We start from the raw sequence: 55486 nt of genomic DNA, 5'->3' as shown, positions 1-55486 counted from the left end.
CGGCGGGGACAGGATCGCCCCGATGCCGGACGCGGCCAGCAGCCCGCCCGCGTTCTCCTTCGGGTAGCCGGCCTTCTTCAGCATCGGCCAGGTCACCGCGCCCAGCGACACGGTCGTCGCGGTGCCCGACCCGGACACGGTGCCGAGCAGGAACCCGGCGGTGGCGGCGGTGCGGCCCGGCGCGGTGCGCGACTTGCGGAACGCGGAGAAGCTGATGTCCACGAAGAACGTGCCGGCGCCGGACGCGTTCAGCACCGACCCGTAGATCGTGAACAGCACGATGTACGTGGCGGCGACGTCCAGCGGCGTCCCGTAGAACCCCGTCGCGTCGTTGTAGAAGCCGTTGATGATCTGCGAGAAGTCCACGCCGGCGTGCGAGATCGCCCAGGACGGTGGCAGGAACCCGCCGTAGTAGGCGAACGCGATGAACCCGACGCAGACGATCGGCAGCACCCAGCCGGTGGTCCGCCGGCACGCCTCCAGGATCAGCACCAGCAGCAGGGACCCGGCGACGACGTCGAGCGCGGTCAGCTGCCCCTGGCGGTCGAGGAACGCGTCGAACCCGCCGAACAGGGGGTACGCGCCCACCACGAACGCGCACACCGCCGCCACCCAGTCCACGACACCGGGGTCGTCGGCCTCGCCGCGCCTGCCGCGCGGCCGGTAGCAGAGGAAGACCAGCGGCAGCGTGACCGCCAGGAAGATCACCAGGTAGTACTGGCCGCCCTTGCTGAACGGCCAGAACACCTGCTTGAGCACGAGCAGCGCGATGGCGAGACCCGCCACCCACACGCCCAGCTCCCAACGCCGGGACAAGGCGCGCGACGGGCGCTCCTCGTCGTACTCGGCGAGCAGTTCGTCTACTTCGACCTGCGGCTTGGTCGGCACGCGCACCCCTTCGTGTCGCGCTGGATGAAGCGCTCACGAAGCTACTTGTGTCGCCGGTCACAGCCATAGAGCGACCGTCTAAAGGGACTGTAAAGACCGCTGCGCCGGGGACGGCCCGATCACACGATCCGGGCGTCGACGTAGCACCACCGCCAGTCCTCGTCCGGCTCGAACGACCGCATCACGGGGTGTTCCGAGGCGTGGAAGTGCGCGGTCGCGTGCCGGCGCGGGCTGGAGTCGCAGCACGCGACGTGCCCGCAGGACAGGCAGATCCGCAGGTGGGCCCAGTTGTGCTCACCGGCGGCCAGGCAGTCGGCGCAGCCCTCGGGGTTGTCCGGGGTGACGGAGTCCGGGAGATCCGGGACGTGAGGACAGGTCATACCGGTCATCATCACGCAAGATTGCGCCATGCACGGTCCGGAACTGCTCCTGTTGCTCGTCGGCGCGCTGCTCGTCACGGCGGCGGCGAAACGCCTCAACTGGTCGGCCCCGCTGGTGCTGGTGGGCGTCGGGCTGGCGGTGTCGTTCATCCCGGGCCTGCCGGAGTTCGCCCTGGAGCCGGAGCTGATCCTGGTCCTGGTGCTGCCGCCGCTGCTGTACTCGGCCGCGCTGGACAGCTCCTACCACAACATCCGGGCGAACCTGAGGCCTATCGGCCTGCTCGCGGTGGGCCTGGTGCTGGCCACCACGATGGCCGTCGGCTGGGTCGCGCACCTGGTCCTGCCCGGGCTGTCGCTGCCCGCGGCGCTGGTGCTGGGCGCGGTGGTGGCGCCGCCGGACGCGGTCGCCGCGGTCGCGGTCGGCCGGCGGCTCAACCTGCCGCGCCGGACGATGACGCTGCTCACCGGCGAGAGCCTGATCAACGACGCGACCGCGCTGACGGCGTACAAGGTGGCCGTCGCGGCGGCCGCCGGCGCCGCCGCGACCTGGGTGGACGGCACCCGCACGTTCGTGATCAGCGCGGGTGGCGGCGTGCTCGTCGGGTTGGCGATCGGCTGGTGCGTGCGGCGGATCCGCGACCGCCTCGACGACGGCGTGCTGGAGAGCGCGCTCGGCATGCTGGTGCCGTTCGGCGCGTACATCTTCGCCGAGGAGCTGCACGCCTCCGGTGTGCTCGCGGTCGTCATCGCCGGGCTCTACATCGGGCACAACGCGCCGCGCAGCTCGTACTACACGCGCCTGCAGGACACGGCGGTGTGGCGGTCGGTGGACGTGCTGCTGGAGTCGTTCGTGTTCGCGTTGATCGGCTTGCAGCTCAACAGCGTGGTGCGGGAGGTGGACATCACCGCCGGCCTGGTGTGGGCGGCGGCGGCCGTGCTGGCGGCGACGATCCTGGTGCGGTTCGTGTGGATGTACCCGGCCGCGTACCTGCCGCGGCTGCTGTCGAAGCGGGTCCGGGAGCGCGAGCCCGCGCCGGGGTGGCGCGGCGTGACGGTGCTGTCGTGGGCCGGGATGCGCGGCGTGGTGTCGCTGGCCGCGGCGAGCGCGTTGCCGCTCGACCTGCCCGGACGCGAGGTGATCGTGTTCTGCGCGTTCGTGGTCACCGTGGGCACGCTGCTCGTCCAAGGCCTGACGCTGCCGCTCGTGATCCGCAAGCTCGGGTTCCGCGGCGACGAGGAGCGGACCGACGCGTTGGCCGAGGCGCAGGTGCAGCACGCCGCCGCGCAGGCCGCCGTGCGCAAGCTCGACGAGGTGATCGGCGGCGACGACGGCACGTCGGAGGAGGTCGTCGACCGGCTGCGGCTCATGGCCGAGCACCGCGGCAACGCGGCGTGGGAGCGGCTGGGCAGGCAGGAGGACGAGAGCCCGGCCGCGTCGTACCGGCGGCTGCGGCGCACGATGCTGGAGGCCGAGCGGCAGGTGTTCATCCAGGCGCGCGACGACGGGCAGATCGACGACGAGGTGCTGTTCCGGGTGCTCCGCGAACTCGACCTGGAGGAAGCGGCCATATCCAGGGAGTGACGAACCCCGAACCACCCACTACGCGTTCACCGTGACGTGGCCTGTGCTTCGCCTTAGCGTGTCCGGGACGTCGCGGTGCGCGACGAGGCTGCCGCGCGTCAGGAGTGAAGTCGAGGAGGTCGGCGATGGTGCGGACGAGGATCGTCGGGGTGGCGCTCGCGGCGCTCGCGGTGACGGGGGCGGTGGTGCTGCCCTCGGCGTCGGCGAGCGGTGACGCGGAGGTGGCGTCGTCCCGCAAGGGCCCGCTGGTGATCGGCCACCGCGGCGCGTCGGGCTACCGGCCCGAGCACACGCTGGCCGCGTACGAGCTGGCCGCTCGGATGGGCGCCGACTACATCGAGCCCGACCTGGTGGTGACCAAGGACGGCAAGCTGGTCGCCCGGCACGAGAACGAGATCGGCGGCACCACGGACGTCTCGGCGCGCCCGGAGTTCGCCGGGCGCAAGGCGACCAAGGTCATCGACGGCACGTCGATCACCGGCTGGTTCACCGAGGACTTCACGCTCGCCGAGCTGAAGACGTTGCGGGCCAAGGAGCGCATCCCGGAGGTCCGGCCGCGCAACACCCTCTACGACGGCCGGTTCGAGGTGCCGACGCTGGAGGAGGTCATCGACCTGTCCCGCCGGCTGACCCGCGAGCTCGGGCGCGACATCGGGATCTACCCGGAGACCAAGCACCCGACGTACTTCCAGGACATCGGCCTGCCGCTGGAGCCGCGCCTGGTCGACGTGCTGACGAAGGCGGGCCTGAACCGGCACGGCGCGAAGGTGTACGTGCAGTCGTTCGAGGTGGCCAACCTCAAGCAGCTCAAGGGGAAGCTGCGGGTGCCGCTGGTGCAGCTGATCAACGGGTCGGGTGCGCCGTACGACTTCGTCAAGGCCGGTGACAAGCGCACCTACAGCGACCTCGTGACGCCGGAGGGGCTGCGCGAGATCCGCACCTACGCCAACGGCATCGGCGCGGCGAAGGACCGGATCATCCCGCGTGACGCGGCGGGTTTCCTGCGCGAGCCGACCACCTTGGTGCGTGACGCGCACACGCGTGGCCTGATCGTGCACGCCTGGACGTTCCGCAACGAGAACACGTTCCTGCCGGCGGACTTCCGCAGGTCCACCGACCCGGCCGCGTACGGCGACGCGTTCGGCGAGTACGCGAAGTTCTACGCGACGGGCCTGGACGGCGTGTTCGCCGACAACCCCGACACCGCCGTGGAAGCCCGCAACAGCCGATAACCCTCACGACACCGGGGGACGCCCGCACTCGCGCGAGCACGGGCATCCCCCGACGATCAGGCCCCGCCGTGAACGGCTTCGCGAGGGTCCCCGCCAAGGGGAACCCTTGCTGCGATTCTACCGACGGGGTCCGACAATTCCCGGCCGTCGTCGACCGGGGGCTCGGCGAGCAGGCCGCGCCGGGCGAGAATCGGACGGACGCCTTCGCCGAACCAGTAGGCCTCCTCCAGGTGCGGGTAGCCGGAGAGCACGAACTCCTCCACGCCGAGGCCGTGGTACTCCTCGACCAGGTCCGCGACCTCCTCGTGGCTGCCCACCAGCGCCGTGCCCGCGCCGCCGCGCACCAGCCCGACGCCCGCCCACAGCCCGGGGTGGACCTCCAGGCCGCGCACGCCCCGGCCCAGGTCCCCACCGTGCAGCGCCACCATCCGCTGCTGCCCCACCGACTGCGACGCGCGCAGCTGCTCCTGCGCCCTGGCCACCTGCCCGGGGTCCAGCGCCGCCAACAGCTTCTCCGCCTCGCGCCACGCCTCGGCGGACGTGTCGCGGCTGATCGTGTGCAGCCGCACGCCGAACCGGATCGGCCGGTCACCGGCCAGCGCGCGCACCCGGCCGATCTTCTCCGCCACCTGCGCCGGCGGCTCGCCCCACGTCAGGTACACGTCGGCCCGCCGCGCCGCGACCGGCAGCGCCGCGTCCGACGACCCGCCGAAGTAGATCGGCGGCACGGGGTCCGGCGCGGCCATCACCGTCGCGCCCGACACCCGGTAGTGCGAGCCCGCGAAGTCGACCGGCCGCCCCGACCACGCCGCCCGCAGCACGTGCAGGAACTCGTCGGTCCGCGCGTACCGCTGGTCGTGGTCGAGCCAGTCGCCGAACCGGCGCTGCTCCACCTCGTCCCCGCCGGTCACCACGTTCAGCAGCAGCCGCCCGCGCGAGATCCGCTGGTACGTCGACGCCATCTGCGCGGCCAGCGTCGGCGAGATCACCCCGGGCCGGAACGCCACCAGGAACTTCAGCGTCGACGTCCGCGCGAGCAGCGCCGCCGTGGTCAGCCACGCGTCCTCGCACCACGTGCCGGTCGGCGTCAGCACGCCGCTGAACCCGTTGTGCTCGGCCGCCGCCGCGACCTGCGCGAGGTAGTCGACGTCCGGCTCGCGCAACGCCGCCGCGCCCAGCGACCGGTTGGCGTGGAAGCGCTCCACGACGGTCCGGCCGTCACCGGACGTGGGCAGGAACCAGTGCAGCACGACGCTCACGACAGCTCCCCCTGGAAACGGGTGTCCACGAAGTCCCGGAACCGCACCGCGCCCGGCAACGCGCCGTCCGCCGTGAACGCGTCGGCCAGCTCCTGCTCGGACGCGATCACCGCGTCGTCCAGCGGCACCGGCAGGTCGCCGCCGCGCTCCACGGCCGCCCGCGCCACCTCGGGCTTCAGCCCGGTCTCCGCGGCCCACACCCGCGCCCACTCCTCCCGGTGCGCGTCGGCCCACCGCTGCGCCCGGCTGATCCGCTTCACGAACTCCTTGATCGCCTCGCCCTTGCCCGGCGACCCCAACGCCGCCCGCCCGGCCACCTGGAACGTGTAGCCGTTCGACTTGCCGCGCCCGTCGGTCAGCACCCGCGCGCCCGCCTCCAGCTCGGCCTGCGCCGTGTAGGGGTCCCACACCGCCCACGCGTCCACCCGCTTCTGCGTGAACGCCGAGTACGCGTCCGACGGCTGCAGGAAGTTGAGCGTGACGTCCTTGGTCGACAACCCGGCCGCGGCGAGCGTCAGCAACACCTGCCCGTGCGCCGAACTGCCCTTGGCGACCGCGATGCCGCGCCCCTTGAGGTCCTGCACCGTCCGCACCGCCGAGTCGGACGGCACCAAGAGCGCGTCGCCCTCCACGCTGCCCTTCGCCGAGTACACCGCGGCGATCCGCGCGTTCGCCGCCGCCGCGAAGATCGGCGGCGTGTTCCCGACGCCGCCGACGTCGATCGCGCCCGCCGACGCCGCCTCCAGCAACGGCGGACCGGACGTGAACGTGGACCACTCGATCGGGTAAGGGAAGTCCTCCAGCAGGCCGGCGGCCGTCAGCAGCGCCTTCGAACCGCCCTTCTGGTCGCCGACCTTGAGCACCACCGGCCCGTCCGCCGACGACGCCGTGCCGCAGCCCGACAGCGCCAGCACCGCGACCACCAGCGCGCTAAGCAGCTTCGACATCGTCCACTCCCAGGTTCGACAGCACTTGCGACCGCAGGTCGGCGAAGGACGCGCGGCGCCGCGGTCGCGGCAGGTCGACGTGGTGCTCGGCCACGATCCGACCGTCGGCCAGCACCACGACGCGGTCGGCCAGCAACAGGGCCTCGTCCACGTCGTGGGTCACGAACAGCACGGCGGGCCGGTGCTCCCGCCACAGCCGCGCCACCAGGTGGTGCATGGCGAGCCGGGTCAACGCGTCCAGCGCGCCGAACGGCTCGTCCAGCAACAGCAGCTCCGGCTCGCGCACCAACGCCCGCGCCAACGACACGCGCTGCGCCTCGCCGCCGGACAACGTCGACGGCCACGCGTCGGCGTGATCGGCCAGCCGCACCTCGGCCAACGCCCGCTCCGCCACGACCCGGCCATCCACACCGCGCAGCCCCAGCGAGACGTTGCGCCACACCCGCCGCCACGGCAGCAGCCGGGGCTGCTGGAAGGCGACCGAGACGCGCTCTGGCACCGAGAACGTCCCCTCGACGTCGCGGTCGAGCCCCGCCAGGACCCGCAGCAACGTCGACTTGCCGCACCCGCTGCGCCCCAGCAGCGCCACGAACTCGCCGCCCGCGACGTCCAGGTCGAGCCCGGCCAGCACCCGGCGCGGCCCGAAGTCCTTGACCAGCCCCCGGACCCTCACCGCGCCCGCCACCGCAGCACCCTCCGCTCCAACGCGCGCACCAGGGCGTCCGTGGTCAACCCGAGCAGCGCGTAGACCAGCAGGCCCACCACGACGACGTCGGTGCGCAGGAACTCGCGCGCGTTGTTGATCAGGTAGCCGATGCCCGCGTCCGCGTTGACCTGCTCGCCGACGATCAGCGACAGCCACGCCGTGCCGAGCGCGATCCGCAGGCCCACCAACGTCTGCGGCACCGCCGACGGCAGCACGACGTGCGCGACCCGTTCGAACCGCGAGTAGCCGAGCACGCGCGCGGCTTCCAGCAGCGCCGGGTCGGTCTGCCGGATGCCCGCGTGCAGGTTCAGGTACAGCGGGAACGCCACACCGGCCGCGACCAGCGCCAGCTTCGGCTCCTCGCCGATGCCGAACCACAGGATGAACAACGGGATCAGGCCGAGGTGCGGCAGCGTGCGCAGCATCTGCACCGGCGGGTCGAGCAGCCGTTCGCCCCAGCGGGAAAGGCCGGAGGCCAGGCCGAGGGCGCCGCCGACGGTCGCGCCCAGGGCGAACCCCACCGCGACCCGGCTCGACGACACCAGGAACGCGTCCACCAGCTGCCCGTCCAGGACGAGCTCGTAGGCGGACCGGAACACGGTCAGCGGTGACGCTAGCTTGTCCGGCGGCAACACGCCCGAGCTGCTCGCGGCCTGCCACAGCAGGACCAGCCCGAGCGGGCTCAGCCACCGGGTCAAATCGGGCCACTTGCGTCGTTGTGGAGCGGGTGCGCGGGCCGGGGCAGTGGATTCCGGACGCACGACGACACCCGCGGTGGAAACCGACACGGATTTCTCCCAGCGGACAACGGGAACATCGGACGCGCTGATCAGCGAGTCAGAGTTTCGATATCCGACCGAGGAGAGTCAACGTCTCCCGAATTGTGAAAATGCCTCCGGGACCGATTGCGTCGGTCCCGGAGGCACTGTTGTCCGAACGGGGCGTCAGCCGCCCAGCATGTCGTGGCGCACGATGGTCTGGTCGCGACCCGGGCCGACGCCGATCGCGGACATGCGGGCGCCGGAGATCTCCTCCAGGTGCTCGACGTACGCGCGGGCGTTCGCGGGCAGCTCCTCGAACGTGCGGCAGTGGCTGATGTCCTCGAACCAGCCCGGCAGCTCCTCGTACACCGGCACGGCGTGGTGCACGTCGGTCTGCGTCATCGGCATCTCGTCGATCCGCTCGCCGTCGATCGTGTAGCCGACGCAGACCGGCACCTTCTCCAGGCCGGACAGCACGTCCAGCTTGGTCAGGAAGTAGTCGGTGATGCCGTTGACCCGCGCCGCGTACCGCGCGATCACCGCGTCGAACCAGCCCGTGCGCCGCGACCGCCCGGTCGTCACGCCGAACTCGCCGCCGGTCTTGCGCAGGTGCTCGCCCATCTCGTCGTTCAGCTCGGTCGGGAACGGACCCGAGCCCACCCGCGTCGTGTACGCCTTGAGGATGCCGATCACCGTGGTGATCCGCGTCGGCCCGATGCCCGAACCGGCGCTCGCGCCGCCCGAGGTCGGGTTCGACGACGTCACGAACGGGTAGGTGCCGTGGTCGACGTCGAGCAGGGTGCCCTGCGAGCCCTCCAGCAGCACCGTCTCGCCGCGCTCCAGCGCCTGGTTGAGCAGCAGGCGGGTGTCGGCGATCCGGGAGGTGAACTTGGTGCCGTGCTCCAGCACGCTGTCCACCACCTGCTCGGGGTCGAGCGCCTTGCGGTTGTAGACCTTGACCAGCACCTGGTTCTTGAAGTCCAGCGCGGCCTCGACCTTCTGCCGGAGGATCTTCTCGTCCAGCAGGTCCTGCGCGCGCACGCCGACGCGGGCGATCTTGTCCTGGTAGCACGGGCCGATGCCGCGGCCGGTGGTGCCGATCTTGGCCTTGCCCAGGTACCGCTCGGTGACCTTATCGATCGCCACGTGGTAGGGCATGATCAAGTGCGCGTCCGCGGAGATGAGCAGCTTGCTGGTGTCGACGCCCTGCTCGTCCAGGCCGGCCAGCTCCTCGAGGAGCACGCCGGGGTCGACCACGACGCCGTTGCCGATGACGCTGGTCACGCCAGGGGTGAGGATGCCGGAGGGGATCAGGTGCAGGGCGAACTTCTGACCGTCGGGCAGCACCACGGTGTGCCCGGCGTTGTTGCCGCCCTGGTACCGGACCACCCACTGCACCCGGTCACCGAGCAGGTCGGTTGCCTTGCCCTTGCCCTCATCGCCCCACTGGGCACCGATCAGCACGACGGCCGGCATGTGAAACTCCAAGCGGTTGGACGGGTAAGAGCCGAATGCCTGCGACGGCCGAGCCGTCAGTGGACGGCTGTTGAGGGTAGACCAGGAGATGAAGGTGCGCGGAATCGTGCTGGCCTGCGGAAACTCGCAGTTGCCAATGATCACGGACGGTGACCGTTTCGAGGTCCGCCACGTGGCGGAACGGCCCGGAAAGGCCGAGGTGGACGCGGTTCTCGCCGATTCGGGTGACAAACGTCTCGTCGTGCACGGCACGGACGGCGACCTCAACGCCGTCGTGCTGCGACTGCTGCGCACCGAACGGCTCGCCGACGTGCCGATCGGGTACGTGCCCGCGGACCCGGGTTCCGAGGTGGCCAAGCTCTGGGGCCTGCCGACCGACCCGGGCCGCGCGCTCGACCTCGCCCTGTCCGGCGACCCCGACCCGGTGCCGCTGGTCCGCGACGACGTCGGCGGCGTGCTCGTCGGCCTCGGCTCGCTTGGCCCGGTGCGCGGGGTCGGCTACGGGGACGACACCGTGGTGCTCCGCGGCCAAGCGTCCCGGCTGGAGGTGACCCCGGACCCGGAGGGCGGCCTCGGGCTGGTGGTGCGCGTCATCCACAAGCGGCTGTTCGGGCGGAAGGTGACCAGCACGTCGGCGCGCGCGTTCCAACTCGGCTGCCTGCCGGTGCAGGTGAACTCGGACGGCGTCGCGCACCCGCGGCCGATGAGCAAGTGGACCTGGTACCGCCACACGGAAGAGCTGCGACTGGTCCGCGGGTTGTAGTGACGGAGGAATTTTCTAGCCCGCCATTCAGGCGTCACTCGAAAGCGTTGTAACGGAAGGAGAATTGACCCAAGGTAATTCCGACAGCTTCCAACTAGGAAGGTCGGAATTATGTCAACGGTCAACAAAACCGCGCGATTCTCGATCTATTCCCTGCTCCTGGCTGGTGCGCTGGCAGTCGGACTGGTCAGTCCCGCCCAGGCGACGCCGCCGAACATCCCGAGCACCAGCACCGCCCTGTCGGAGCTGGCCGCGCTCAGGGTGGCCACCGAAGGCTCGACCAGCGGCTACTCGCGGGACCTGTTCCCGCACTGGAGCACCGTGTCGGGCGCCTGCAACACCCGCGAGACGGTGCTCAAGCGCGACGGCACGAACGTGGTCACCGACTCCAGCTGCGCGGCCACGTCCGGCCGCTGGTACAGCCCGTACGACGGCGCGACGTGGACCGCGGCGTCCGACGTGGACATCGACCACGTCGTGCCGCTGGCCGAGGCGTGGCGCTCCGGCGCGTCGTCGTGGACCACGTCGCGGCGGCAGTCGTTCGCCAACGACCTGACCAACCCGCAGCTCATCGCCGTCACCGACAACGTCAACCAGGCCAAGGGCGACCAGGACCCGGCGCTCTGGAAGCCGCCGCTGACCTCGTACTGGTGCACCTACGCGAAGATGTGGACGCGCTCGAAGTACAAGTGGGGTTTGAGCGTGAACTCGGCGGAGAAGTCTGCACTGCAAAGCATGCTCGGGAGGTGCTGACGAGGAGATGGCTGACCTGTCTTCCGCGTTCGTGGCCGGCCCCGGCGGCGTCATGACCGACGAAGTCGGCGTGGTGACCGGGGACTTGGAGCTGCGGACCACGCTGGACAACGGCGAGCTGCGCGCGCTGGTGCGCTACGAGGGCGCGGAGGAGTGGTACGCCGTCACCGGCGCCTCGTGCCGCCTGGCCGACGAGAAGGACCACGAGGCGGTGCACGCCGTCCTGCTCGGCGTGCTGAACCGCCCCGAGGGCTGACCCGCCCGCGAAGTCGCGTCGGTCGTTCGTGTCCTGATTTCCCGGCGATCACGCTTTCGGCCGTCGGGATATCAGGGCGCGAACGACCGACTTCCAGGCGACTTCGCCGCCGTCCGCGGAGCAGCGGCCAGGTCACCGCAGCGGCGGCAGCGAACCGGCGGCGTCCGCCCTGGACAACCCGGTGGCCTGCAAGAGGTCCACGGCCACCGACCGGACCTGGGCCAGCACCACCTTCGTGGAGAACCCCTCGCCGCCCAGGTGCCGGGTCGTGGCGCACGCGGCCGCCTCGCAGATCGCCGCACGCGCCTTCTTCGGCTCCTCGCCGCGCTCCAGCTCGGCCCGCAGCACGTCCACCGCGTCCGCGTACCGCCGCAGCACGTCGGGCAGCACGTCCGGCATCCGCTCGCCGTCCCGCAGCGCGGCCAACGCCCGCCGGGCCAGCACCCTGGTGTTGCGCAGCGCGTAGTCCACCGGCGTGGCGGCCGTGCCGTAGCGGCCGAGCTCGTGCCGCCTGCGCCAGCGGATCGGCGCGATGGTCGCGATCTCGCCGCCGGTCTTCAACGCCGACGCGAACTCGTCCACCGCCTCCTGGCTGCCGCGCAACCGCGCCAGCACCCCCGCCGCCTGCACGGCGTCGGACTCGGCCACCGCCGTCGCCACGCCGCGCAACGCCTCGGTCAGCTCGCCGAAGACCACCTTCGCCTGCCGGTGCGCCACGGTCAGCGGGTTCGCCGGCAGCAGCGCCGTCACGGCCAGCCCCACCAGGCCGCCGACCAGCGCGTCCACCATCCGGTCCAGGCCGCCGCCCGCGCTGGGCGGCAGCAGGGTCGCGACCAGCACCGCCGACGAGCCGGACTGCAGCGCGATCACCGCGCCACCGTCCAGCAGCACCGCCGTGGACATCGCCAGCGCCACGACCAGCGCGATCTGCCACGGCCCGGACCCGATCAGCGAGATCAGCACGTCGCCGACACCCACGCCGACGGACACGCCGACGACCAGCTCCACGACGCGCCGGAGCCGCTGCCCCAGCGACACGCCGAGGCAGACGACCGCGGCGATCGGCGCGAAGAACGGGTGCGCGTGGCCGACCACCTCGGTGGCCACCAGCCAGGACAGGCCGGCGGCGAGCGCGGCCTGGCCGATCGGCAAGGCCGTGCTCCGCCACCGCTTCAGCCTGCGCGCCACCTCGTCGCGCACGGCCCCCACGTGCTCAGCTCAGGCCGAGCGCGGCGGGCGCCGCCGGGTCGCTGTCGCCGAGGAACTTCCGGCAGCGCTCGTACTCCTCGGTCTCCCCGATCTCGTCGGCGGCCCGCGCCAGCGCCGCCAGCGCGCGCAGGAAGCCCTGGTTGCCGCGGTGCGACCACGGCACCGGGCCGTGGCCCTTCCAGCCCGAGCGGCGCAGCTGGTCCAGGCCGCGGTGGTAGCCGGTGCGCGCGAACGCGTAGCCGGCGACCGGGTCGCCGGTCTGCAGCGCCCGCTCGGCGAGCAGCGCCCACGCCTCGCTGAAGTCGGGGTAGGCGCGGACGATCTTGGCCGGGTCGGTGCCCGCCTCGGCGGCGGCCTGCGCCTCCGGGCGGTCCGGCAGCAACGTGGGTTCGGGACCGAGCAGGTTCTCCATGCCGTCAGCTTAGGAATACCCGGGCCACCGCAGCGACCAGTGCCAGCACCAACGCGGTGACGATGACGCCGGCGACGACCTTCTTGCCCATGAAAGCGCTCCTCGGTTCTCAGTGAACTCTCAGGGCGGCACCTTTCCCCGTTGAGGCCATTCGGAGCAACGAAGGTCACCTGTTAGCATGAGTCCTGCCCGGAATGCGCTGGTCATCGACGTCCCCTAGGGGATGTTCCGGGAAATTCCAGGGCGGGGCACCCTTCCAGCCTCTCCGGTCGGGACGCATCATGGGCGGGTGAACATGGGGGTAACCAATCGCGTCGCGCGTTTCCGCGACCAGTACTGGGAGCGCGGCGAGCCGGGGCGCGCGACGCCACCGGCGCTCGTCGCCTCGCTCTACAAGCTCTGGCTCGTCGGTCTGCTGCTCAAGCTGATCGGCTCCTCGTGGGACGTGGCCTGGCACTTCAAGTGGCTGCGCGACGAACTGGCGCCACCGCACCTGATCAACACCCTGGGCACGGTGATCGTGGTCGGGCTGACGCTGTTCCACACCTACACCGGCTACGGCGCGGACAAGACCGCGCTGCGGCTGATGCAGTGGGGCACCGGCGTCTTCCTGGTCGCGCTGCCCATCGACCTGATCAACCACCGGATCAACGGCCTCGACATCACGTCGTGGAGCGGCTCGCACGCCCTGCTGTACCTGGGCACCGCGATCATGATGGCGGGCGCGATCCGCGGGTGGATCAAGCTCTACCCGGAGGGCGGCCGGTGGCGGGTGCTCGGCCTGACCGGGCTGTGGCTGCTGTTCTTGGAGAACATGTGGTTCCCCAACCAGCACCAGGAGTACGGCGTGCTGGAGATCGCCTCCTGGGACCGCGGCGACCCGTACGCCGAGCCGAGCCTGCTCCAGTTCGCCGCCGACCAGATCGGCCGGCCCGTCGACCGCGAGTCGATCGTCCAGTTCTCGCTGCCCATCCCCGACTGGGTCTACCCGGTGTGGGGCCTGGTCGCGGCGGCGCTCGTGCTGGTGATCGCCCGGCGCACGATCGGCGTGCCGTGGGCGGCGACCGCGGTGGCGGGCGGCTACGTCGCCTACCGCCTGCTGATCTGGCCGCTGCTCGGCGTCGCCGACTTCCCGCTGTCGACCGTGCCGGTGTTCCTGCTGCTCATCGGCCTGGCCGTGGACGCCGCGCACCTGGGCAGGCTGCCCGCCCCGCTGGCCGCGGTGCTCGGCTCGGCGGCCGTCACGGGCCTGGGCTACGGCGGGATCTGGGTGCTGCAGGCGCTGGACGCCGCGCCGCCGATCCTCTACCCGTCCGCGGCGGTGACGTTCGTCGTGCTGGCCGCGCTCTGGCTGGTCGCCGACCGGGTCAAGGTGGGGGAAACCCCCCGACGGCCCCTGGTGGCCGCCTGATTCCGATCGACCCCGTTCCCCTCGAGGATCAGTCGGGTGGCACCCGAACCCTTGGGGGGAACTTTTATGCGCCGACTTCTCCGCGCGACGATCGCCGGCACGCTGGTCCTGTCCCTGACCGCGACCACCGCGGGCCTCGCGACCGCGGACGCGCCGAACCGGCTGGCGAGCGCGGTCGACCAGGCCCTGGCGGCGGGCGTCCCCGGTGTCGTCGTCCGGGTGGACGACGGGCGCGGCCGGCCGGTGGAGGTCGTCCGGCAGGCCCGCTGGACGCTGTCGGACCACCGGCTGCGCCCCGGCGACGAGTTCAAGATGGCGTCCAACACCAAGACGGTGTCCGCGACCCTGGTCCTGCAACTCGTCGCCGAGCGGCGGCTGAGCCTGGACGACCCCGTCGAGCGCCGGCTGCCGGGCGTGGTGCCGAACGGCTCGGCGATCACGCTGAGGATGCTGCTCAACCAGACCAGCGGCCTGTTCGACTACCTCGACGACCCGCGCCTGCACGGCCTGCTCACCGGGCAGCGGCCGCACGCGTGGACGCCTGACGAACTGCTCGCCGTGGCCCTCTCGCACCCGCCGCTGTTCGCGCCCGGCGAGCGGTGGGACTACAGCAACACCAACTACACGCTGATCGGCCTCGTGCTGGAGGCCGTGACCGGCCGGCCGTACACCGAACTGGTGCAGCGGCGGATCCTCGAACCCCTCGGCATGAGGGACACCTACTTCGCCGACGGGACCGGGTTCCGCGGCCGGCACGCCCACGGGTACGAGCCCGACGCCGAGCACCTCGGCCCGCTGCTCCCGCCCGGGCAGCCCGTCGGCGACGGCTTCGCCGGCCCCCGGCGCCACGAGCACGTCGACGTGACCGGGATCGACCTCGGCCCGGCGTGGGCCGCCGGCGGCCTGCTGTCCACCGCCGCGGACTGGCACCGGTTCCTCACGGCGCTCATGTCCGGCCGGCTCGTCCCGCGGCACCTGCTCGCCGAGATGCGCGACGCGGTGCCCCAGGGCGGTGCGAGCGCCAACGGCTACGGCCTCGGCGTCATGGAGGTCAGGACGTCCTGCGGGACGGTCTGGGGCCACTCCGGCGGCTTCCCGGGCTACCGCAGCCACAACTACACCGACGTCACCGGCGCCCGCACGGTCACCGTGCTGATGACGACCACCTTCGCCCTGGCCGCACCGGCCGCGGCCGCCGCCCAGGCGGAACTGGTGGACGCCGCCGTCTGCCGCATGAACCGCCGGTAGCGCGGGCGCGGAACGGCCCCCTCCGGAACCGGAGGGGGCCGTTCGCCGTGCGGGGGCGTCTCAGCCGGCGATCATGCGGCCGGACGACTTCAGGTGCTCGCACGCCTGGGCGATGCGGGCGGCCATGCCCTGCTCGGCGGCCTTGAGGTAGGACCGCGGGTCGTAGGCCTTCTTGTTGCCGACCTCCCCGTCCACCTTGAGCACGCCGTCGTAGTTGCCGAACATGTGGCCCACGATCGGCCGGGTGAACGCGTACTGCGTGTCCGTGTCGATGTTCATCTTGATCACGCCGTACGTGAGAGCCTCGTGGATCTCCTCCAGCAGCGAGCCGGAGCCGCCGTGGAAGACCAGGTCGAACGGCTTGGAGCCGGCCGGCAGGCCCAGCTTCTCGGCCACCACGTCCTGCCCCTGCTTGAGGATCTCCGGGCGCAGCTTCACGTTGCCCGGCTTGTACACGCCGTGCACGTTGCCGAACGTCGCCGCGACCAGGTAGCGGCCCTTCTCACCGGCGCCGAGGGCGTCCACCGTCTTCAGGTAGTCCTCGGGCGAGGTGTACAGCTTCTCGTTGATCTCGTGCGCGACGCCGTCCTCCTCGCCGCCGACGACGCCCACCTCGATCTCGAGGATGATCTTCGCCTTGGCGGTGAGGTCGAGCAGCTCCGACGCGATCTTCAGGTTCTCGTCCAGCGGCACGGCCGAGCCGTCCCACATGTGCGACTGGAACAGCGGGTTGAGCCCGCGGTCCACCCGCTCCTGGCTGATCGCGACGAGCGGCCGGACGTAGCCGTCGAGCTTGTCCTTCGGGCAGTGGTCGGTGTGCAGCGCGATGTTCACCGGGTACTTCTCGGCGACCACGTGCGCGAACTCCGCCAGCGCAACCGCGCCGGTCACCATGTCCTTGACCTTGGTGCCCGAGGCGAACTCGGCACCACCGGTCGAGACCTGGATGATCCCGTCGCTCTCGGCTTCTGCGAAACCACGCAGGGCCGCGTTGAGGGTCTCGGACGAGGTGACGTTGATCGCGGGGTAGGCGAACTCGTTCGCCTTCGCGCGGTCGAGCATCTCGGCGTAGACCTCGGGGGTTGCGATGGGCATCGGTGGGTCCTCCTCGGGTGCCCGGAACGCGGTGTCGGCAGCATCCTACGGGCACCGGCCGGCGAGCGAAGATGATCAACGGCATAGTGGTGTCATGGCGATCGCACGGTGGAACGGCGAGATCATCGCCGAGAGTGACCAGACCGAGATGGTGGAGGGGAACCACTACTTCCCCCTGGAGTCGGTGCGCACCGAGTACCTCAGGCCGTCGGACACCACGTCGGTCTGCCACTGGAAGGGCAAGGCGAGCTACTACACGCTGCACGTCAACGGCCAGGACAACACCGACGCCGCGTGGTACTACCCGCAGCCCAGCGAGGCCGCGGCGAACATCAAGGACCACGTCGCGTTCTGGAACGGCGTGGAGATCTCCGAGAACTAGTCCTCCAGCGCGGCCGCGACGTCGCGCAACGCCTGCTGGGCGTCGGGGGAGCCGACCACCTGGACGGCCACGTGGTCGGCTCCCGCGTCGTGGTGCTCGCGCAGGCGCCGCGCCACCCGTTCGACCGGGCCCCACGCGACCAGGGCGTCCACCAGCCGGTCGCTGCCGCCGCCGGCCAGGTCGTCCTCGGTGAAGCCGTTGCGCAGCCAGTTGCGGGTGTGGTGCGGCCTGCCCAGGTAGCCGGCCAGCGCCTCCCGCCCCAGGTCACGGGCCCGTGCCGGGTCCTCCTCCAGCACGACGTGCTGCTCGGGGGCGAGCACCGCGCCCGAGCCGACGGTCTCGCGCGCCCTCGCGGTGTAGTCGGGCGTCACCAGGTAGGGGTGGGCGACGCTCGTCCGGGCGGCGGCGAGCCGGAGCAGGCGCGGACCGAGCGCGGCCAGCGCCAGGCGGTCGCGCGGCACGTCCAGCTCGTCGAGGTAGTGGATCAGCTTCTGGTACGGGCTGTGATGCACCTCACCCACGAGTTCACCGTTCCCGGTGCCGATGCCGACCAGGAACCGGTCGGTCCACGCGAGCGCCCGGTAGCCGTCGTTGACCTCGCCGGCCGGCGTCGTCCACACGTCCATCACGGCCGTCGCCACGGTGATCTTCTCGGTCGCGTCCAGGAGCTCGGAGACCGTGGTCATGACGCTGCCGTCGGGCGACCCGCCCAGCCACAGGGCGCCGAAACCGAGCTCCTCCAGCTCGGCGGCGTCCTCGCCGCGGCCCACCCACCGCGCGGCCCGGTCCCACACGCCGTACCTGCCCAACTCGACCGTCATTTCGTCTCCCCGCGAACTAGGTGCTGACGACTGCCAACCGCGCCGCGGCACCATTTAGTCCTGACTTCTCCATTCGGCGCGAATGGACCGGTCCGCCTAGCTTCGCGACATGACGAAACTCGGAACCAGCGACCTCGACGTGTCGCGCCTGTGCCTGGGTGGCAACGTGTTCGGCTGGACCGCCGACGAGGAGGCCTCGTTCGCCGTGCTGGACGCGTTCGCGCAGGCCGGCGGCACCTTCGTGGACACCGCCGACTCGTACTCGGCGTGGGCCGAGGGCCACGTCGGCGGCGAGTCGGAGACGATCGTCGGCCGGTGGCTGCGCGAGCGGGGCAACCGGGACTCGATCGTGGTCGCGACCAAGGTCGGCATGCTCCGGGGGTTGGACGACCTCAAAGCCGCCACGATCGAGCGGGCCGCCGAGGACTCCCTCCGCCGCCTCGGCGTGGACCACATCGACCTGTACTACGCGCACAAGGACGACCTCGACACGCCGCAGGAGGAGACGCTGGCGGCGTTCGACCGGCTGGTCCGCGCCGGGAAGGTCCGGCACGTCGCCGCGTCCAACTACAGCGCCGAGCGGCTCACGTCCGCGCTCGCCGTGTCCGAGCGCGAGGGCTTCGCCCCGTTCGTCGCGCTCCAGCAGCCGTACAACCTCGTGGACCGCTCCTACGAGGGAGAGCTCTCCCGCGCGGTGGCCGACCACGGGCTCGCGTCCGCGCCGTACTGGGGCCTGGCGAAGGGCTTCCTGACCGGCAAGTACCGGCCGGGCGTCACGGTGGACAGCCCGCGGGCCGCCGCCGCCTCGAAGTACCTGGACGAACGCGGCCTGCGCATCCTCGCGGCGCTGGACGAAGTAGCGGCCGACCACGACACCACCCAGGCGGCGGTCGCCCTGGCGTGGCTGGCGGAGCAGCCGACGGTGGCCGCGCCCATCGCGTCGGCGCGCACCACCGACCAGCTCGCCGCCCTGCTCCCGGCCCTGGAGCTGCGGCTGACGGCGGACGAGGCGGCGGCGCTGACCGCGGCCAGCGCCGTTTAACTCTCCAGTAGCTTACTGGCGGTAAGTTGCGTTACGGTGACCTCCCTGGCTGGAGCGGGCTGAGGAGGTCACCGTGGACGTTGCGGGCAAGGTTGTCCTGATCACTGGCGCGGCGAGGGGCATCGGCGCGGAGGTGGCGCGGCGGTTGGCCGCGAAGGGCGCGAAGCTCGCCCTGGTCGGGCTGGAGGGCGACCAGCTGCGGCAGGTGGCCGAGCAGTGCGGCGGCCGGGCGTGGGAGGCCGACGTCACCGACTGGGAGGCGCTGGAGACCACGGTGAACGGCGTGGTCGACCACTACGGCGGCATCGACGTGGTCGTCGCCAACGCGGGCATCGCCGCCACCGGTTTCATCCGTTCGATGGACCCCGCGGCGTTCGAACGGGTCATCGAGGTCAACCTGCTCGGGGTGTGGCGCACGGTCCGGACGTGCCTGCCGCACCTCATCGCGAGCCGCGGCTACTGCCTCGTCGTGTCGTCGCTGGCGGCGATCGTGCACATCCCGGGCAACGGCGCCTACTCCGCCGCGAAGGCGGGCTGCGAGGCGTTCGCGGACAGCCTGCGCGCAGAGGTGCGGCACCTCGGCGTGGACGTCGGCGTGGCGTACTTCTCGTGGATCTCCACCGACATGGTCAACAGCGCCGACCAGCACCCCGTCTTCGGCCCGCTGCGCAGCGGGATGCCGGGGCTCGCGGGCAAGAAGTACCCGGTCTCCGACGTCGGCAGGGCGGTGGTCCGGGCGATCACCCGCCGGTCGAAGGCCGTGCACGTGCCGGGCTGGGTCGGCGGCTTGAAGATCTTCCGCGCGTTCACGCCGAAGGTGGTCGACCGGCAGGCGGCCAAGTCGGTGCCCGCCGCCGACCGCGAGATGGCGGCGAACGACCTGTCCGGCCTGGTCGGACCGGGTGGCACGGCCGCCGCCGCGGCGAAGAAGGGGTAGCTCGTCAGAGCCAGACGCCGGTCAGCGCCTGCCACTCGTGCACGCGCGTCTCCTTGACGACGCCGGCGGGCGTGTACGGGTCGGCGGCGAGGACCTCGCGCAGCTCGTCCTCGTCGGCGACCTCGTAGACCAGCAGGGCGCCGGACTGGTCGGTGTAGGGACCGGACACGAGCAGCACACCCCGCTCGACCAGCGTGCCCAGGTACTCGCGGTGCGCGGGTCGGACCGCCATCCGCTCGTCCTGGTTGTCGCCGAAGACCAACTCGACCGCGAACCGAGCCATCGAAAGCCCACCTCCGTTGTGCAGCGCCGCACCGAAGCTACCCCCTGACGGGGTAACGTCTTTTCCGTGGTCGGTCCCGATCGGAACAGCGGCGGCATCGCGCGTGTGCAGGACACGCTGACGAACCTGCGGATCCAGGACGGCGCGGCACCGGCCCCGACCGGCCCGCTGACGCTGGAGGACCTGTACCGCCAGCACCGGATGCGGCTGGTCCGGCTGGCGCTGCTGCTGGTCGACGAGCCCGCCACGGCGGAGGACGTCGTCCAGGAGGCGTTCACCGGCCTGTACCGGAACTGGAAGAACCTGCGTGACGCGCAGGCGGCCGTGGGCTACCTGCGGACCGCGGTCGTCAACGGCTCGCGCAGCGTGCTGCGGCGGCGCAAGACGGCCCGCGACTACACCCCGCCGCACGTGGCGAACGCGCGTTCGGCGGAGAGCCTCGCCATGCTGACGGCCGAGCACCAGGCGGTCGTGCGCGCGCTGTCCCAGCTGCCGCCGAGGCAGCGCGAGGTGCTCGTGCTGCGCTACTACGGCGACCTGTCGGAAGCCGAGATCGCCGAGGCCACCGGCATCAGCAAGGGCACCGTGAAGAGCACCGCGAGCCGCGCGCTCGACGCCCTGCAGAAGATCATGGCCGGCAACTAGCCACCCTTCGCCGGTGTGCCCGTCACCAGGGCACCGCTCCGTCGTCGTTGCGGAATTCGCCGGTCGGTCCGCCGTCGGGCAGGGTCGCGAGGCGAATCGCGATGGCCGCGCCCTGTCGCGGTGTGCGGTGGCCGCTGAAACCGGTGAAGTCGGTGGCGGTCAACCCGGGACAGCCGGCGTTGATCAGGATGTTGGTACCGCCCAGTTCCTTGGCGTATTGGACGGTGACGGCGTTGAGGAAGGTCTTCGACGCCAGATAGGCAGCGGGAACCGGGCCCATGTCGATGCCGGGTGCGGTTTGCAGGGAGAGCGAACCGACGCTGCTGGACATGTTGACGATTCGCGGTGAGGGCGAGGCGCGCAGCATCGGCAGCATCGCGTTGGTGACGCGGATGACCCCGATCACGTTGGTTTCCACGACCGCGCGCACGGTCGCGGGATCGACCGCGGTCGGTGTCTGCGGCCCATCGCCGGTGACGCCGTTGATCGCGGCGTTGTTCACCAGCACGTCGAGCCCTCCGGCGTGATCGGCGATCAACTCGGCCGCCGCCGCGGCACTCGCGTCGTCGGTCACGTCCAGCGGCACGCCGAACGCGTCGATCCCGGCCGCGCGCAGCTTCTGCACCGCGGTGTCGCGACGATGCCGGTCACGCGCGCCCACACCGACCCTCCAGCCGAGCGCGCCCAGGCCGGCGGCGATCTCGTAGCCGATTCCCTTGTTCGCGCCGGTGACCAGCGCAATCGTCCGTCCACTCACACCGCGGATCCTGCTGCGGCTCCGGGTGCAGCGTCCAAGACCGAGTGGGTCGACGGCGATACCGCACGGGTATCGGTGGTGGTCATCGCCGATACCCGTGCCCCGGTGGAGACGCGGGAGATGCGGTACTTCGTCGCCGTCGCCGAGGAATTGCACTTCGGGCGGGCGGCACAACGACTCGCGATCGCCCAACCACCGCTGTCGCGAGCCGTCCAGAAGCTCGAACGGCGGCTCGGGGTCGTCCTGCTGCACCGCGGCGCTCGCGCCGTCACCCTGACCGAGGCCGGGGCGGTGCTGCTGCGGGAGGCCCGGACCGCGCTCGACGCGGTCGAAGCCGCCGAGCGGCGAACCCGCCGTGCCGCGGCCGACCAGCCCGGTGTGGTGCTCGCCACCAAAGCCGGGGCGTCCAGCGGACTGTTGTCGAAGCTGCTGCACGCCTACGCCGCCGAACCGGGCGCCGCGGCGGTCGAGGTGGTGCTGCGCGGGCCCGGCCAGCCGGAGAACCTGCTGCGCGACGGGCGTGCCGACGTCGCCCTGCTCCACCGGCCCTACGACACGACAGCCGGGTTCGACACCGAGGACCTGCACACCGAACGGCAGGTCGTGGTCCTGCCCGCCGGCCATCCCCTCGCCGACCGGGCGCACGTGCCGTTGGCCGAGGTCGCCGACCTGGCGAACCTGCCCCTGCCTCGCTGGCCCGGACGGGATGGCAGCTACCCGGACGGCCCCGGCCCGCAGGTCCGCGACCACACCCAGCTGTTCCAGCTGATCGCGCTCGGCCTGGCGTGCGCGGTCGTGCCCGAGTCGCTGCGGACCCAGCTGCGCGACGATCACGCCGTCGTGCCCGTGCCGGACGCACCGGCCGTCACGACCGTCATCGCCTGGCCACCGCACAGCAGGTCCAAAGCCGTCGCCGACCTCGTCCACACCGCGACGCGCCTCTGACCGGCACCGCTGCTCATCGGTCGCACCGAGCGTCACCGGTCTGTCGGGGCACCTCCGTGGCGCCCGGCCCACCACGACCCCGCTTCGCAGGGGTCCCCGCCCAGGGGATCCCTGTTCTTGATCCTGCCACCGCGGACCGACAGAACCACCCCGCCGACCGCCGCCTGTGGACAACTCGCGACAGGCACGACAGCACGTGCCCGGCCACACCGGACTCGCCCAATCGGACACTTGGTATAGACCAATGGCGGTCGGATGCCGCAGTATCGGTCCTCGTGGCGCGCACAAGACACGTGATAGCCGTCGACGTCGGCGGTACCGGGACGAAAGCGGCCCTGGTCACCGGTGGTCCCGGCGGGGTGGTGGCGGTGAGGCAGCAGCGGCGCGCGACCAGGCCCGGCGGTGACGCCGTGGTCGAGGACGTGGCCGCCCAGGTCGCCGGGCTGCGCGCCGCCTCCGACCACCCGGTCGAGGCGGTCGGCGTGGTCGTGCCGGGCATCGTGGACGAGGTGACCGGCACCGGCGTCTACTCGGCCAACCTGGGCTGGGCGGACTACCCGTTCCGCGACCGGATCGCGGCGGCGACCGGCCTGCCCACCGCGTTCGGCCACGACGTGCGGGCCGGTGGCCTGGCCGAACTGCGCCAGGGCAACGCCCGCGACCTGACCGACGCGGTGATCATGCCGATCGGCACGGGCATCGCCGCCGCCCTCGTCCTGGACGGCCGGGTCTCGCCCGCGCCGGGCGAGATCGGGCACGTGGACGTCGGTCACGGCGACCCGTGCGGCTGCGGCCAGACGGGTTGTGTCGAGGCACGGGCGAGCAGCGCCTCGATCGCCCGCCGCTACACCGAACGCACGGACCGCCAGGTCGGCGGCGCGGCCGAGGTGGCGAAACTGCTCACGGAGGGTGACGAGGACGCGGCGGTGGTGTGGCGCGAGGCCGTCGACGCGCTCGCGAAGGGCATCCTGCTGGTAGCCGCTCTGCTGGGGCCGCGAGCCGTGGTGCTCGGCGGCGGACTGGCGCTGGCGGGTCCGAAGCTGACGGATCCGCTGGGCGGACGACTGGACGAGCTGATCACGTTCCAGCGACGCCCGGAACTGCGGCTGGCCGCGTTGGGCGACGAGGCCGGGTGCCTCGGGGCCGCGCTGCTGGCCATCGACATGCTGGAGGAGAGATGAGCACGTGGGGTGGACCCGTGGACGTGACCCTGACCGGTGGTCGGGTCGTCACGCCCGACGGGGTGCTCGAACAGGGGTGGGTGGCGGTGCGGGACGGCCTGATCGCGGCCGTCGGCGAGGGGGCGCCACCGGACGGCCCGACGACGGACGTGGACGGCGGCTGGCTGGTGCCGGGCTTCGTCGACATCCACTGCCACGGCGGCGGTGGTGAGGCGTTCACCAGCGCCGACCCGGCCCGGGTGATCAAGGCGGCGAACGCGCACCGCAGGCACGGCACCACCACGCTGCTGGCCAGCCTGGTGTCCAGGCCGATCCCGGAGCTGGCCGACCAGGTCGAGGCGCTGACCGAGCTGGTGCGCGACAACGTGGTCGCCGGCATCCACCTGGAGGGCCCGTTCCTGTCCGCCGCGCGTTGCGGTGCGCACGACCCGGCGATCCTCCGCCCGCCGGACCGCGCCTCGATCGACCGGCTGCTCGACGCGGGCGGCGGCGCGGTCCGCATGATCACCGTCGCGCCGGAGCTGGAGCACGGCGTGGACGCGGTGCGCCACCTCGTCGCCAACGACGTCCTGGCCGCGATCGGCCACACCGACGCCACCGAGGCGCAGATCCGGCCGGCCGTCGAGGCGGGCGCGACGGTGGCCACCCACCTGTTCAACGGGATGCGCCCGCTGCACCACCGCGAGCCCGGACCGATCGGCGCGCTGCTGGACGACGAGCGCGTCACCGTCGAGCTGATCTGCGACCTCGTGCACCTGCACCCGACCGCCGTCCGCCTCGCCGCGCGGCACGCGGGCGTGCACCGGACCGTCCTGGTGACCGACGCGATCGCGGCGGCGGGCGTGGGCGACGGCGTCTACGACGTGGGCGGCCTGGAGGTGCGGGTGGTGGACGGCGTGCCGACGCTGGCCGGTGGCGCGTCCCTCGCGGGCAGCACGCTGACCATGGACGCGGCGTTCCGCAACGCGGTGCAGTCGTGCGGCCTGACCGTCGAGGAGGCCGTGCACGCCACGTCGACCAGGCCCGCCCGGCTGCTCGGCTTGCAGGGCCGCACGGGTGAGCTGCGCGCCGGTCTCGCGGCCGACGTCGTGGTGCTGGACGCCGAGCTGAGGCCGCGCGAGGTGATGAGCCGGGGCGCGTGGGTGAAAGACTGAGCTCGTGCCCGAAGACCACGAGAAGCTGGTGGCCGACGCGTTGCGCGCACAGGCCACCAGCTCCGGCGCGCACCCCCACGTGCCCGTGCGGCGGGTCCGCCCGGCGCTGGGCGCGGGGTGGGTGCTGCTGCTGGCGGTGCTGCTCGGGCTGGCCGCGGGCACGGTCGTGGCGGTCATGACGCTCAGGTAGTGCCTGTACCGTGGTCGCCGTGACTGTCGCGCTCACCTCCACGGTTGCCCTCGGTCCGGACTGGCTCGACCCGGCGATCCTGCTCAAGGGGCTCGGGCCGTACATGCTGGTCGGCCTGTGCTTCATCGTCTTCGCGGAATGCGGCCTGTTGGTGGGCTTCTTCCTGCCCGGTGACTCGCTGCTGTTCACCGCGGGCCTGTTCGTGGCCTCGGGGGTGCTGGAGTACCCGTTGTGGCTGGTGTGCCTGCTGCTCACGGTGTGCGCGCTCGCGGGCAACGTGGTCGGCTACTGGATCGGCCACCGGGCCGGACCGGCGCTGTTCAACAAGCCCGAGTCGAAGATCTTCAAGAAGGAGTACGTCGACAAGACGCACGAGTTCTTCGACAAGTACGGCGCGCGCGCGATCGTGATGGCCCGGTTCGTGCCGATCGTGCGGACGTTCATCACCGCCATGGCGGGCGTCGGCCGGATGGACGCGCGCAAGTACTTCACGTACTCGCTGATCGGCGGCGTCGCGTGGGCCGCGGGCCTGACGGTGCTCGGCTACTTCCTCGGCCAGATCCAGTTCGTCCGCGACAACCTCGAGATGATCCTGATCCTGATCGTGCTGATCTCGGTCGTCCCGATCATCATCGAGGTCGTCAAGGCGCGCCGCGAGAAGAAGAGCCTGCTCGCGCAGGAGGCGGCCGACATCACCCAGGTCATCGACCGGGTCGACGAGACCCAGCGCATCAAGCCCCTCGACTGACCGCTACCCCAGGTCGAACATCGAGCCCGGGTTGAAGAGGTTCTCCGGGTCCAGCGCGCGCTTGATCTCGCGGTGGACCCGCAGGCCGACCGGGCCGATCTCGCGCGCCAGCCACTCGCGCTTGATCTTGCCGACGCCGTGCTCGCCGGTGATCGTGCCGCCGAGCGCCAGCCCCAGGGCCAGGATCTCGTCGAACGCCCGCCGCGCCCGCGCGAACTCGTCCTCCGACGCCGGGTCGTAGACGATCGTGGGGTGCATGTTGCCGTCGCCGGCGTGCCCGACCACGGCGATCCGCAGGCCCACCGACTCGCTGATCCGCTCGCACCCGGCGATCAGCTCGGCGATCTTCGTCCGCGGCACGCACACGTCGTCGGTCAGCCACGCGCCGTAGATCTCCAGCGCGTTCAGCACGGCGCGCCGCGCGGTCAGCAGGTCGCGCCCCTCGGAGAGGTCGTCGGTGGCGTAGACGAGCTCGGCGCCCGCCGCGACGCACGCCTGCTCGATCGCCGCCAGCTCGTGCCGCCCCGCCTCGCCGCCCGAGTCGGACTGGCACAGCAGCAGCGCCGCGCCCGCGTTCAGGTCGGTCTTCAGGTACTGCTCGACGGCCCGGATGGACGTGCGGTCCATGATCTCCATCAACGACGGCACGATGCCCTCGGTCACCACGCGGCTCACCGCGACGCCCGCCTCCGCCGTGCTGCCGAACGTGGCCACGAGCGTGGCGGGCGCCTGCGGCAGCGGCCGCAGCGCCAGGGTCGCGCGGGTGATCACGCCGAGCGTGCCCTCGCTGCCGACGAACAGCTTGGTCAGGTCGTACCCGGCGACGCCCTTGACCGTGCGCCGACCGGTCCGCAGCAGCTCGCCGTCGGCCAGCACCACGTCGAGCCCGAGCACGGAGTCCGTGGTCACGCCGTACTTCACGCAGCACAGCCCGCCCGCGTTGGTGGACAGGTTCCCGCCGATCGTGCACCAGTCGTAGCTGGACGGGTCGGGCGGGTAGAACAGCCCGTGCTTCTCCACCGCGCCGCGCAGGTCGAGGTTCACCACGCCCGGCTCGACCACGGCCAGCCGGTTGTCCGGGTCGACCTCCACGATCGCGTTCATCTTCGTGGTGGCGAGCACCACGCAGCCCTCGACGGCGTTGGCCGCGCCGGACAGCCCGCTGCCCGCGCCGCGCGGCACGATCGGCGTGCGCGCGGCCGCACAGGCCCGCACGACCGCCTGCACCTGTGCGGCGGACGTCGGCAGCACCACCGCCAGCGGCTGCCCGTAGGGCGCCAGCGGCATCATGTCGCGCTGGTAGCTCGCGGTCACGTCGACGTCGGTCAGGACCGCGTCGGCGCCGACGGCGGAGCGGAGTTCGGCGAGCAAGGCCTCCATCCGTCCACGCTATCCCCGGTGACGGTGATCACTCCAGTCCGTGTTCACGCCGGTGCGAACCGCCACGTCCCCGAGGCTTCGGCAACGCGTTATCCCCATGTCGCCCAGGCGACGCCGGGGTCCCACGTAGGCTGCATGGCGTGGTGTTGTCCGCAACGTCCGAGACTGTCGCATTCGTTCAGCTCGACTCCGCAGGCCCGATGGCCGTGTGGCTGATCACGCTGAGCTTCATCTTCTTCGAGTGCGCCTTCATCTTCGGCCTGTTCCTGCCCGGCGATTCGCTGCTGTTCGCCGCCGGTGTGGTGCTCGCGTCCCACGAGGCCGAGCTGTCCGCCTGGCTGCTGTCGGGGGCCGCGCTCGCGGTGGCCGTCGTCGGCAACCAGATCGGCTACTACATCGGCCGGCACACCGGCACCCGCCTGCTGGCCCGCCGCGGCGGCAAGGTCCTCAACAAGGAGAACCTCGCCAAGGCCCGCGACTTCCTCGACCGACGAGGCTTCTGGGCGGTCGTGCTGGCCCGGTGGATCCCTTGGGTCCGCACGCTGGCGCCGATGATCGCGGGCGCGGCGCGGATGGACTCGAAGCGGTTCATGCTGGCCACGACCATCGGCGCGATCGCGTGGGTGCCGACGCTGGTGCTGGCCGGCTACTACGGCGCGGGCCTGCTGACCGCCGTGCCGTGGCTGGAGACGGTCGCGGTCGTCGTGAGCATCGCGTTCTTCGTCTTCGGCACCGCCTACGGCTTCTACCGGTACCGGCAGGAGATGAAGAAGCCGGTGGACGAAGAGGTCACCGCGGCGTCGTAACGCCTCACAGCACCTCCGTGATCACGAGGTCGGCGGCGGACTTGGACGCGTTCACCATGAGCGCGTTCACGTGGTCGGTGCCGTGCAGCACGCGTTCGCTCGCGTCCTCCACCGACCGCCCGTACCGGACGTGCCGGTCGATCAGCCGCGCCACCCGCAGGCCCTCGTCGACCATCAGGAACCACGCCTCGTCCAGCACGACCCGCACGCGCTTCCACTTGTCGTACTGCATCAGCAGGTAGTTGCCCTCGGTGACGACCAGCGGCACGGCCGGGTCGACCGGCACCGCGCACGCGATCGGCTCCTCGAGCTCGCGGCGGAACTCCGGCGCGTACACCACGTCGGGCCCGCACGCCTTCAGCCGCCCGAGCAGGTCGACGTAGCCGGGGACGTCGAACGTGTCCGGCGCGCCCTTGCGGTCGGCGATGCCCAGCCGGTCCAGCTCGCGCTGGGCCAGGTGGAAGCCGTCCATGCCGACCAGGGCGGCGTCCTCGCCCAGCGCGTCCACCAGCCGGCGCGCCAACGTCGACTTGCCCGAGCCCGGCGCGCCGCCGATGCCGAGGAGCTTGCGCTCACCGGTGTCCACCAGCAGCCGCGCCCGGTCGACCAGCTCGTCGAACTTCACCCGCTGTCCCGCCACCGTCCCAGCTCCTCCACCCAGTCCCACGCGGTGTGGCGCACCCGCACCGCGGCGACCTCGTTCGCGGACCGGACGGCGTCGTCCACCGCCAGGCCCTCGGCGACCGCGACCGCCAGCGCACCGTGCCACACGTCGCCCGCGCCGTTGGTGTCGCGTGCCTCGACAACAGGTACCGGTTGCGAGCCGGTGGCACCACCACGCGACCAGGTGACGGGACGCGGGCCGTGCGTGCGGATCACCAGCGGCACGCCCCTGGCGTGCAGCTCGGCCTCCGACAGCTCGAACGCGGCCGAGCACGCGGCCACGTCCACCAGCGGCAGCAGGTCGTCCAGCACGGGTTTCCAGCTGCCCGCGTCCAGCACCACGGGCACGCCGAGGCGTCTCGCGTGCCGGGCGGCCCAGAGGGCGAGCGGGCCGAGGTGGCCGTCCACCAGCACCACGTCCGCCGCCTCCACCAGCGCCGGGTCCACGGCGACGTCGGCGGCGAACCCGACGGCGTTGCGCGAGATCACGGTCCGCTCGCCGTCGCGCTCGCGCACCGCGACCATGCTCAGCGCCGGACCGCCGGCGCCGACCGAGCGCACCTCCACCGGGTGCAGCCGGGCCAGCGCGAAGTCGCCGAGCTCGCCGCCCAGCGCGGTCAGCAGCACGGCCCGGTGCCCCAGCGCGGCCACCGCGCGCGCCGCGTTCGCCGCCGGACCGCCGGGCGCCAGGTGCACGCCGAGCGACTGCACCTTCTGGCCGGGGACGGGGAACTCGGCCACCCGCTGGCTCACGTCGACGGTCGTCAGCCCGACACACAGCACAGAAGCCACGGCACGTCCCTCCTACCAGGTAAAGTCCCCACGCAATCGCTTGCGCCAGCCCGAACGGGGACGAGTCCATGGTCACCATGCGGGAGGTCGCCAGTCTCGCCGGCGTCTCCATCACCACGGTCTCACACGTGATCAACGAGACCAGGTCGGTCGCTTCGGCGACCAGGGAACGGGTGCTCAAGGCGATCGAGGAGACCGGCTACACCGGCGACGCCATCGCGCGCTCCCTCGTCACCGGCGGCACGAAGTCCCTCGGCCTCGCGGTGTCGCTGGTCTCGCACCCGTACTTCGCCGAGCTGATCGCGGCGATCGAGGGCGAGGCCACCAGGTCGGGTTACACGCTCGTGCTCATCGACACCCGCGACACCGCCGAGTCCGAGCAGGCCGCGGTGCGGATGCTCCGCTCACGGCGGGTGGACGGGGTGCTGCTCACGCCGACGTCCGGCTCGGCCGCGCTGCCCGAGCTGCGCCGGTTGGGCGTGCCGACGGTGCTGGTGGACCGGCTGACCGTGGCGAAGGACGTCGACCAGGTCGGCCCGGAGAACGTGCAGGCCACGTCCACGCTGGTCCGGCACCTGGCGGAGCTGGGCCACCGGCGGATCGGGCTGGTGTCCGGCCAGCCGGGGCTCGCGACCACGGACGAGCGCGTGCTCGGCTACCGGCTCGGGCTCGGCCGGGCGGGACTCGCGTGGGACGAGGACCTCGTGCGGCCGTCGTTGGAGCCGCTGCTCGGGCAGGTCTCGGGCGTGGTGGTGAGCGACCACCAGGTGCTGGTGGACGTGCTGCGCACGGCGCGGGCCCGGGGTGTGCGGATCGGGTCGGAGCTGGCGCTGGTGACCTACGACGAGGTGGAGTGGGCCGAGCTGGTCGACCCGCCGCTGACGTCGATGGCGCAGCCGGTGGAGGAGATCGGGCGCACGGCGGTGCGGCTGCTGCTGTCCCGCATCGAGGACCCGGAGCGGGCGCCGGAGACGATCCGGCTGCCGCCCGTGCTGCGGCACCGGCGGTCGTGCGGCTGCCACTGACGGCTCGGCGCCGTGAGGCTCAGCTCCGTGACGGCGAGATCCCGTCGCGCTCCAGCAGGGCGGCGGCCTCCAGCGCCATCCACCCGCCGAGCTGGACGGACAGGTCGCGCTCCGGACCGCCGCCCCTGACCGCGGGCTCGGACCACTCCGGGCCGAACAGCGGTCCGCTCACCACCGCCGTCCGGTTCGCCCACACGGCGTTCGCCGAGGCGAACACGAGGTCCGCCGCGCGGGCCGCCTCGGGCCGGTCGAGCCGCAGCGCGGCCTGCGCCAGGTAGCGGGTGAGGATGCCGCTGAACAGGCCGCCGTCGCCGCCGCCGTGCCCGCGCAGGACGCCGTCGGTGGCCAGGTGCTTGTCGACGGCGTCGATGATCCGCGCCGCCTTGTCCTGGTAGCGGCCTCCCAGCTCCACGCACGCGCCGAGCACCACGCCCTGGCAGTAGGTGTAGAGGTTCTTCTCGACCTCGCGGACCGTGCCGTCGGGGTGCACGTGCAGCCCGTCCCACACCAGGCCGGTCTCCGGGTCCGCCAGGTTGTCCTCGATCCAGTCGACGACGGACCGGGCGCGGCCGAGGTCGGCCCGCGCGCCGAGCCGGGCGAACAGGATCGCCGCCGGACCGTTGGCGGGCACGTTCTTGAAGTCGTCGTCGCGCCGCCACCAGATGCCGCCGCCGCCGTGGTCGGTCCAGCCCTCGCGCAGGCGGTCGGCGATCGTGGCGATGGCCTTCGGCCTGGCGATCCCGACTTCCCGTTCGGCGCGCAGCAGCGCGAGGCCGAGCCACGCCACGTCGTCGTAGTAGTCGTTGGTCCAGCCGACCAGGTTGCGCACCCGGATGCCGCGCACGAGCCGCTGCACCAACGCCACCCGCGCGGCCTTCGGCGAGCGGAGCTGGGCGTCCAGGACGCAGTCCAGCAGGTGCGCCTGCCACCAGTAGCCGAACCGGACGTGCAGCCGGGCGGGCCAACCGGGCGGCCAGGCGACCGCGCCGAGGGCCGTGCCCGGAACTCCCCAGACCCGACGCAGGTGCCGGGACTCGACCGCGCGCTCGGCGACACCGGCGCGCGCGGCGAGGAGCTTCGGTGGTGACGTCACCTCACCAGCCTGCCGACTGAACCGTTCAAGAAGCTCGCCGGAACAGTTCCCAGTGGTAGAGCCCCATGGCGACGCTCGTGGTCAGGTTGTAGCTCGACACCTTCGGCCGCATGGGCAGCGAGACCACCAGGTCCGCCCGTGCCCGCACCTCGGGCGAGAGCCCGTGCCGCTCCGAGCCGAAGGCCAGCACGGCGTCGTCGGGGATCCGCACGTCGCGCAGCTCCCGGCCGTCGGCGTCGAACGCGATCACCGTGCCGCGGACGTCGTCGATCCCGTCGAGCCGGCCGACGGGCAGCGCGAAGTGCAACCCGGCGCTGCCGCGCAGCACGTTCGGGTGCCACGGGTCGACGTCGCCGAGCGACACCACCCCACCCGCACCGAGCCCGGCCGCCACCCGGATCACCGCGCCGAAGTTGCCGAGGTTGCGCGGGTTGTCCAGCAGCACCAGCGGCGCACCGCGCGCAGCCCGCCCCCACTCGACCACGGGCCGTTCGGCGAGCCCTCCGACCCCGGTCGGGTGCGACCGCCCGATCACCTTCTCGAACTCCGGCGCCCCCACCACCCGCGCCCGCTCGAAGACGTCCACGAGGTCGGGCGCGTGGGACCTCGCGAGCGCCACCGCCCTCTCCCGGTCGAGCACCACCACGGTCCCCACCGATCCACCGAACCGAACCGCGTGCTTGACCGCGTGAAACCCTTCGAGGACCACTACCGACATGCCGGGATGATGACTCACCCCTACTGGCACGACCAAGCCGAGAGCCGGGCGGGTACCCTGATGCGTCCGACCGACCGGGATTCAAGTACGAGCGGTGCTCGCATTTTGCCGATCTCCCGTCTTGCGGCATGATGGCCAGATTCCAGCTCGACAGGAATACCGGTACGGCAGCTTAGCGCGGTCGATGAGCAGAACAGGAAAAACCCTCGTGGTCGCAGGTGGGGAAAGCGGCAGCGGCGGCAACACCGACAAGTGACGTCGGACCGCCGGTGACGGGCCCACTCCGCGATATCGGGCCCGTCATGCCAAGTCCAACCGCACGCCGAACTTCCGGTAGGCGGGCAGGTTCCGCACCGTCAGCGTCGTTTCCGGCTGCCCGGCCTGGTTCAGCTCCCTGGTGAGCGCGTAGTCGTCCTGCTCGGTGAGCATCCCGATCTTGTCGAATGACGCCCGTTCGCCGACGGGGAGCCGAATCACGTACTGCGCGAACGGCACCGGCTCCGCGAACGAGGTCAGGAACTCGTCCGCCCGGTCGCCGCGCATCAACGGCAGGCACTTCGCGGGCCAGAACATGTCCACGGAAAGGCTCACCTCCCCGCCGCGCGGGACCCTCTCGTGGAGGTGGACGACCATCTTCAGCACGCCGTTGTCCAGCCACGACGTGGTGAAGTCGTACCTGGTCCCGCCCTCGCCGCGGACCTCCACGCTGCGCACGTGAGCCTGCACCCGGCGCCGGTGGCGCTTGGGCCAGTTCCAGTTGACGCGGTCGTGGAACGTGCAGAAGTACAGCACCTCGCACAGCGCGACGACGGTGAACGAAATGCGCTGCCGCACGTCGCCGTTCGGCTGGATGTCGACTTCCTGCACCCAGCTCTTCACCGACCATTTCTGGCCGTGGACCTTTTCCAGCCGGTCGCAGTACTCCAACAACAGCCTGCGTTCCAGGACGTCCCGACCGCGCCACACCACGCGGTTGACCACGAGCATCGCGAACACGACCGCAATGGCACCCGCCACCAGTGCCAGCCCCGCGGTTCGCACGTACCCGTGCCCCGCGGCGGCGGCCGTGAAGCCGCCGACCAGCGCGAGAGCCGCCCCGCCCTCCACCGGTCCCAGGATCGGCGTGTAGACCACGTAATCGCGCAACCGCTGACCGACCGCCGAGGCCGGCGTCCTGCGCCTTGCCCGGTGCACCGGTTCGCGAACGTCAAGACTTGCCCGAGCCACCCCCATCGCCGACCGCCCTTCCCCGACCCATAGCTGAAGGGTAAGGCACCGGACAGCCCTGGAAATGAGATTGGTACGGACGGGTCGGGCGATTAGGCCACCCCGGTGAGGGACGAATGGCCGCTTTATCGCTGATTGGTGAACTGCACTGAATTACAGGCCTGTTCATCGCGTCGTTTGAGGTAGTAACCGGTCCACGAGACCAGCACGACGACCGCCACGAGCACCTGCACCAGGCGTGCCGCGGAGTCCGGGTAGAGGACGCCGTCGATGTAGGTGTCGATGAAGCCGTTCGCGAGCTGGGGTCGCCCGGCGGCGGCGCGGAGCTCGTTCTCCAGCCACGTGAGGGGGCAGGCGAGCGGGAACAGGACGATCAGCAGGCCCCAGGTCGCCATCGCCAGGTGGAAGTACAGCACCCTCGGCCACCGCCAGGCCAGGAACCCGCCGACCACCAGGAAGAGCAGGACGGCGAAGTGCACCACCATGACCAGCTCGGCTAAAGCGTGCGCGACCATAGCGACCTCCCTGCTTCCCACAGTAGGCCGCCAAGGGATCACGTGCCCGCCAATTACGGGCACCCCGGGTTCAGCCCCGGGGCAGCGCCTGCCACGGCACCCGGCCCGCCACGTCCAGCAGCAGGTCGGCCAGGTGGGCGAGCGGGGCCTGCAGCAGCGGGCCCGGCACGGCGGCGGCGAGGTTGTGCTCGTCGAACGCGATCGCCACGCCGTTCGCCCGCGGGTCCTGCAACAGGGCCTGCGTGAGGCCGGAGGCGAGCAGCGCCGAGGCGAACGCGGGGTTGCGGCGGCGCACCTCGTAGCGCGCGTCGAACGCCGGGTCGCCGGTCTCCACGAACTGCTCGAACAACCCCCACACGCTGTCCTCGCGCGGGCTGATCAGCACCCACGGCCCCGGCATCGGGCGCGGCACGACCACCACCGCGTAGGTGCGGTACTCCGACGTGACCACGTTGTCCGCGCGGAACACCACCTCCACGGCCAGCACGGGCACCCCGCGCCAGTGGCCGACGAGCTGGAACTTCACCCGGCTCCGGTCGGCCTCCAGCATCCGCCCGACCTGCGGCACGCGTTCCTGGAAGCCCTGGTCCTCGGCGACGAACCGCCACCCCAGGGACGCCTCCAGCGCCCGCATCTGCTGCTCCCACTGGTTCACGAACTGCTGGTTCGTGAACGGGTTCCGCTTGCGGCGCGACAACCCCACGGCGACCCCGACGCCCAGGATCGCCACGATCACCAGCAGCAGGACCAGGGCGCCGGCCATGTCAGGCCAGGCCCAGGTCGGCCAGGTCCAGCAGGTACCGGTACGGCAGCCCGGCCTCCTCGATCACCTCGCGCGCGCCCGTGCCGCGGTCGACGACCGTCGCGACGCCGACCACCGTGGCGCCCTGCTCGCGCAGTGCCTCGACGGCGGTCAGCACGCTGCCACCGGTGGTGGAGGTGTCCTCGACCGCCAGCACCCGCTGCCCGGCGACCTCGATGCCCTCGATGCGCCGCTGCATGCCGTGCTGCTTGGCCGCTTTGCGCACGACGAACGCGTCCAGCACCTCGCCCGCGTTCGCGGCGGCGTGCATCATCGCGCACGCCACCGGGTCCGCGCCCAACGTCAACCCGCCCGCGGCCACGTAGTCCCAGTCGGCGGTGAGCTGCCGGAGCAGCTTGCCGATCAGGGGTGACGCGGCGTGGTGCAGCGTCGCCCGGCGCAGGTCGATGTAGTAGTCGGCCTCGGCTCCCGAGGACAGCGTCACCTTGCCGTGCACCACGGCCAACTCGCTCACCAACCGCGCCAGCTCGGCCTTCGCCGCGGCGTCCAGGACCACTTCAGTTCGCACGGCTGCCAAGAGTGTCATACCGCGCCGTACGCTGGCACACCGTGACCCTTCCCGGCACCGACACCTTGATCATCGAGCAGCCCTGGGGCGTGCTGCGCCACCTGCTGGGCACCAGGTACCGAAACGACGTCTACGACGGCGGCGGCGCGTTGGTCGCGTCGGTCTCGGAGCGCCGGTTCCTCGGGCCGCTGCGGAAGTTGTTGCGCGCCACCGCGTTCTCCGGCCGGACGACCTTCGACCTCGCCCTGGCCGACCGCGGGCGGCAGCTGCTGCTGATCCGCAAGGGGTCCGGCAAGCCGCCGACGCGCGTGACGTGGCCGGACGGGTCCGTGGTCGGCTCCGTGCGGCACGAGGGGCACGGCGCTTACGGCCTGCTCGACGCGGCCGGGCAGCGGCTGTGCCTGCTGCACGAGGTGGCGTCGTTCAGCCCGGGCGCGATCGCGAAGCGGGACGGGCGGCGCGTGCGGCGGGACGTGCTGAGCATCCGGCCGGGCACGCCGGACCCGGTCCGCTCGCTGGCGATCGCGGCGGCCGTGGCGTACGACGTGGTGCGCGGGGTGGGGACGAACCACACCAGTGCCGGCGGGTTCGACTTCCCCACGTTGACCTGAGCTCGAACTGACCGGCGCGCGTCCAGCCCCGGCGCCGACCGACGCACCGCACTCCGTGCCGCTTCCGGACTCAGCCGGACTCGTCCACCGCCCGACTCACCCAGACTCGTCCACCGCGGACCCACCGGGCTGGTGCACCATCCGCCGTGCCCGGTTCGTCACCATCGGACTCACCTGGGCTCGTCCGCGGTCGGACGAACCCCGGCTCGTGCACCGCCGGAGCTACGCAGGCGTCCCCGCCAAGGGGACCCCTGCTTTTATTCTGCCCCTGAGGTCAGACAATTCGAGGTGGTCAGGCCGGCGCCTGTGGACAACTCCGCGGAGCCCTCGGCCTCAGGCCTGACCACACCTCGTCTACCAGGCGTCCTCGGTGAACTTGTTCGGCTCGTCGTCGTCATCGTCGCGGCGACCACCCGGCCGCGACGAACCCGCCGAGACGACGTCCTCCGGGTCGTTGCCCTCCTGGATCGCCGTGTACGCGCGCTGCAGGTCCGGCACACCGGTCTGCAGAGCGCGCTGCACCCCCTCGTCGTCCACGGCCCGCCCGGACGCGATGTCCTCCCAGGACATCTCACCCGCGTCGACCCGCCGCGCCAGCTCCTTCAGCTCACGAGGCGCACCGGGGCTGTTGGCGAACCGCGAGATCTCGGCGAAGTCCGCCTGCGTCAGCCCGCGCGACCGCAGCTGCACCTGGCTCGCCGCCCGCGCGGTCTCCTCGACGTTCGCCATCCGCTTCTCGACGTCGGCGACCAGCGCGTCCAGCTTCGCCTTGTCGTACGGGAACGTCACTGCCCATCACCTCCGCCGGAACCCGACCCGGAGCCCGAACTCGCGCCGGCCGGAGCGGGCGCCGGTGATGTGGGTGGCGGCTGGTTGTAGCGGCCGTTCGCCGCGTTGCCCGCCTTGCCCAGGCCGTACGCGCCCAACCCGACACCGATCGCCCCGGACTTCGCCGCGGCCACGCCGTTGTCGTACTTCTCCTTGCCGTCCTGGTACCCGTCGACCACGTCGAGCAGGTCGCTGACGTCGCGCACGTCCTTCAGCTTGGACAGCGCGGTGCCCATGGCGACGATGCCGTCGATCATGCCCTGGACGCCCTCGATCAGCGTCTGGATGGAGATGATGATCTTGCGGATGGCGTCCACGATCTGGATCGCGTCGTAGACCATCCACACCGCGCGGCCCCAGCCGACGACCGGGATCCACGCCGTCATCGCGGCTTCCATCAGCTTGCCGACCAGCATGTCCAGCAACGTCAACGCGAGGCCGCACGCCGTGCGGCAGGTGCTGGCCGTGGACCGGAACTGGTTGCCGATGATCCGCGCGACCTGCGAGTCCGCCTCGATGGCGATCACCCACATGGTGCCCATGCGCGTCTCGAACGCCTTCGCCGCGTCACCGTCCCAGTGCGACGACAGCTGCTCGGCGCCCGCGTCCACGTTGTGCCGCACGGAGTCGAGCGCCTTGGCGACCCGGTCCCACGCGTTGGCGTTCTCGTCGATCTTCTCGAAGTCGCCGAGCAGCGGCTTGATCAGCGCGTCGAGCAGGTTCTCGCCGGTGACCTTCTCGTAGATCCAGTTGACGCCCTGGATCTTCCAGCCGGCCTTCTCGATGAGCTCCTTGGTCGACTGCCGGCCGGGCCGGTCCTCCGCGGCGGCGCTGAGCGCGGCCGACGGGTCTTCGACGTCCGCGTACGCGGTCACCGGCCACCTCCGAGCGACGGCGCCTCGGCCACGGCGTGGAGCTGGGACAGCACCCGGTCGAGGACGCTCATCACCATCTCTTCGTTCTTCTCGTACATGTCGGCGGCCTTGTTGAGGCTCTCCGCCTCCTTGACCATCATCTGGTTCGCGAAGTCGAGGGTCTCCCCGTACAGGGAGGCCACGCCCGTCACGATGGGCTGCAGCAGCGAGAGCAGACCGGTGAACCCCGAGGTGTCGCCGCCCTTGGAGATCGCGTGGTCCTTGATCGTCATGAAGTGCTGCGCGTTGCGGCTCAGCAACTCGCCGTAGCCGCGGAGCTCGGGCGGCTCCACGCTGAACTGTTCGCCCATGGACGGTTCCTCCCTGTTCCAACTAGTGGAGTGGGACGGACCGGACCGGGTTCGGGTTCCCGGCTCTTCTAAGTGCGTCCTCGTCCGCCCGCCGCGCGGGAGGCTATCCGCCTGACCAGCGCGCGCGGAACCAGCCGCACCAACACCGTGATGGCTTTGTACTGGGCGCCCGGCACGGACACCGGCTTGCCCGCGCGCAGGTCGGCGAGGCCGTCGTGCACCACCCGGTCGGCGTCGAGGTAGAGCACGTCGGGCGTGGCGGACATGTCGATCTTCGCCCGCTGGTGGAACTCGGTGCGCACGAAACCCGGGCACAACGCCATCACGCGCACGCCCGTGCCCGCCGTGGCCATCGCCATGCCCTCGGAGAACGCGGTCACCCACGCCTTGTCGGCGCTGTAGGTCGTGCCGCGGCCGGGCAGGAAGCCCGCCACGCTGGACACGTTGACCACCGCGCCGCGCCCGCGCGCCACCATCCCCGGCAGCGCCGCGCGGGTCAGCCGCAGCACGCTCGTCACGTTCACGTCCAGCTGGGACTGCAGTTCGAGCGGGTCGGCGGTGAAGAACTCGTTCGAGATCGCGAAGCCCGCGTTGTTGACCAGCAGGTCGACCTCGCGTTCGGCGAGGAAGTCGGCGACCTCGGTCCGGCCGGCGTCGGTGGCCAGGTCGGCGGGCAGCACCTCGGCGGTGATGCCGTGCGCGGCGCGCAGCTTGGCCGCCGTCTCCTCCAGCCGCCGTTCGTCGCGGGCGACGAGCACCAGGTCGTGGCCCTCGGCGGCGAGCCTGCGGGCGAACGCGGCGCCGATGCCCGACGACGCGCCCGTCACCAGGGCGGTCGGCGGCGTCACGGCTTGCGCCCGAACTGCGGGCGGTGGACCTCGCCACCGGTGTCGGACTCGGGGTCGGCCTCGAACGGGTCGATCACGTCGGCCAGTTCGCCGAGGTCGCGCAGCAGCCGTTCCAGGCGGGCGGGGGTGGAGTTGGGCGGTGCGGCGGCGAGCACCCAGTCGTTCTCCAGCCAGACTACGGTGACGTCACCGCCGATCTCCTCGGCGGCGTCGACCAGGTCCGGGTTGATGAGCTTGCGCGCGGCGGGCAGCTCGCTGACGAACGCGTACCGCGAGCCGACCGGTCCGAGCAGGTCGGGCATCTGGTCGCGTTGGAACGGCACGCTGGGCAGCCACAGCTCGATGACCACGGGCAACGCCCGGCGGCAGCGCACGCCGACGAGCACGGAGTTGACCTTGCCGCCGGTCTCGTGGTCGAGCACGTAGACCTGGCGGCGGCCGTCGGCGGTGAAGGTGGAGCCGGCGACGACGTCCTTGGCCACGCCGACGCCGTAGTAGGCGATCGCGCCGCTCTCCCAGCGGGTGGGCAGCACGTGGTCGGTCTCCTCGAACTGCCAGCCGCGCAGCGCCGCCCAGCGGCGGCGTTCGCGGTTTCGCGCGGTTCGCTGTGCCCGGTCGGTCGCGAGCAGGGCGAACCCCGCGACGCCCGCTACCGCGGCGACGGTGAACCAGACCCACGCCGGTATGCCCACGGTGCGAGAGTAGCGGGCGGCGATGAACAAACGAAGATCACTTGGGGCGTGGGTCGCGCAAACGGATCAAGCTGTTACCCGTCTCGCCGGTAGGGCGCGGCGGCGGCTCAGGCACGTCCGACGACGGCCGGCCACTACTTATCCACAGGCCACAGCGTTGTCCACAGGCACGCCCCGACCACCCACCCGGTGTCGGTCCCGGCCGGCAGAGTAAAAATCGGGGATCCCCCGGTCGGGGACCCCTGCGGAGCGAGCTCCGAACGAGAGACCGCGGAACGCGGGCGAACGCGGAACGGCGGAACGCCGGACAGCGGAACCACCCGACCTCCGGACTCCCGGACTCCCGGACTCCCGGACTCCCGGACTCCCGGACGGAACGCTACGGAGCGGCGGGCGGCGGGCGTGGTCAGGTCGTGAGGCGGCGGGAGCGCTCGGGAGCCGGTTGTCCCGGCTGCACCGAGCGCGTCCCGCCGACCTGGGGCGAACGTCGAGCGCGCCGGGATCAGGCCTTGCCGACGATCAGGCCCGAGTGGTCGTCCAGCACCTCGACCTTCACCGTGTCACCGTCACGCACCTCGCCCGCCAGCAGCTCCTTCGCCAGCTGGTCGCCGATGGACGACTGCACCAGCCGCCGCAACGGCCGGGCCCCGTACACCGGGTCGAAGCCGTTCAGCGCCAGCCACTCGCGCGCGGCCGGGGTGACGTCCAGGGTCAGCCGCCGCTGCGACAGGCGCTGCCCCAGCCGATCCACCTGGATGTCCACGATGGACGTCAGCTCCTCGGTGGCCAGCGAGTGGAACACCACGACGTCGTCCAGCCGGTTGAGGAACTCCGGCTTGAAGTGCGTCCGCACGATCGACATGACGGCGTCGTTGCGCTGCCGCTCGTCCAGGGTTGCGTCCGCGATGACGTGCGAGCCGAGGTTCGAGGTCAGCACCAGGATGGTGTTGCGGAAGTCGACCGTGCGGCCCTGGCCGTCGGTGAGCCTGCCGTCGTCGAGCACCTGCAGCAGCACGTCGAACACGTCCGGGTGAGCTTTTTCGACCTCGTCCAGCAGCACGACCGAGTACGGGCGGCGGCGGACCGACTCGGTCAGCTGCCCACCCTGGTCGTAGCCGACGTACCCGGGAGGCGCGCCGACCAGGCGGGCCACCGAGTGCTTCTCGGAGTACTCGCTCATGTCGATCCGGATCATCGCCCGCTCGTCGTCGAACAGGAACTCCGCCAGCGCCTTCGCCAGCTCCGTCTTGCCGACGCCGGTCGGGCCGAGGAACAGGAACGAGCCGGTCGGCCGGTCCGGGTCCGCCACGCCCGCACGGGTGCGCCGCACCGCGTCCGACACGACCCGCACCGCCTCGGCCTGGCCGACCACGCGCTTGGCCAGCTCGTCCTCCATGCGCAGCAGCTTCGCCGTCTCGCCTTCGAGCAGCCGGCCCGCCGGGATGCCCGTCCACGCGGAGACCACGTCGGCCACGTCGTCCGGCCCGACCTCCTCCTTCAGCATCACGGCGGCGTCCTGGGTGGTGCGGGTGGCCGCCTCCAGCTCCTTCTCCAACGCCGGGATGCGCCCGTACCGCAGCTCGGCGGCCCGGCCGAGGTCGCCGTCGCGCTCGGCCCGCTCCGACTCACCGCGCAGCTGCTCCAGCTGCTCCTTGAGGTCGCGGACCTTCTCGATCGAGCCCTTCTCGTTCTGCCAGCGAGCCGTCAGCCCGGACAGGTCCTCGCGCTGCTCGGCCAGCTCGGCGCGCAGCGCGGCCAGGCGTTCCACCGAGGCCGGGTCCGACTCCTTGGCCAGCGCCATCTCCTCGATCTCCAGCCGGCGCACGGCGCGTTCCACCTCGTCGATCTCGACCGGGCGGGAGTCGATCTCCATGCGCAGCCGGGACGCGGACTCGTCCACCAGGTCGATGGCCTTGTCGGGCAGGAAGCGGGCGGTGATGTACCGGTCGGACAGGGTCGCGGCGGCGACCAGGGCGGCGTCGGTGATGCGCACGCCGTGGTGCACCTCGTAGCGGTCCTTGAGGCCGCGCAGGATGCCGATCGTGTCCTCGACCGACGGCTCGCCGACGAGGACCTGCTGGAAGCGGCGTTCCAGGGCGGCATCCTTCTCGATGTGCTCGCGGTACTCGTCCAACGTGGTCGCGCCGACCATGCGCAGCTCGCCGCGGGCCAGCATGGGCTTGATCATGTTGCCGGCGTCCATGGCGGACTCGCCGGTCGCGCCCGCGCCCACGATCGTGTGCAGCTCGTCGATGAACGTGACGACCTGGCCCGCGGAGTCGGTGATCTCCTTGAGCACGGCCTTCAGCCGCTCCTCGAACTCGCCGCGGTACTTCGCGCCGGCCACCATCGAGCCGAGGTCGAGCGCGACGACCTTCTTCCCGCGCAGGCTCTCGGGCACGTCGCCCGCGATGATCCGCTGGGCCAGGCCCTCCACGATGGCGGTCTTGCCGACGCCCGGCTCGCCGATCAGCACCGGGTTGTTCTTCGTGCGGCGCGACAGCACCTGCACCACGCGGCGGATCTCGGTGTTGCGGCCGATGACCGGGTCCAGCTCGCCCTTGCGCGCGCGTTCGGTCAGGTCGACGCCGTACTTCTCCAACGCCTTGTAGGTGCCCTCCGGGTCCGGGCTGGTGACCCGCGCCGAGCCGCGGACCTTGCCGAACGCCTCCTTCAGCGCCTCGGGGTGCGCGCCGTGGCGGCGCAGCAGGTCGGCGACCTGGCCGCCGTGGTGGGCGAGGCCGACCAGCAGGTGCTCGGTCGACACGTACTCGTCACCCATCTCGGTGGCGAGTTCCTGCGCCTTGCTCAGCACGCGGACCGCGTCGCGGGAGAACTGGGGCGCCGACACGGACGACCCGCTGGCCGCGGGCAGCGCCCTGGTCAGCTGCTCCAGCTCCTTGTGCACCTGCTTCGGGTCCGCGCCGACGGCGGAGAGCAGGGGCGCGGTCAGGCCGTCGCCCTGGGCCAGGAGCGCGCCGAGGAGGTGGACCGGGCCGACGTCGGGGTTGCCCGCGATGGTCGCCGCCTGCACGGCGGCGGACACGGCCTGTTGCGTCTTCGTGGTCGGGTTGAAAGCGTCCATTCCTCACCTCGGTCGGTGTTCGTGCGCAAGGGGCCGGCGTGCGCCACCGGCCATCACTCAGGTCAACGTCAGAAAAGTTGAGCCAGTTCCGCTCAACCTAGTGGAATCGTGTGGTGTGGGCCACGGCGGCGTGCCCTGCCGAAACTCGGGTGCGTCCGGTCGACTCCCACCGCGACGATCTGCGCATGACCTCACTGGTGCACCACATCACCTTCGACTGCGCGAACGCCTACGAGCTGGCCGGCTTCTGGAGCAAGGTGACCGGCCTGCCGGTCTCCGAACACGACTTCCCGGGTGACCCCGAAGCCCTGGTCGCGGTGCCCGGCGGGCCCGGGTTGCTGTTCATCCAGGTGCCCGAGCCCAAGACCGTGAAGAACCGGGTCCACCTCGACCTCCAACCCGACACGACGCGTGACGCCGAAGTGGAGCGACTGCTCGGGATCGGGGCGGCGCTGGTGTCCGACATGCGCCGGCCGGACGGCACGGGGTGGGTCGTGCTGGCCGACCCGGAGGGCAACGAGTTCTGCGTTGAACGCAGCGCAGCCGAGCGGTCCGAGCAGGCCTGAGGCCGGTCACCCACATGTAGCAGCCGGTTGTCCACAGCGGCCCGCGAGTTGTCCACAATCCGCAGGTGGGCATCCACAGGCGACTGCGGCCCACCACACCAGGCCGGCCTGCCGGCCGCCACTGGGGTGAACATCGGCCGGTAAACCCCGATCGGACGTCCCGCCGACGTGGCCGGCGTGTTACCCGGCCCACGTCCCCTGAGGAGTCGTGCGTCTGGCGGTGGGCCGCAAGCGCTGGATTCGGTATATGTGGAAGGGAATGACCACCCGTTCGCGGGAACGTTGTGCGACCGTCCGTAATCGCACTGCACTCGAAGGTGGCATCAAGGAGTCGACCGGCCAGTTGGCGGGTTAGTGTCCCCTCGTCGGGATGGAAGCTTGACGAGGACGTAGCGCCCTTGCTGGCGCCGCCAGAAACGTGGAGACTGCGCCCGGACCATGACTGCGAACGCCGTGTTGAGCCCCATCCCGAGCCCGCCACACCGCGAACCTCCTCCTGGTGTCACCGCTATGGTGCGGATGATCCGGGAGAGCTTCGCGGTGGTGGAGCCGCGCGCCGAAGAGGTAGCCAAGTTCTTCTACGGCATGCTCTTCAGCCTCGCGCCGGCGACCCGTGAGATGTTCCCCGCGAACATGGAGGTCCAGCGCAGCCGACTGCTGCGCGCCCTCGTCCACGTCGTGCAGATGGTGGACAGACCGGACGACCTGATCCCGTTCCTGCGCCAACTCGGGCGCGACCACCGCAAGTTCGGCGTGGTCAACGTGCACTACGAGTCCGTCGGCACGGCGTTGCTGGCGGCGGTGAAGAAGTTCGCCGGGCCCGCGTGGACGCCGAAGGTCGAGATGGCCTGGGCCGAGGCGTACACGATCATGGCGCGGGCGATGCAGGAGGCGGCGGCGGCCGACGACGGCCCGGCCTACTGGCACGCAACCGTGCTCGACCACCAGCGGGTGAGCTGGGACCTGGCGGTCGTGCGGCTGCAGCCGGATCACCCGGTCGGGTACCGCGCCGGGCAGTACGTGAGCGTCGAGACGCCGCAACGCGCTCGGCTGTGGCGGTACTACTCGCCCGCGAACGCGCCGCGTGACGACGGCATCATCGAGTTCCACATCCGTTCGGTCGAGGGCGGGTGGGTCAGCCGGTCGATCGTCGGACACACCCAACCGGGTGACGTCTGGCGTCTCGGACCGCCGATGGGCCGGCTCGGCGTGGACCGGAAGTCCGGGCGGGACGTGCTGATGGTCGCCGGCGGGACCGGGGTCGCGCCGATGCACGCGATCATCGACGAGATGGCGCAGTGGGGCGAGAACCCGCGCGTGCACCTGTTCATGGGCGGGCGGACTCGCGAGGACTTGTACGACCTGGACAACCTCCAGCGGTTCGCGATGACCAACCCTTGGCTGACCGTCGTGCCGGTGCTGGAGTCCGATCCCGGCGCGCGTGGCGTGGAGCAGGGCACGCTCGCCGACGTGGTCACCCGTTACGGGGCGTGGGAGGAGCGGGACGTGCTGGTGTGCGGCTCGCCGTCCATGATCCGGGCCACCGTGTCGCGGATGTTGGTCGCCGGCACCCCACTCGACCGGATCAAGTACGACCCGTTCACGCTGGACTGAACCGCTACCTGAAACTTTTTCACGTTTGCCGCCGGGCCGTGCGGGACTTTCGGCTGCCCAACGCGATCCGGCCGGTCACAGCCGATCGGCCCACGCCGTGCTGGTCACGGCCACGGTGCCCTGGTCACGCCGTGCTGGTCACGGCCGCGCCGGCCGCGCCGCGCCCAGCACGGCCGCCAGCGTGCCCGGCCGACTGGTCTGCGGGCAGTGTCCGCCGTCGACCTCGATCGCCTCGACCCCGAGCCGTTCGCGCGCGGCGCGGCGCATCCACGACGGCCGCAGCGTGCGGTCGTCACGCGGCAGGACGTAGGTCGACGGCAGGTCAGGCACCTCGTGCACCTCGCGGTACGTCGCGGCGGGGTAGAACAGGCGCAAGGTGCGCAGCCCGGCGCGCACACCGGCCAGGTCGCAGTCGTGGAACAGGAAGTACGAGGCCACCACGGGGTCCGCGGTGGGCGGTTCGGTGAGGGAGCGCCACTCCGGGTTGAACATCTCGCCCGTGTCGACGGCCAGTTCGTCCGCCAGCGACACGGGGCCGGGGATCATCGCGGCGATCCAGGCCAGGTGGGACGCGCCGAGGGCCCGTGCGATGGCGGGCATCAGCAGGCCGGCGCCGGAGTGCCCCACCAGGACCGGGGCCAGCGCGTCGCCCGCCTGGGCGCGGGCGATCGCGGCGTAGTCGACGGCGCGCAGTTGCGGCTGGTCGGTCGGCAGGTCCACGGCCACGGTGCGGTGGCCGCGTTGGCGGAGCAGGTCCTCCACCGGGCGCCAGGCCGCGGGCGACTGGGTGGTGCCGTGCACGAAGACGTAGTCCACGGGGTCCAGTCTGGCGCGGGTCGCCCGGTTCGGTCGGCCGCCAGGTTGGTAGGGCGACGGCAGGTCGGTAGGGCGGTAGGGCGGTGGCCGGTTGGTAGGGCGGCAGGGCCGGGCCGGTCGTCGCGGGCCGCCGTCATCGGGGGATTCCGGCGTCGGGGGCGTGGGGGTTCAGGGCGGTGGGGGTCGGCGTCGCGGGGTTCCTCATGCTTAACCGAGGTACGGGAACAGTGTTTCCGTACACTTTCCCGAGATGATCACCCTATTGGGCGACACATCAGGCGGCTCAGCGCTTCGAGTTCGGCTTCCAGACGACCAGTGCCGTCTCGTGCCGCACCGGCACCAGGTCACGGCGGTACGACGCGTGCACCGACGCGGCGGCGTGCTCGGCTGCGGCCATGGCGGAGGCCAGTTGTTCGGTCAGCTCCTGCACCCTCGCGCGCAGCGCGCCGACCTCGTTCTCCAGCTCGATGATCCGCTTGACGCCCGCGAGGTTGACGCCCTCCTCCTGCGAGAGGCGTTGCACCTCGCGCAGCAGCACGATGTCGCGCATCGAGTACCGGCGCCCGCCGCCGGACGTGCGGCCCGGCGACACCAGGCCGAGCCGGTCGTACGCACGCAGGGTCTGCGCGTGCAGACCCGACAGCTGGGCCGCCACGGAGATGACGAAGAACGGGGTGTCCTCGTCGGTGCCGGGCGGGAACGGGAAGCTCACACCGACCTCTTCTCCAACAGGGCGTTGAGCTCCGCGCGCGGGTCGTGCTTCGCCGTCGCCGACGCGTAGTTCTCCAACGCCTCCCGGGCTGCGGCGTCCATGTTGTTCGGCACCGCGACGTTCAACGTGATGAGCAGGTCGCCGACCTGGCCGTCGCGCTTGGCGATGCCCTTGCCCTTGGCCCGCAGCACCCGACCGCTGGCCGTGCCGGCGGGAACCTTCAACGTCACCTTGCCCTCGAGCGTCGGCACGGTCAACGTGGTGCCGAGCGCCAGCTCGGGGAAGGTCACCGGAACGGTCACGGTCAGGTCGTTGCCCGACCGGCCGAAGATGGGGTGCGGGTTGACGTGCACGAGCACGAACAGGTCGCCGGCGGGCCCGTTGTTGCGCCCCGGCTCACCCTGCCCGGCCAGCCTGATCCGCTGGCCGTCGTCGACGCCCGCCGGGATGCGGATGGTCAACGTGCGGGTCTTGGTGCTCACGCCGTCGCCCGCGCACTCCGGGCACGGGTCGTCCACGATCCGCCCGGTGCCCCGGCAGTCGGCGCACGGCTCGGAGAACGCGAACGCGCCCTGGCTGCGGGTGACCAACCCGGCGCCGCCGCAGTTCGTGCACGTCCGCGGGGACGTGCCGGGACGCGCGCCGGAACCCGCGCACGTGCCGCAGGTCGCCGGGCTGGACAGCCGCATGGGCACGGTCGCGCCCTTGACGGCCTCGGTGAAGTCGATCCGGACGTCGGTCTCGACGTCCTCGCCGCGCCTCGGCCTGGTGGCCGACGCGGACGTGCCGCCCCGGCGGTTGAACAGGCCGCCGAGCAGGTCGCCGAGCCCGCCCATGCCGCCGGCCTGCTGCGCGCCCTGGCGGCCGAACAGGTCGCCGACGTCGAACCCGCCGCCGGTGCCGAACCCGCCGGGGAACCCGCCGCCTCCGGAGAAGAGGCGGCGGGCCTCGTCGTACTGCTTGCGCTTCGCGGTGTCCGACAGCACGCCGTACGCCTCGGACACCGCCTTGAACCGCGTCTCGGCCTTGGCGTCACCGGGGTTGGCGTCGGGGTGCAGCTCCCGCGCCAACTTCCGGTACGCCTTCTTGATCTCGTCGGCCGAGGCGTCGGAGGTGACGCCCAGCTCGCGGTAGAAGTCCTTCTCGATCCAGTCGCGAGCGCTCAACGGACGCCGCCCCCCTTCTCAGTCCTGCTGCTCTTCGACCGGCTTCTCGACGGCCTCTTCGACGACCGGCTGCTCGGCGGCCGGCTCGTGGTCGGTCACGGCGACCAGCGCGGGCCGCAGCACGCGCTCGCCGAACCGGTAGCCGCGGCGCAGCACGGCGGTGACGGTCGGCCCGCTGACGTCCGGCGAGGTGCCGTGCTGGACGGCCTCGTGGACGGACGGGTCGAACTCCTCGCCCTCGTGCCCGAACGGCTCCAGGCCGGTGCCGTGCAGCGCGCCGACCAGCTTGTCGGCCACGGCCTTGAACGCGCCGGTGAGGTCGCCGTGCGTGCCGGCCCGCTCGATGTCGTCGAGCACGCCGAGCAGCTCGCCGGCCACCTGCGCCTTGGCCGTGGTGATCACCAGTTCCCGGTCGCGCTCGACGCGCTTGCGGTAGTTGGCGTACTCCGCGGTCAACCGCTGCAGGTCGGCGGTCCGCTCGTCGAGCTGGGCCTTCAGCTCGACGGACGGGTCGTCGGCCACGGCCGCTTCGGCCTCCGGCTCGGGCGCGGCGTGCTTGCCGCCGCCCTCCGAACCGGTCTCGGGCGCGCCGGTCGTACCGGCCTCCGGCTCGGCCGGGGCGTCGGCGCGCGCGTTCTCGTCCGCCGGGTTCTCCCGCACCTGACCCGTCTCCGGGTCGATGCGCCTGCGGTCGCGCACCACCACGTGGGGCTGTTCCTCGGGCTGGGTCACTTCTTCTCGTCCTCGTCGACGATCTCCGCGTCCACCACGTCGTCGGCCTTCGGCGCGTCACCGGCGGCGGCGCCTCCGGTGGCGCCCGCGGCGTCGGCCGTGGGTGCGGAGTTGGCGTACAGGGACTGGCCGATGGCCTGGGACTCCGTGGCGAGCTTCTCCACGGCGGCGCGGACCTTGGCGATGTCCTCGCCCTTGAGCGCCTCGGTGGTCTCGGCGAGGGCCGCGGTGACCTTCTCCTTGACCTCGGCCGGGAGCTTGTCCTCGTTCTCCTTGAGGACCTTCTCCGTCTGGTAGACGAGCGTCTCGGCCTGGTTGCGGACCTCGGCCTCGTCGCGGCGGCGCTTGTCCTCCTCCGCGTGCGCCTCGGCGTCCTTGATCATCTGCTCGATGTCGTCCTTCGGCAGCGCGGAGCCGCCGGTGATCGTCATCCGCTGCTCCTTGCCCGTGCCCATGTCCTTCGCGGACACGTGCACGATGCCGTTCGCGTCGATGTCGAAGGTGACCTCGATCTGCGGGACGCCGCGGGGCGCGGGCGGCAGGCCGGTCAGCTCGAACATGCCGAGCTTCTTGTTGTCGCGGGCGAACTCGCGCTCGCCCTGGAACACCTGGATCTGCACGGACGGCTGGTTGTCGTCGGCCGTGGTGAAGATCTCCGAGCGCTTGGTCGGGATCGTCGTGTTGCGCTCGATGAGCTTGGTCATCACGCCGCCCTTGGTCTCGATGCCCAGGGACAGCGGGGTGACGTCGAGCAGCAGGACGTCCTTGACCTCGCCCTTCAGCACACCGGCCTGCAGGGCCGCGCCGACCGCGACGACCTCGTCCGGGTTGACGCCCTTGTTCGGCTCACGGCCGCCGGTCAGCTCCTTGACCAGCTCGGCCACCGCGGGCATGCGGGTGGAGCCGCCGACCAGCACCACGTGGTCGATGTCGCCGACGCTGATGCCCGCGTCCTTGATCACGTTGTTGAACGGCGCGCGGGTGCGCTCCAGCAGGTCGTTGGTGATGCGCTGGAACTCGGCGCGCGACAGCGTCTCGTCCATGAACAGCGGGTTCTTGTCCGCGTCCACGGTGATGTAGGGCAGGTTGATGGAGGCGTTGTTCGAGCTGGACAGCTCGATCTTCGCCTTCTCGGCGGCCTCGCGGATGCGCTGCAACGCCATCTTGTCCTTGGTCAGGTCGATGCCGTTGGTCTGCTTGAACCGCTCGACCAGCCAGTCCACGATGCGCTGGTCCCAGTCGTCACCACCGAGGTGGTTGTCACCGGAGGTCGCCTTGACCTCGACCACGCCCTCGGCGAGCTCGAGCAGCGAGACGTCGAACGTGCCGCCACCGAGGTCGAAGACCAGGATGGTCTGCTCCTTGTCGCCCTTGTCGAGGCCGTAGGCCAGGGCGGCGGAGGTGGGCTCGTTGACGATGCGCAGCACGTTGAGGCCCGCGATCTGGCCGGCCTCCTTGGTGGCCTGGCGCTGCGCGTCCTCGAAGTAGGCGGGGACGGTGATCACCGCGTCGGTGATCTCCTCGCCCAGGTAGGCCTCGGCGTCGCGCTTGAGCTTCATCAGCACGCGCGCGCTGATCTCCTGCGGCGTGTACTTCTTGCCGTCGATGTCGTCGGTCCGCCAGTCGGTGCCGATGTGGCGCTTCACCGACCGGATCGTCCGGTCGACGTTGGTCACCGCCTGGTTCTTGGCGGGCTGACCGGTGAGCACCTCGCCGTTCTTGGCGAAGGCCACGATGGACGGTGTGGTGCGCGACCCCTCGGAGTTGGCGATCACCGTCGGCTCGCCGCCCTCGAGAACCGCGACGACGGAGTTGGTCGTCCCCAGGTCGATGCCGACCGCTCGCGCCATTGGATTCCTCCTGGTAGTGCGTGTGTGAGAGCCCCGCGTTGAGCGGTGCCGACTCAAGTTTAGCCGGCGCCGGCGGACTTGAGTCCACCCGGCTCAATCTTTCTGCCTGTCCAACGGACGGCGGTGTCGCGGTGTTCCCGGCGCGAGGTGATCCGGGACACTCGTCGGCATGGAGTCACCCGCGGACATGATGGCCGCCGTCACCGCGTCGATGCTCGCGCGCACCGGCCGCACGCTGGACGAATGGGTCGAGCTGGTCGAGGCGAGCTCGCTCGATCCGGTGGACCGGAAGGCCGTCCGGGCGTGGCTGCGCGACGTGCACGGGGTGAAGCAGAACTCGCAGTGGACGATCGCGGACGCGGCGGCGCGCCGGGCGGGGTGGACCGAGCCCACGTTCACCGAGCACGTCGAGTCGCAGTACGCCGGGCGCAAGGCGGCGCTGCGACCGCTGTTCGACCGGATCGCGACGCTGGCGCTCGGGCTGGGCGAGGACGTGCGGGCCGAGGGGCGGGCCACCTACGTGCCGTTCGTGCGGGGGCGGCAGTTCGCGGCCGTGCAGGCGTTGGCGTCGCGGGTCGACCTGGGCCTGCGGTTCACCACGGCGCCCGAGAGCGACCGGTTGACGCCCGGTGGCCCCGGCCAGGCGACGCACAAGGTGTCGCTGACCGGGGCCGACGAGCTGGACGGCGAGGTGGAGGCGCTGCTGGTGGCGGCGTACGAGCAGAACGCCTAGGCGGCGGACCGCACCGTCACGTCGCCGCTGTCGGTGCGCAGGTGCAGCTCGGCGGAGCCGTTCGGGTCGTCCTTGACGTCGACCTTCTGCTCGCCGCTGCCGGCGTCCACGTCGATCTTGTAGGCGCCCTGCGGGACGGTGACGTTCAGGCTGCCGCTGCCCATGTCGGCGCGCACGGACTTGACGGCGACGATGGCCACGTCCACGTCGCCGGAGTCGGAGTCGATCGTCACCGAGCCGCCCATGTCGACCAGCCTGGTGCTGCCGGAGCCGACCCGTCCGGTGAAGTCACCGCCGACGGCGGTCGCGGCCAGGTCGCCCGAGTCGTTGTCGACGCGCACCGGGCCCGCCACCTCGCGCACCGTCGTGCTGCCGGAGCCGACTTCGACGTCGACGCTGGCCACGCCTTCGAGGTGGACGTCGCCGGAGCTGTTGCGGCCGGTGATCTTGACGTTCTTGGTGGGGACGGTCACCTCGTAGTCCACCGAGCACTGGCTGCCGCAGCCGTCGAGGACGAGGGTGGAGCCCTCCACGCGGTGGGAGACGCCGCCGGGCTTGTCCGAGCCCTTCGGGTACTCGACGCGGCGGCGGACCTGGGTCTCGGCCAGGCCGTCCTGGCCGCGGACGGTCACGTCGCCCGAGCCGTTCTGCAACCGCACCTCGGTCACCTGGTCGGACACCGAGTGCGTGTCGTCGAACGTGTTGTGGACGAGCCGCACGCAGGACGTGAGCGCCAGCGCCGCGGTCACCGCCACACCGACCGTCAACGCGATCCGCTTAACCACCACTGCCCCCTCGTCAGGCGTCAAGATGTCGAGATCCAAGTTATGGGTACTCGACCGGTGCGCCCACCAGGAAGGCCCCCGACCGATAGGGGGGCTGTCCCTACCCCTCCGGTCAGCGGCCCGTCAGCGGCCCGGCGCGTCCTGAACGCGGAACCCCGAACGGGGGACGCGCGCGGGTCAGGCCAGGGATTCGACGACGGCCCGCAGGGCCGGCGCGGAGCGGGCCGGGTCGACCAGGAACCGCTGCGAGGCGATGACGTGCGTCTCCGTCATCCGCTCCCACACCATGCCCTGCACCGGCACCTCGGTGATCACCAGCCGGAACGGCCGCACGTACCGCCCCAGCCTGCCCTCCACCCCGCGCACCACCTCGCCGATCGGCAACGCGCCCCGCGACGTCACGTACCGCTGGTCGTACTCGGCCGCGGCCGGGGCCAGCGCCAGCACCGCCGCCCGCAGCGCGGGCCTGATCTGCAACGACGCGCCGGCCGGGTCGGCGGGCGAGCCGCCGGCCGGTTCGGCGCGGGCGTGGTCGAGCACGTCGGCCCACCAGCCGAGCCACTCCTCCGCCGCGGCCGCCCGGTCGACCCCCGCGGGCACCACCACGGGCACCGACGGGTCCAGCCCGGGCAGCTCGGGCACGGTCTCGACCGAGAGCGCGAGCGTGTCCCGGACGAACAGCGCGGTGTTGACCGTCTGACTCGTCCCGTGCGACACCTGCCACGACTCACGACCGGCGAACCTCATGACACCAGTGTCCCGCGTGAAGGTCATCCGCCGAGCATCAGAAGGGACACGACGGGCTCCAAATCCTCCGCCATTGGGGGGAAATCCGCGATCAACGCCTGGATCAGGAGCCCGTCGAGGCCCGCGAGGACCGCCCGCAGCGCCACCGGGTCGCGCGGGCCCGCCACCTCGGCCATGAGCGAGGTCCACCGGCGGGCCGCCGCGCGCAGCTCCGGCCGGCGGGCCGCGAGCAGGTACAGCTCGTACTCGGCGAGCGTGCGGCCCCGGTGCGGGCCGGCGGCGTCGGCGATGAACCGCGCCACCGCCGCGGGCGTCAGGGCCACCCGGCGGAAGCTCGCGGCCATCTCGTCGGCCGACCACGTGAGCGTGGCGATCAGGAGGTCGTCCAACGTCGCGTAGTAGTAGGTCGTCGACGTCGTCGGCACGCCTGCCTCGCGCGCCACGGACCGGTGGCCCACCCCGGCCACGCCGTCGCGTTCGACGACCCGCAGCGTGGCCGCGAGGATCTCCCGCCGACGCCGGTCGCCCCGCGCCCGCCGGCCGTCAGGCGGCGGCACCGCTGCCCACCTCGATGGCCACCACGCCCGCGATCACGAGCAGCAGCCCGACCACCATCGTGGTGTTCAGCGGCTCCTTGAACACCAGCACGCCGATGCTCGCGACCGCGGCGATCCCGAAGGCGCACCAGATCGCGTACGCCACGCCGATCGGCATGCCCAGCTGCAGCACCTTGCTCAACGCGCCGAACGCGACGACGTACCCCACGATGACCACGACCGACGGGATCGGCTTGGAGAAGCCCTCGGAGAGCTTGAGGAACACGGTGGCGGTGACCTCGCCGATGATCGCCACGGCCAGCACCAGGTACACGAGCACGTCCCGCCCCCAACAAGTTGAACACCTGTTCCACTAGTCTACCGACCCTATGTGATCGGCCACGTCCAAGTGGTTACCGGCCAGTAATCGGGCGTAGGCTGCCCAGCCAGGAGAACGGACGAGAAAGGCCGCCACCACAATGGGAGCCCTCCAGCTCACCCTCGGCGCCATCGGCGTCGCCGTCAGCGTGTTCGCCTGGGGTCTGTTCGTCGCCGGTGTCATGCGGATGATCAAGATCATCCGCCTCGGCCAGCCGGACTCGACCCGCAACGGGCCGTTCGCGCCCCGCCTGCGGACGTTGATCGTCGAGTTCGTCGCCCACACCAGGATGGCCAAGTTCCGCAAGGTCGCGCCGTGGCACTGGATGGTGATGTGGGGCTTCCTGATCGGCTCCGCGGTGCTGTTCGAGGCCTACGGCGAGATCTTCCGCCCGAGCTTCCACTGGCCGGTCATCGGCACGTGGTCGCTGTGGCTGCTGCTGGTCGAGCTGCTCGGCATCGGCACCGTGGTCGGCGGCGTGGCGCTGGCGATCATCCGCCAGCTCAACCACCCGCGCCGCGCCGACCGCGTGTCCCGGTTCGCGGGCTCGGACTTCAAGTCCGCGTACTTCGTCGAAGCGGTCGTGATCATCGAGGGTCTCGGCATCCTCGGCGTGAAGGCGTTCAAGCAGGCCTCCGGCCTGGAGGACCCGCCGCTGTGGTCCTCGTTCGTGACCGCGCCGCTGGCCCAGATCCTGCCCGCGAGCCCCGACTGGGTCTCGATCATGGCGTTCACCAAGCTGCTGTCCGGCATGATCTGGCTGATCGTGGTGTCGAAGAACCTCACCATGGGTGTGGCGTGGCACCGGTTCAGCGCGTTCTTCAACATCTACTTCAAGCGCGAGGACGACGGCGGCGTCGCGCTCGGCGCGCTGAAGCCGATGATGAGCGGCGGCAAGGTCCTCGACCTGGAGGAGGCCGACCCCGACAAGGACGTGTTCGGCGTCGGCAAGGTCGAGGACTTCTCCTGGAAGGGCTGGCTGGACTTCAGCACCTGCACCGAGTGCGGTCGCTGCCAGTCCCAGTGCCCCGCGTGGAACACCGGCAAGCCGCTGTCGCCGAAGCTGGTCATCACCCAGCTGCGCGACCACGCGTTCGCCAAGGCGCCGTACCTGCTCGCGGGCGGCAGCAAGGACATGGCGGGCGACGAGGTCGGCCTGACCGAGGACAAGTACGAGGACTACAAGAAGCGCCTGGAGTCCATCGACGTGCTGGCGCTGGCCGAGTCGGAGCGCCCGCTGGTCGCCGGGGCCGAAGAGCTGGGCGTGATCGACCCCGAGGTGCTGTGGTCGTGCACCACGTGCGGCGCGTGCGTCGAGCAGTGCCCGGTGGACATCGAGCACGTCGACCACATCGTCGACATGCGCCGCTACCAGGTGCTGATCGAGTCGAACTTCCCGTCGGAGCTCGGCGGCATGTTCAAGAACCTGGAGAACAAGGGCAACCCGTGGGGCCAGAACGCCAAGGACCGCCTCGCGTGGACCGAGGGCCTGGACTTCGAGGTGCCGGTGTTCGACGGCGAGCTGGGTGACGCCGAGTACCTGTTCTGGGTGGGCTGCGCGGGCGCGTTCGAGGACCGGGCCAAGAAGACCACGCGGGCTGTGGCCGAGCTGCTGCACACCGCGGGCGTCAAGTACACCGTGCTCGGGCCGGAGGAGACCTGCACCGGCGACCCGGCGCGGCGCGCGGGCAACGAGTTCCTGTTCCAGATGCTGGCGCAGCAGAACGTCGAGGTGCTCAACACCGTGTTCGACGGTCGCGAGCCGGGCCGGCGCAAGATCGTCGTGACGTGCGCGCACTGCTTCAACACGCTGGCCAACGAGTACCCGCAGGTCGGCGGCCAGTACGAGGTCGTGCACCACACGCAGCTGCTCAACCGGCTGGTGCGCGAGCGCAGGCTGGTGCCGGTGGCGGAGGTCGCGGAGGACGTCACCTACCACGACCCGTGCTACCTCGGTCGGCACAACAAGGTCTACGAGGCGCCGCGCGAGCTGGTCGGCGCGTCGGGCGCGACGCTGCGCGAGATGCCCCGCCACGAGGAGCGCTCCATGTGCTGCGGCGCCGGTGGCGCTCGCATGTGGATGGAGGAGCGGATCGGCAAGCGGATCAACCTCGACCGCGTGGACGAGGCGCTGGGCACCGCGCCGTCGAAGATCGCGACGGGCTGCCCGTTCTGCCGCGTGATGCTGACCGACGGCGTGACGGCCAGGCAGAACGAGGGCGCGGCGGGCTCGCACGTCGAGGTCGTCGACGTGGCGCAGCTGCTGCTGACGTCCGTGCGCCGGGGCCAGGCCCTGGAGCGCGGCGACATCCCGACGGACGAGACCCCGACCGGCACCCCGTTGCCGGACGAGGACAAGGCTTCGTCCAACTAGTCGTTCGCGGACGAACGCCCCCCGGTCGCACTTCGGACCGAGGGGCGTTCGTCGTCTTCAGGTCAGTCGCGAGGTCGCGTCGGTCGTTCGCGACTCATTTCCCGGCGATCACGCTTTTCGATCGTCGGGAAACCCAGCACCAACGACCCAACCCCCGGCGACCGAGCCACCCTC

General features: G+C 71.5%; 60 protein-coding genes (1 of these 60 running past the window's edge). 23 read left to right on the top strand and 37 right to left on the bottom strand.

Annotation, left to right across the window (positions count from 1 at the left end):
• Together ACZ7GX_RS02025 and ACZ7GX_RS02020 are read right to left on the bottom strand one after the other, a co-directional pair.
• On the bottom strand, positions 1–888 hold the 5' portion of the coding sequence (locus ACZ7GX_RS02025) for a TRAP transporter permease (RefSeq protein ID WP_498771782.1). Its footprint begins 1095 nt before the window's first position; 888 of the gene's 1983 nt are visible here — the first part of the coding sequence; the start codon lies at positions 886–888; its stop codon lies off the left edge, out of view.
• A 119-nt stretch (positions 889–1007) separates the two neighbouring features.
• Positions 1008–1268: a UBP-type zinc finger domain-containing protein gene (locus ACZ7GX_RS02020; protein WP_498771780.1), complete on the bottom strand. Its 261-nt coding sequence runs from the start codon at positions 1266–1268 to the stop codon at positions 1008–1010.
• A 28-nt stretch (positions 1269–1296) separates the two neighbouring features.
• Between ACZ7GX_RS02020 and ACZ7GX_RS02015 the strand changes: the two genes are divergently transcribed.
• Positions 1297–2850, top strand: a complete 1554-nt coding sequence (locus ACZ7GX_RS02015; protein ID WP_498771778.1) for a Na+/H+ antiporter — start codon at positions 1297–1299, stop codon at positions 2848–2850.
• Between the two features lie 125 nt (positions 2851–2975).
• Positions 2976–4082 (top strand): glycerophosphodiester phosphodiesterase, encoded by a 1107-nt coding sequence (locus ACZ7GX_RS02010; RefSeq protein ID WP_498771776.1) that lies wholly within the window; start codon positions 2976–2978, stop codon positions 4080–4082.
• Between the two features lie 56 nt (positions 4083–4138).
• Here the strand turns inward: ACZ7GX_RS02010 and ACZ7GX_RS02005 are convergent, their stop codons facing one another.
• From ACZ7GX_RS02005 to ACZ7GX_RS01985, 5 genes are all read right to left on the bottom strand, one after another.
• Positions 4139–5341, bottom strand: a complete 1203-nt coding sequence (locus ACZ7GX_RS02005) for an LLM class flavin-dependent oxidoreductase (RefSeq protein ID WP_498771774.1) — start codon at positions 5339–5341, stop codon at positions 4139–4141.
• The gene (locus ACZ7GX_RS02000; protein WP_498771772.1) at positions 5338–6288 is read right to left on the bottom strand and encodes an ABC transporter substrate-binding protein; all 951 of its coding nucleotides are present in this window, start codon (positions 6286–6288) and stop codon (positions 5338–5340) included. The genes ACZ7GX_RS02005 and ACZ7GX_RS02000 overlap by 4 nt, the downstream gene beginning before the upstream one ends.
• On the bottom strand, positions 6272–6973 hold the full coding sequence (locus ACZ7GX_RS01995; RefSeq protein ID WP_498771770.1) for an ABC transporter ATP-binding protein: 702 nt from the start codon (positions 6971–6973) through the stop codon (positions 6272–6274). Before ACZ7GX_RS01995 ends, ACZ7GX_RS02000 begins: the two co-directional genes overlap by 17 nt.
• The gene (locus tag ACZ7GX_RS01990) at positions 6958–7782 is read right to left on the bottom strand and encodes an ABC transporter permease (protein WP_498771768.1); all 825 of its coding nucleotides are present in this window, start codon (positions 7780–7782) and stop codon (positions 6958–6960) included. Before ACZ7GX_RS01990 ends, ACZ7GX_RS01995 begins: the two co-directional genes overlap by 16 nt.
• 156 nt (positions 7783–7938) lie before the next feature.
• Entirely contained in the window at positions 7939–9231 is a 1293-nt protein-coding gene (locus tag ACZ7GX_RS01985; protein WP_498771766.1) for an adenylosuccinate synthase, read from the bottom strand.
• Positions 9232–9319: 88 nt separating this feature from the next.
• Between ACZ7GX_RS01985 and ACZ7GX_RS01980 the strand changes: the two genes are divergently transcribed.
• The 3 genes from ACZ7GX_RS01980 (at position 9320) to ACZ7GX_RS01970 (ending at position 11003) form a co-directional block, all read left to right on the top strand.
• A complete protein-coding gene (locus ACZ7GX_RS01980; RefSeq protein WP_498771982.1) occupies positions 9320–9994 on the top strand; it encodes a diacylglycerol kinase family protein in 675 nt (224 codons plus the stop codon).
• A gap of 111 nt (positions 9995–10105) precedes the next feature.
• Positions 10106–10747 (top strand): HNH endonuclease family protein, encoded by a 642-nt coding sequence (locus ACZ7GX_RS01975; protein WP_498771764.1) that lies wholly within the window; start codon positions 10106–10108, stop codon positions 10745–10747.
• Positions 10748–10754: 7 nt separating this feature from the next.
• On the top strand, positions 10755–11003 hold the full coding sequence (locus ACZ7GX_RS01970; RefSeq protein ID WP_141980007.1) for a hypothetical protein: 249 nt from the start codon (positions 10755–10757) through the stop codon (positions 11001–11003).
• A 132-nt stretch (positions 11004–11135) separates the two neighbouring features.
• On the opposite strand, the gene ACZ7GX_RS01965 is transcribed toward ACZ7GX_RS01970, so the two are convergent.
• Positions 11136–12212 (bottom strand): FUSC family protein, encoded by a 1077-nt coding sequence (locus tag ACZ7GX_RS01965; protein WP_498771761.1) that lies wholly within the window; start codon positions 12210–12212, stop codon positions 11136–11138.
• 4 nt (positions 12213–12216) lie between these two features.
• Entirely contained in the window at positions 12217–12624 is a 408-nt protein-coding gene (locus tag ACZ7GX_RS01960) for a DUF3151 domain-containing protein (RefSeq protein WP_230570781.1), read from the bottom strand.
• 295 nt (positions 12625–12919) lie between these two features.
• On the opposite strand from ACZ7GX_RS01960, the gene ACZ7GX_RS01955 reads away from it, so the two are divergent.
• Both ACZ7GX_RS01955 and ACZ7GX_RS01950 read left to right on the top strand, forming a co-directional pair.
• On the top strand, positions 12920–14035 hold the full coding sequence (locus ACZ7GX_RS01955; RefSeq protein WP_498771980.1) for a hypothetical protein: 1116 nt from the start codon (positions 12920–12922) through the stop codon (positions 14033–14035).
• Positions 14036–14101: 66 nt separating this feature from the next.
• Positions 14102–15283, top strand: a complete 1182-nt coding sequence (locus ACZ7GX_RS01950; protein ID WP_498771758.1) for a serine hydrolase domain-containing protein — start codon at positions 14102–14104, stop codon at positions 15281–15283.
• 60 nt (positions 15284–15343) lie between these two features.
• On the opposite strand, the gene fbaA is transcribed toward ACZ7GX_RS01950, so the two are convergent.
• Positions 15344–16378 (bottom strand): class II fructose-bisphosphate aldolase, encoded by a 1035-nt coding sequence (gene fbaA, locus ACZ7GX_RS01945; protein WP_498771756.1) that lies wholly within the window; start codon positions 16376–16378, stop codon positions 15344–15346.
• A gap of 94 nt (positions 16379–16472) precedes the next feature.
• Here fbaA and ACZ7GX_RS01940 point away from each other — a divergent pair, with 94 nt between their 5' ends.
• Complete coding sequence (locus ACZ7GX_RS01940; RefSeq protein ID WP_498771754.1) at positions 16473–16760, top strand: DUF427 domain-containing protein; 288 nt, start codon at positions 16473–16475, stop codon at positions 16758–16760.
• On the opposite strand, the gene ACZ7GX_RS01935 is transcribed toward ACZ7GX_RS01940, so the two are convergent.
• On the bottom strand, positions 16757–17581 hold the full coding sequence (locus ACZ7GX_RS01935) for a TIGR03620 family F420-dependent LLM class oxidoreductase (RefSeq protein ID WP_498771752.1): 825 nt from the start codon (positions 17579–17581) through the stop codon (positions 16757–16759). The two genes, ACZ7GX_RS01940 and ACZ7GX_RS01935, sit on opposite strands and share 4 nt — an antisense overlap.
• Before the next feature lie 109 nt (positions 17582–17690).
• Here ACZ7GX_RS01935 and ACZ7GX_RS01930 point away from each other — a divergent pair, with 109 nt between their 5' ends.
• Both ACZ7GX_RS01930 and ACZ7GX_RS01925 read left to right on the top strand, forming a co-directional pair.
• Positions 17691–18623 (top strand): aldo/keto reductase, encoded by a 933-nt coding sequence (locus tag ACZ7GX_RS01930; protein WP_498771750.1) that lies wholly within the window; start codon positions 17691–17693, stop codon positions 18621–18623.
• Positions 18624–18696: 73 nt separating this feature from the next.
• Positions 18697–19560 (top strand): SDR family oxidoreductase, encoded by an 864-nt coding sequence (locus ACZ7GX_RS01925; protein ID WP_498771748.1) that lies wholly within the window; start codon positions 18697–18699, stop codon positions 19558–19560.
• A 4-nt stretch (positions 19561–19564) separates the two neighbouring features.
• On the opposite strand, the gene ACZ7GX_RS01920 is transcribed toward ACZ7GX_RS01925, so the two are convergent.
• A complete protein-coding gene (locus tag ACZ7GX_RS01920; RefSeq protein ID WP_498771746.1) occupies positions 19565–19843 on the bottom strand; it encodes a YciI family protein in 279 nt (92 codons plus the stop codon).
• 66 nt (positions 19844–19909) lie between these two features.
• Here ACZ7GX_RS01920 and ACZ7GX_RS01915 point away from each other — a divergent pair, with 66 nt between their 5' ends.
• A complete protein-coding gene (locus tag ACZ7GX_RS01915; protein WP_053714368.1) occupies positions 19910–20488 on the top strand; it encodes a SigE family RNA polymerase sigma factor in 579 nt (192 codons plus the stop codon).
• 22 nt (positions 20489–20510) lie between these two features.
• Here ACZ7GX_RS01915 and ACZ7GX_RS01910 read toward each other — a convergent pair whose 3' ends face one another.
• Positions 20511–21245, bottom strand: a complete 735-nt coding sequence (locus tag ACZ7GX_RS01910) for an SDR family NAD(P)-dependent oxidoreductase (protein ID WP_498771743.1) — start codon at positions 21243–21245, stop codon at positions 20511–20513.
• A 105-nt stretch (positions 21246–21350) separates the two neighbouring features.
• Here ACZ7GX_RS01910 and ACZ7GX_RS01905 point away from each other — a divergent pair, with 105 nt between their 5' ends.
• The 5 genes from ACZ7GX_RS01905 (at position 21351) to ACZ7GX_RS01885 (ending at position 25463) form a co-directional block, all read left to right on the top strand.
• A complete protein-coding gene (locus ACZ7GX_RS01905) occupies positions 21351–22190 on the top strand; it encodes a LysR family transcriptional regulator (RefSeq protein WP_498771741.1) in 840 nt (279 codons plus the stop codon).
• Between the two features lie 275 nt (positions 22191–22465).
• Positions 22466–23371: an ROK family protein gene (locus ACZ7GX_RS01900; RefSeq protein ID WP_498771739.1), complete on the top strand. Its 906-nt coding sequence runs from the start codon at positions 22466–22468 to the stop codon at positions 23369–23371.
• The gene (gene nagA / locus ACZ7GX_RS01895) at positions 23368–24525 is read left to right on the top strand and encodes an N-acetylglucosamine-6-phosphate deacetylase (RefSeq protein ID WP_498771737.1); all 1158 of its coding nucleotides are present in this window, start codon (positions 23368–23370) and stop codon (positions 24523–24525) included. Before ACZ7GX_RS01900 ends, nagA begins: the two co-directional genes overlap by 4 nt.
• A gap of 4 nt (positions 24526–24529) precedes the next feature.
• Entirely contained in the window at positions 24530–24715 is a 186-nt protein-coding gene (locus tag ACZ7GX_RS01890) for a hypothetical protein (RefSeq protein WP_498771735.1), read from the top strand.
• Between the two features lie 10 nt (positions 24716–24725).
• Positions 24726–25463, top strand: a complete 738-nt coding sequence (locus ACZ7GX_RS01885; RefSeq protein WP_498771733.1) for a DedA family protein — start codon at positions 24726–24728, stop codon at positions 25461–25463.
• Positions 25464–25466: 3 nt separating this feature from the next.
• On the opposite strand, the gene ACZ7GX_RS01880 is transcribed toward ACZ7GX_RS01885, so the two are convergent.
• Positions 25467–26843 carry an FAD-binding oxidoreductase gene (locus tag ACZ7GX_RS01880; protein WP_498771731.1) on the bottom strand — a complete coding sequence of 459 codons (1377 nt, stop codon included), beginning with the start codon at positions 26841–26843 and terminating at the stop codon, positions 25467–25469.
• A 200-nt stretch (positions 26844–27043) separates the two neighbouring features.
• Between ACZ7GX_RS01880 and ACZ7GX_RS01875 the strand changes: the two genes are divergently transcribed.
• Positions 27044–27649 (top strand): DedA family protein, encoded by a 606-nt coding sequence (locus ACZ7GX_RS01875; RefSeq protein WP_498771729.1) that lies wholly within the window; start codon positions 27044–27046, stop codon positions 27647–27649.
• A 4-nt stretch (positions 27650–27653) separates the two neighbouring features.
• Here the strand turns inward: ACZ7GX_RS01875 and ACZ7GX_RS01870 are convergent, their stop codons facing one another.
• On the bottom strand, positions 27654–28289 hold the full coding sequence (locus ACZ7GX_RS01870; RefSeq protein ID WP_498771725.1) for a nucleoside/nucleotide kinase family protein: 636 nt from the start codon (positions 28287–28289) through the stop codon (positions 27654–27656).
• On the bottom strand, positions 28271–29095 hold the full coding sequence (locus ACZ7GX_RS01865; RefSeq protein ID WP_498771978.1) for a PfkB family carbohydrate kinase: 825 nt from the start codon (positions 29093–29095) through the stop codon (positions 28271–28273). Before ACZ7GX_RS01865 ends, ACZ7GX_RS01870 begins: the two co-directional genes overlap by 19 nt.
• Positions 29096–29172: 77 nt before the next feature.
• Between ACZ7GX_RS01865 and ACZ7GX_RS01860 the strand changes: the two genes are divergently transcribed.
• Complete coding sequence (locus tag ACZ7GX_RS01860) at positions 29173–30129, top strand: LacI family DNA-binding transcriptional regulator (protein WP_498771723.1); 957 nt, start codon at positions 29173–29175, stop codon at positions 30127–30129.
• 19 nt (positions 30130–30148) lie between these two features.
• Here ACZ7GX_RS01860 and ACZ7GX_RS01855 read toward each other — a convergent pair whose 3' ends face one another.
• The 6 genes from ACZ7GX_RS01855 to pyrE form a co-directional block, all read right to left on the bottom strand.
• On the bottom strand, positions 30149–31222 hold the full coding sequence (locus ACZ7GX_RS01855; RefSeq protein ID WP_498771720.1) for a glycoside hydrolase family 76 protein: 1074 nt from the start codon (positions 31220–31222) through the stop codon (positions 30149–30151).
• 25 nt (positions 31223–31247) lie between these two features.
• Complete coding sequence (locus ACZ7GX_RS01850; protein ID WP_498771718.1) at positions 31248–31877, bottom strand: TrmH family RNA methyltransferase; 630 nt, start codon at positions 31875–31877, stop codon at positions 31248–31250.
• Between the two features lie 363 nt (positions 31878–32240).
• Positions 32241–33086, bottom strand: a complete 846-nt coding sequence (locus ACZ7GX_RS01845; RefSeq protein ID WP_498771716.1) for a hypothetical protein — start codon at positions 33084–33086, stop codon at positions 32241–32243.
• A 206-nt stretch (positions 33087–33292) separates the two neighbouring features.
• The gene (locus ACZ7GX_RS01840; RefSeq protein ID WP_498771714.1) at positions 33293–33682 is read right to left on the bottom strand and encodes a DUF2784 domain-containing protein; all 390 of its coding nucleotides are present in this window, start codon (positions 33680–33682) and stop codon (positions 33293–33295) included.
• Between the two features lie 70 nt (positions 33683–33752).
• On the bottom strand, positions 33753–34445 hold the full coding sequence (locus tag ACZ7GX_RS01835; protein ID WP_498771712.1) for a hypothetical protein: 693 nt from the start codon (positions 34443–34445) through the stop codon (positions 33753–33755).
• Position 34446: 1 nt separating this feature from the next.
• Positions 34447–35001 carry an orotate phosphoribosyltransferase gene (gene pyrE / locus ACZ7GX_RS01830; protein WP_498771976.1) on the bottom strand — a complete coding sequence of 185 codons (555 nt, stop codon included), beginning with the start codon at positions 34999–35001 and terminating at the stop codon, positions 34447–34449.
• Between the two features lie 53 nt (positions 35002–35054).
• On the opposite strand from pyrE, the gene ACZ7GX_RS01825 reads away from it, so the two are divergent.
• On the top strand, positions 35055–35624 hold the full coding sequence (locus ACZ7GX_RS01825) for a hypothetical protein (RefSeq protein ID WP_498771710.1): 570 nt from the start codon (positions 35055–35057) through the stop codon (positions 35622–35624).
• Positions 35625–35978: 354 nt separating this feature from the next.
• Here ACZ7GX_RS01825 and ACZ7GX_RS01820 read toward each other — a convergent pair whose 3' ends face one another.
• From ACZ7GX_RS01820 to clpB, 6 genes are all read right to left on the bottom strand, one after another.
• Complete coding sequence (locus ACZ7GX_RS01820; RefSeq protein WP_498771708.1) at positions 35979–36413, bottom strand: hypothetical protein; 435 nt, start codon at positions 36411–36413, stop codon at positions 35979–35981.
• Positions 36410–37327, bottom strand: a complete 918-nt coding sequence (locus ACZ7GX_RS01815) for a WXG100 family type VII secretion target (protein ID WP_498771706.1) — start codon at positions 37325–37327, stop codon at positions 36410–36412. The genes ACZ7GX_RS01820 and ACZ7GX_RS01815 overlap by 4 nt, the downstream gene beginning before the upstream one ends.
• Positions 37324–37677 (bottom strand): hypothetical protein, encoded by a 354-nt coding sequence (locus ACZ7GX_RS01810; protein ID WP_498771704.1) that lies wholly within the window; start codon positions 37675–37677, stop codon positions 37324–37326. Before ACZ7GX_RS01810 ends, ACZ7GX_RS01815 begins: the two co-directional genes overlap by 4 nt.
• 68 nt (positions 37678–37745) lie before the next feature.
• The gene (locus ACZ7GX_RS01805; RefSeq protein WP_498771702.1) at positions 37746–38525 is read right to left on the bottom strand and encodes an SDR family NAD(P)-dependent oxidoreductase; all 780 of its coding nucleotides are present in this window, start codon (positions 38523–38525) and stop codon (positions 37746–37748) included.
• A complete protein-coding gene (locus ACZ7GX_RS01800; protein WP_498771700.1) occupies positions 38522–39217 on the bottom strand; it encodes a TtfA family protein in 696 nt (231 codons plus the stop codon). Before ACZ7GX_RS01800 ends, ACZ7GX_RS01805 begins: the two co-directional genes overlap by 4 nt.
• Positions 39218–39719: 502 nt before the next feature.
• Entirely contained in the window at positions 39720–42302 is a 2583-nt protein-coding gene (gene clpB / locus ACZ7GX_RS01795; RefSeq protein ID WP_498771698.1) for an ATP-dependent chaperone ClpB, read from the bottom strand.
• Between the two features lie 185 nt (positions 42303–42487).
• On the opposite strand from clpB, the gene ACZ7GX_RS01790 reads away from it, so the two are divergent.
• Both ACZ7GX_RS01790 and ACZ7GX_RS01785 read left to right on the top strand, forming a co-directional pair.
• Positions 42488–42868: a VOC family protein gene (locus ACZ7GX_RS01790; protein WP_498771696.1), complete on the top strand. Its 381-nt coding sequence runs from the start codon at positions 42488–42490 to the stop codon at positions 42866–42868.
• 510 nt (positions 42869–43378) lie between these two features.
• On the top strand, positions 43379–44482 hold the full coding sequence (locus ACZ7GX_RS01785) for an FAD-binding oxidoreductase (protein WP_498771694.1): 1104 nt from the start codon (positions 43379–43381) through the stop codon (positions 44480–44482).
• Between the two features lie 138 nt (positions 44483–44620).
• Here the strand turns inward: ACZ7GX_RS01785 and ACZ7GX_RS01780 are convergent, their stop codons facing one another.
• The 5 genes from ACZ7GX_RS01780 to dnaK all read right to left on the bottom strand — a co-directional run bounded on the left by ACZ7GX_RS01780 (position 44621) and on the right by dnaK (position 49758).
• A complete protein-coding gene (locus ACZ7GX_RS01780; RefSeq protein WP_498771692.1) occupies positions 44621–45298 on the bottom strand; it encodes an alpha/beta fold hydrolase in 678 nt (225 codons plus the stop codon).
• A gap of 283 nt (positions 45299–45581) precedes the next feature.
• Positions 45582–46010 carry a heat shock protein transcriptional repressor HspR gene (locus tag ACZ7GX_RS01775; RefSeq protein WP_230570812.1) on the bottom strand — a complete coding sequence of 143 codons (429 nt, stop codon included), beginning with the start codon at positions 46008–46010 and terminating at the stop codon, positions 45582–45584.
• Positions 46007–47176 (bottom strand): molecular chaperone DnaJ, encoded by a 1170-nt coding sequence (gene dnaJ, locus ACZ7GX_RS01770; RefSeq protein ID WP_498771690.1) that lies wholly within the window; start codon positions 47174–47176, stop codon positions 46007–46009. The genes ACZ7GX_RS01775 and dnaJ overlap by 4 nt, the downstream gene beginning before the upstream one ends.
• Before the next feature lie 18 nt (positions 47177–47194).
• Positions 47195–47908 carry a nucleotide exchange factor GrpE gene (gene grpE / locus ACZ7GX_RS01765; protein WP_498771687.1) on the bottom strand — a complete coding sequence of 238 codons (714 nt, stop codon included), beginning with the start codon at positions 47906–47908 and terminating at the stop codon, positions 47195–47197.
• A complete protein-coding gene (dnaK, locus tag ACZ7GX_RS01760) occupies positions 47905–49758 on the bottom strand; it encodes a molecular chaperone DnaK (protein WP_498771685.1) in 1854 nt (617 codons plus the stop codon). Before dnaK ends, grpE begins: the two co-directional genes overlap by 4 nt.
• Before the next feature lie 169 nt (positions 49759–49927).
• Here dnaK and ACZ7GX_RS01755 point away from each other — a divergent pair, with 169 nt between their 5' ends.
• A complete protein-coding gene (locus ACZ7GX_RS01755) occupies positions 49928–50491 on the top strand; it encodes a DUF5655 domain-containing protein (RefSeq protein WP_498771683.1) in 564 nt (187 codons plus the stop codon).
• Here ACZ7GX_RS01755 and ACZ7GX_RS01750 read toward each other — a convergent pair.
• The 4 genes from ACZ7GX_RS01750 to ACZ7GX_RS01735 all read right to left on the bottom strand — a co-directional run bounded on the left by ACZ7GX_RS01750 (position 50488) and on the right by ACZ7GX_RS01735 (position 52899).
• Positions 50488–51276: a DUF4097 family beta strand repeat-containing protein gene (locus ACZ7GX_RS01750; protein ID WP_498771681.1), complete on the bottom strand. Its 789-nt coding sequence runs from the start codon at positions 51274–51276 to the stop codon at positions 50488–50490. The two genes, ACZ7GX_RS01755 and ACZ7GX_RS01750, sit on opposite strands and share 4 nt — an antisense overlap.
• Positions 51277–51453: 177 nt before the next feature.
• Positions 51454–52023 (bottom strand): hypothetical protein, encoded by a 570-nt coding sequence (locus ACZ7GX_RS01745; RefSeq protein ID WP_498771679.1) that lies wholly within the window; start codon positions 52021–52023, stop codon positions 51454–51456.
• 23 nt (positions 52024–52046) lie between these two features.
• Positions 52047–52580 (bottom strand): TetR/AcrR family transcriptional regulator, encoded by a 534-nt coding sequence (locus ACZ7GX_RS01740; RefSeq protein WP_498771677.1) that lies wholly within the window; start codon positions 52578–52580, stop codon positions 52047–52049.
• A complete protein-coding gene (locus ACZ7GX_RS01735) occupies positions 52567–52899 on the bottom strand; it encodes a DMT family transporter (RefSeq protein WP_498771675.1) in 333 nt (110 codons plus the stop codon). The genes ACZ7GX_RS01740 and ACZ7GX_RS01735 overlap by 14 nt, the downstream gene beginning before the upstream one ends.
• Positions 52900–53038: 139 nt before the next feature.
• On the opposite strand from ACZ7GX_RS01735, the gene ACZ7GX_RS01730 reads away from it, so the two are divergent.
• A complete protein-coding gene (locus ACZ7GX_RS01730; RefSeq protein WP_498771673.1) occupies positions 53039–55312 on the top strand; it encodes a (Fe-S)-binding protein in 2274 nt (757 codons plus the stop codon).
• Positions 55313–55486 lie beyond the last annotated feature (174 nt).

Source organism: Actinosynnema sp. NPDC037264 (assembly GCF_055603705.1).
Note: the sequence above shows the minus strand (reverse complement) of the source record. Positions and strands in the feature narration are given on the sequence as shown.

Bases quoted from the DNA above. Each gene is read 5' to 3' on its own strand.
- ACZ7GX_RS02020 (WP_498771780.1), bottom strand. From the start codon at position 1,268: ATGACCTGTCCTCACGTCCCGGATCTCCCGGACTCCGTCACCCCGGAC.
- ACZ7GX_RS02015 (WP_498771778.1), top strand. From the start codon at position 1,297: ATGCACGGTCCGGAACTGCTCCTGTTGCTCGTCGGCGCGCTGCTCGTC.
- ACZ7GX_RS02010 (WP_498771776.1), top strand. From the start codon at position 2,976: ATGGTGCGGACGAGGATCGTCGGGGTGGCGCTCGCGGCGCTCGCGGTG.
- ACZ7GX_RS02000 (WP_498771772.1), bottom strand. From the start codon at position 6,288: ATGTCGAAGCTGCTTAGCGCGCTGGTGGTCGCGGTGCTGGCGCTGTCG.
- ACZ7GX_RS01985 (WP_498771766.1), bottom strand. From the start codon at position 9,231: ATGCCGGCCGTCGTGCTGATCGGTGCCCAGTGGGGCGATGAGGGCAAG.
- ACZ7GX_RS01980 (WP_498771982.1), top strand. From the start codon at position 9,320: ATGAAGGTGCGCGGAATCGTGCTGGCCTGCGGAAACTCGCAGTTGCCA.
- ACZ7GX_RS01975 (WP_498771764.1), top strand. From the start codon at position 10,106: ATGTCAACGGTCAACAAAACCGCGCGATTCTCGATCTATTCCCTGCTC.
- ACZ7GX_RS01970 (WP_141980007.1), top strand. From the start codon at position 10,755: ATGGCTGACCTGTCTTCCGCGTTCGTGGCCGGCCCCGGCGGCGTCATG.
- ACZ7GX_RS01960 (WP_230570781.1), bottom strand. From the start codon at position 12,624: ATGGAGAACCTGCTCGGTCCCGAACCCACGTTGCTGCCGGACCGCCCG.
- ACZ7GX_RS01955 (WP_498771980.1), top strand. From the start codon at position 12,920: ATGGGGGTAACCAATCGCGTCGCGCGTTTCCGCGACCAGTACTGGGAG.
- ACZ7GX_RS01950 (WP_498771758.1), top strand. From the start codon at position 14,102: ATGCGCCGACTTCTCCGCGCGACGATCGCCGGCACGCTGGTCCTGTCC.
- fbaA (WP_498771756.1), bottom strand. From the start codon at position 16,378: ATGCCCATCGCAACCCCCGAGGTCTACGCCGAGATGCTCGACCGCGCG.
- ACZ7GX_RS01940 (WP_498771754.1), top strand. From the start codon at position 16,473: ATGGCGATCGCACGGTGGAACGGCGAGATCATCGCCGAGAGTGACCAG.
- ACZ7GX_RS01935 (WP_498771752.1), bottom strand. From the start codon at position 17,581: ATGACGGTCGAGTTGGGCAGGTACGGCGTGTGGGACCGGGCCGCGCGG.
- ACZ7GX_RS01930 (WP_498771750.1), top strand. From the start codon at position 17,691: ATGACGAAACTCGGAACCAGCGACCTCGACGTGTCGCGCCTGTGCCTG.
- ACZ7GX_RS01920 (WP_498771746.1), bottom strand. From the start codon at position 19,843: ATGGCTCGGTTCGCGGTCGAGTTGGTCTTCGGCGACAACCAGGACGAG.
- nagA (WP_498771737.1), top strand. From the start codon at position 23,368: ATGAGCACGTGGGGTGGACCCGTGGACGTGACCCTGACCGGTGGTCGG.
- ACZ7GX_RS01880 (WP_498771731.1), bottom strand. From the start codon at position 26,843: ATGGAGGCCTTGCTCGCCGAACTCCGCTCCGCCGTCGGCGCCGACGCG.
- ACZ7GX_RS01875 (WP_498771729.1), top strand. From the start codon at position 27,044: ATGGCCGTGTGGCTGATCACGCTGAGCTTCATCTTCTTCGAGTGCGCC.
- ACZ7GX_RS01860 (WP_498771723.1), top strand. From the start codon at position 29,173: ATGGTCACCATGCGGGAGGTCGCCAGTCTCGCCGGCGTCTCCATCACC.
- ACZ7GX_RS01840 (WP_498771714.1), bottom strand. From the start codon at position 33,682: ATGGTCGCGCACGCTTTAGCCGAGCTGGTCATGGTGGTGCACTTCGCC.
- ACZ7GX_RS01835 (WP_498771712.1), bottom strand. From the start codon at position 34,445: ATGGCCGGCGCCCTGGTCCTGCTGCTGGTGATCGTGGCGATCCTGGGC.
- ACZ7GX_RS01810 (WP_498771704.1), bottom strand. From the start codon at position 37,677: ATGGGCGAACAGTTCAGCGTGGAGCCGCCCGAGCTCCGCGGCTACGGC.
- clpB (WP_498771698.1), bottom strand. From the start codon at position 42,302: ATGGACGCTTTCAACCCGACCACGAAGACGCAACAGGCCGTGTCCGCC.
- ACZ7GX_RS01790 (WP_498771696.1), top strand. From the start codon at position 42,488: ATGACCTCACTGGTGCACCACATCACCTTCGACTGCGCGAACGCCTAC.
- ACZ7GX_RS01785 (WP_498771694.1), top strand. From the start codon at position 43,379: ATGGTGCGGATGATCCGGGAGAGCTTCGCGGTGGTGGAGCCGCGCGCC.
- dnaK (WP_498771685.1), bottom strand. From the start codon at position 49,758: ATGGCGCGAGCGGTCGGCATCGACCTGGGGACGACCAACTCCGTCGTC.
- ACZ7GX_RS01755 (WP_498771683.1), top strand. From the start codon at position 49,928: ATGGAGTCACCCGCGGACATGATGGCCGCCGTCACCGCGTCGATGCTC.
- ACZ7GX_RS01745 (WP_498771679.1), bottom strand. From the start codon at position 52,023: ATGAGGTTCGCCGGTCGTGAGTCGTGGCAGGTGTCGCACGGGACGAGT.
- ACZ7GX_RS01730 (WP_498771673.1), top strand. From the start codon at position 53,039: ATGGGAGCCCTCCAGCTCACCCTCGGCGCCATCGGCGTCGCCGTCAGC.